Origin of the sequence: Nonomuraea sp. NPDC050202 (assembly GCF_040656115.1) — a bacterium.
In the GTDB taxonomy this organism is placed as follows: Bacteria; Actinomycetota; Actinomycetes; order Streptosporangiales; family Streptosporangiaceae; genus Nonomuraea.
Genome location: NZ_JBFALF010000004.1, coordinates 449,510 through 502,884 on the forward strand (window position 1 = coordinate 449,510; position 53,375 = coordinate 502,884).

Annotated in this window: 58 protein-coding genes, 1 tRNA gene, 1 pseudogene and 1 riboswitch (2 of these 61 running past the window's edge); of the genes and pseudogenes, 29 read left to right on the top strand and 31 right to left on the bottom strand. The window is 71.3% G+C overall.

Features of this window, described 5'->3' with window-relative positions:
• Positions 1 to 231, bottom strand: the 5' portion of a protein-coding gene (locus AB0I79_RS15855) for a hypothetical protein (protein WP_357872697.1). 210 nt of this gene lie to the left of the window's left edge; 231 of the gene's 441 nt are visible here — the first part of the coding sequence; the start codon lies at positions 229 to 231; its stop codon lies off the left edge, out of view.
• Positions 232 to 369: 138 nt separating this feature from the next.
• On the opposite strand from AB0I79_RS15855, the gene AB0I79_RS15860 reads away from it, so the two are divergent.
• Entirely contained in the window at positions 370 to 696 is a 327-nt protein-coding gene (locus AB0I79_RS15860) for an STAS domain-containing protein (RefSeq protein ID WP_357872700.1), read from the top strand.
• A gap of 7 nt (positions 697 to 703) precedes the next feature.
• Here AB0I79_RS15860 and AB0I79_RS15865 read toward each other — a convergent pair whose 3' ends face one another.
• The 3 genes from AB0I79_RS15865 to AB0I79_RS15875 are packed head-to-tail and all read right to left on the bottom strand — an operon-like array spanning position 704 to position 2,762.
• A complete protein-coding gene (locus AB0I79_RS15865; protein WP_357872703.1) occupies positions 704 to 1,216 on the bottom strand; it encodes a VOC family protein in 513 nt (170 codons plus the stop codon).
• Complete coding sequence (locus AB0I79_RS15870) at positions 1,213 to 1,791, bottom strand: YetF domain-containing protein (protein WP_357872706.1); 579 nt, start codon at positions 1,789 to 1,791, stop codon at positions 1,213 to 1,215. Before AB0I79_RS15870 ends, AB0I79_RS15865 begins: the two co-directional genes overlap by 4 nt.
• The gene (locus tag AB0I79_RS15875) at positions 1,788 to 2,762 is read right to left on the bottom strand and encodes a rod shape-determining protein (protein ID WP_357872709.1); all 975 of its coding nucleotides are present in this window, start codon (positions 2,760 to 2,762) and stop codon (positions 1,788 to 1,790) included. Before AB0I79_RS15875 ends, AB0I79_RS15870 begins: the two co-directional genes overlap by 4 nt.
• Positions 2,763 to 3,094: 332 nt before the next feature.
• Between AB0I79_RS15875 and AB0I79_RS15880 the strand changes: the two genes are divergently transcribed.
• From AB0I79_RS15880 to AB0I79_RS15890, 3 genes are all read left to right on the top strand, one after another.
• Complete coding sequence (locus AB0I79_RS15880; RefSeq protein ID WP_357872712.1) at positions 3,095 to 3,295, top strand: DUF5302 domain-containing protein; 201 nt, start codon at positions 3,095 to 3,097, stop codon at positions 3,293 to 3,295.
• 163 nt (positions 3,296 to 3,458) lie between these two features.
• Positions 3,459 to 3,594: riboswitch (cyclic di-AMP (ydaO/yuaA leader) on the top strand.
• Positions 3,595 to 3,779: 185 nt separating this feature from the next.
• Entirely contained in the window at positions 3,780 to 4,502 is a 723-nt protein-coding gene (locus AB0I79_RS15885; RefSeq protein WP_357872714.1) for a hypothetical protein, read from the top strand.
• Between the two features lie 66 nt (positions 4,503 to 4,568).
• A complete protein-coding gene (locus AB0I79_RS15890; RefSeq protein ID WP_357872715.1) occupies positions 4,569 to 5,414 on the top strand; it encodes an alpha/beta fold hydrolase in 846 nt (281 codons plus the stop codon).
• Positions 5,415 to 5,462: 48 nt separating this feature from the next.
• On the opposite strand, the gene AB0I79_RS15895 is transcribed toward AB0I79_RS15890, so the two are convergent.
• The 5 genes from AB0I79_RS15895 to AB0I79_RS15915 all read right to left on the bottom strand — a co-directional run bounded on the left by AB0I79_RS15895 (position 5,463) and on the right by AB0I79_RS15915 (position 7,915).
• Positions 5,463 to 5,834 (bottom strand): hypothetical protein, encoded by a 372-nt coding sequence (locus tag AB0I79_RS15895; protein ID WP_357872718.1) that lies wholly within the window; start codon positions 5,832 to 5,834, stop codon positions 5,463 to 5,465.
• A gap of 25 nt (positions 5,835 to 5,859) precedes the next feature.
• Entirely contained in the window at positions 5,860 to 6,234 is a 375-nt protein-coding gene (locus AB0I79_RS15900) for a roadblock/LC7 domain-containing protein (protein WP_357872720.1), read from the bottom strand.
• Positions 6,235 to 6,263: 29 nt separating this feature from the next.
• Positions 6,264 to 7,049 (bottom strand): hypothetical protein, encoded by a 786-nt coding sequence (locus AB0I79_RS15905; protein ID WP_357872722.1) that lies wholly within the window; start codon positions 7,047 to 7,049, stop codon positions 6,264 to 6,266.
• A gap of 3 nt (positions 7,050 to 7,052) precedes the next feature.
• A complete protein-coding gene (locus tag AB0I79_RS15910) occupies positions 7,053 to 7,427 on the bottom strand; it encodes a roadblock/LC7 domain-containing protein (RefSeq protein WP_357872725.1) in 375 nt (124 codons plus the stop codon).
• A 137-nt stretch (positions 7,428 to 7,564) separates the two neighbouring features.
• On the bottom strand, positions 7,565 to 7,915 hold the full coding sequence (locus AB0I79_RS15915; RefSeq protein ID WP_253758233.1) for a helix-turn-helix domain-containing protein: 351 nt from the start codon (positions 7,913 to 7,915) through the stop codon (positions 7,565 to 7,567).
• A gap of 54 nt (positions 7,916 to 7,969) precedes the next feature.
• Here AB0I79_RS15915 and AB0I79_RS15920 point away from each other — a divergent pair, with 54 nt between their 5' ends.
• Positions 7,970 to 8,572, top strand: a complete 603-nt coding sequence (locus AB0I79_RS15920; RefSeq protein WP_357872728.1) for an NAD(P)H-binding protein — start codon at positions 7,970 to 7,972, stop codon at positions 8,570 to 8,572.
• Here the strand turns inward: AB0I79_RS15920 and AB0I79_RS15925 are convergent.
• Entirely contained in the window at positions 8,566 to 9,774 is a 1,209-nt protein-coding gene (locus AB0I79_RS15925; protein ID WP_185101490.1) for a DUF4032 domain-containing protein, read from the bottom strand. The two genes, AB0I79_RS15920 and AB0I79_RS15925, sit on opposite strands and share 7 nt — an antisense overlap.
• A gap of 22 nt (positions 9,775 to 9,796) precedes the next feature.
• On the opposite strand from AB0I79_RS15925, the gene AB0I79_RS15930 reads away from it, so the two are divergent.
• Positions 9,797 to 11,365, top strand: a complete 1,569-nt coding sequence (locus tag AB0I79_RS15930) for a DUF885 domain-containing protein (RefSeq protein WP_357872731.1) — start codon at positions 9,797 to 9,799, stop codon at positions 11,363 to 11,365.
• On the opposite strand, the gene AB0I79_RS15935 is transcribed toward AB0I79_RS15930, so the two are convergent.
• Positions 11,360 to 11,986 (bottom strand): class II aldolase/adducin family protein, encoded by a 627-nt coding sequence (locus AB0I79_RS15935; protein ID WP_357872734.1) that lies wholly within the window; start codon positions 11,984 to 11,986, stop codon positions 11,360 to 11,362. The genes AB0I79_RS15930 and AB0I79_RS15935 overlap by 6 nt on opposite strands.
• 45 nt (positions 11,987 to 12,031) lie before the next feature.
• Positions 12,032 to 12,616 (bottom strand): TetR/AcrR family transcriptional regulator, encoded by a 585-nt coding sequence (locus AB0I79_RS15940; protein WP_357872736.1) that lies wholly within the window; start codon positions 12,614 to 12,616, stop codon positions 12,032 to 12,034.
• Positions 12,617 to 12,661: 45 nt separating this feature from the next.
• Between AB0I79_RS15940 and AB0I79_RS15945 the strand changes: the two genes are divergently transcribed.
• The gene (locus tag AB0I79_RS15945; RefSeq protein ID WP_357872739.1) at positions 12,662 to 13,579 is read left to right on the top strand and encodes a carbohydrate kinase family protein; all 918 of its coding nucleotides are present in this window, start codon (positions 12,662 to 12,664) and stop codon (positions 13,577 to 13,579) included.
• A gap of 11 nt (positions 13,580 to 13,590) precedes the next feature.
• On the top strand, positions 13,591 to 14,808 hold the full coding sequence (locus tag AB0I79_RS15950) for an aminotransferase class III-fold pyridoxal phosphate-dependent enzyme (protein ID WP_357872742.1): 1,218 nt from the start codon (positions 13,591 to 13,593) through the stop codon (positions 14,806 to 14,808).
• A 95-nt stretch (positions 14,809 to 14,903) separates the two neighbouring features.
• On the opposite strand, the gene AB0I79_RS15955 is transcribed toward AB0I79_RS15950, so the two are convergent.
• Positions 14,904 to 15,329 (bottom strand): NUDIX domain-containing protein, encoded by a 426-nt coding sequence (locus AB0I79_RS15955; protein WP_357872744.1) that lies wholly within the window; start codon positions 15,327 to 15,329, stop codon positions 14,904 to 14,906.
• 85 nt (positions 15,330 to 15,414) lie between these two features.
• On the opposite strand from AB0I79_RS15955, the gene AB0I79_RS15960 reads away from it, so the two are divergent.
• Both AB0I79_RS15960 and AB0I79_RS15965 read left to right on the top strand, forming a co-directional pair.
• The gene (locus AB0I79_RS15960) at positions 15,415 to 15,957 is read left to right on the top strand and encodes a sigma-70 family RNA polymerase sigma factor (protein ID WP_357872747.1); all 543 of its coding nucleotides are present in this window, start codon (positions 15,415 to 15,417) and stop codon (positions 15,955 to 15,957) included.
• Positions 15,954 to 16,850, top strand: a complete 897-nt coding sequence (locus tag AB0I79_RS15965; protein WP_357872751.1) for a hypothetical protein — start codon at positions 15,954 to 15,956, stop codon at positions 16,848 to 16,850. Before AB0I79_RS15960 ends, AB0I79_RS15965 begins: the two co-directional genes overlap by 4 nt.
• Here AB0I79_RS15965 and AB0I79_RS15970 read toward each other — a convergent pair.
• Positions 16,847 to 18,079, bottom strand: coding sequence for an alkyl sulfatase dimerization domain-containing protein (locus AB0I79_RS15970; RefSeq protein WP_357872754.1), 1,233 nt, complete (start codon positions 18,077 to 18,079; stop codon positions 16,847 to 16,849). The two genes, AB0I79_RS15965 and AB0I79_RS15970, sit on opposite strands and share 4 nt — an antisense overlap.
• A gap of 144 nt (positions 18,080 to 18,223) precedes the next feature.
• Between AB0I79_RS15970 and ngcE the strand changes: the two genes are divergently transcribed.
• The 5 genes from ngcE (at position 18,224) to AB0I79_RS15995 (ending at position 22,373) form a co-directional block, all read left to right on the top strand.
• Positions 18,224 to 19,666: an N-acetylglucosamine/diacetylchitobiose ABC transporter substrate-binding protein gene (gene ngcE, locus AB0I79_RS15975; RefSeq protein ID WP_357872757.1), complete on the top strand. Its 1,443-nt coding sequence runs from the start codon at positions 18,224 to 18,226 to the stop codon at positions 19,664 to 19,666.
• 3 nt (positions 19,667 to 19,669) lie between these two features.
• Complete coding sequence (locus AB0I79_RS15980) at positions 19,670 to 20,584, top strand: sugar ABC transporter permease (protein ID WP_357872760.1); 915 nt, start codon at positions 19,670 to 19,672, stop codon at positions 20,582 to 20,584.
• 2 nt (positions 20,585 to 20,586) lie between these two features.
• Complete coding sequence (locus AB0I79_RS15985; RefSeq protein WP_357872763.1) at positions 20,587 to 21,435, top strand: carbohydrate ABC transporter permease; 849 nt, start codon at positions 20,587 to 20,589, stop codon at positions 21,433 to 21,435.
• 10 nt (positions 21,436 to 21,445) lie between these two features.
• The gene (locus AB0I79_RS15990) at positions 21,446 to 21,727 is read left to right on the top strand and encodes a 4a-hydroxytetrahydrobiopterin dehydratase (protein ID WP_357872767.1); all 282 of its coding nucleotides are present in this window, start codon (positions 21,446 to 21,448) and stop codon (positions 21,725 to 21,727) included.
• 88 nt (positions 21,728 to 21,815) lie between these two features.
• Positions 21,816 to 22,373: a hypothetical protein gene (locus tag AB0I79_RS15995; protein ID WP_357872768.1), complete on the top strand. Its 558-nt coding sequence runs from the start codon at positions 21,816 to 21,818 to the stop codon at positions 22,371 to 22,373.
• An 83-nt stretch (positions 22,374 to 22,456) separates the two neighbouring features.
• On the opposite strand, the gene AB0I79_RS16000 is transcribed toward AB0I79_RS15995, so the two are convergent.
• The 3 genes from AB0I79_RS16000 to AB0I79_RS16010 form a co-directional block, all read right to left on the bottom strand.
• On the bottom strand, positions 22,457 to 22,621 hold the full coding sequence (locus AB0I79_RS16000; protein ID WP_357872771.1) for a hypothetical protein: 165 nt from the start codon (positions 22,619 to 22,621) through the stop codon (positions 22,457 to 22,459).
• Positions 22,622 to 22,666: 45 nt separating this feature from the next.
• Positions 22,667 to 23,635 (bottom strand): pirin family protein, encoded by a 969-nt coding sequence (locus AB0I79_RS16005; RefSeq protein WP_357872774.1) that lies wholly within the window; start codon positions 23,633 to 23,635, stop codon positions 22,667 to 22,669.
• Between the two features lie 95 nt (positions 23,636 to 23,730).
• Positions 23,731 to 24,552, bottom strand: a complete 822-nt coding sequence (locus AB0I79_RS16010) for a fused MFS/spermidine synthase (protein WP_357872777.1) — start codon at positions 24,550 to 24,552, stop codon at positions 23,731 to 23,733.
• Between the two features lie 123 nt (positions 24,553 to 24,675).
• On the opposite strand from AB0I79_RS16010, the gene AB0I79_RS16015 reads away from it, so the two are divergent.
• Both AB0I79_RS16015 and AB0I79_RS16020 read left to right on the top strand, forming a co-directional pair.
• Entirely contained in the window at positions 24,676 to 26,136 is a 1,461-nt protein-coding gene (locus AB0I79_RS16015; RefSeq protein ID WP_357872780.1) for a penicillin-binding transpeptidase domain-containing protein, read from the top strand.
• 20 nt (positions 26,137 to 26,156) lie between these two features.
• Positions 26,157 to 26,804, top strand: coding sequence for a hemolysin III family protein (locus AB0I79_RS16020; RefSeq protein ID WP_357872783.1), 648 nt, complete (start codon positions 26,157 to 26,159; stop codon positions 26,802 to 26,804).
• Between the two features lie 7 nt (positions 26,805 to 26,811).
• Here the strand turns inward: AB0I79_RS16020 and AB0I79_RS16025 are convergent, their stop codons facing one another.
• A complete protein-coding gene (locus tag AB0I79_RS16025) occupies positions 26,812 to 27,507 on the bottom strand; it encodes a DUF4097 family beta strand repeat-containing protein (protein WP_357872785.1) in 696 nt (231 codons plus the stop codon).
• Positions 27,508 to 27,659: 152 nt separating this feature from the next.
• On the opposite strand from AB0I79_RS16025, the gene AB0I79_RS16030 reads away from it, so the two are divergent.
• The 4 genes from AB0I79_RS16030 to AB0I79_RS16045 are packed head-to-tail and all read left to right on the top strand — an operon-like array spanning position 27,660 to position 30,673.
• A complete protein-coding gene (locus tag AB0I79_RS16030) occupies positions 27,660 to 28,610 on the top strand; it encodes an SPFH domain-containing protein (RefSeq protein ID WP_357872787.1) in 951 nt (316 codons plus the stop codon).
• Positions 28,610 to 28,855 (top strand): hypothetical protein, encoded by a 246-nt coding sequence (locus tag AB0I79_RS16035; RefSeq protein WP_357872790.1) that lies wholly within the window; start codon positions 28,610 to 28,612, stop codon positions 28,853 to 28,855. Before AB0I79_RS16030 ends, AB0I79_RS16035 begins: the two co-directional genes overlap by 1 nt.
• Positions 28,830 to 29,486: a GPP34 family phosphoprotein gene (locus tag AB0I79_RS16040; RefSeq protein WP_357872793.1), complete on the top strand. Its 657-nt coding sequence runs from the start codon at positions 28,830 to 28,832 to the stop codon at positions 29,484 to 29,486. Before AB0I79_RS16035 ends, AB0I79_RS16040 begins: the two co-directional genes overlap by 26 nt.
• 29 nt (positions 29,487 to 29,515) lie before the next feature.
• Complete coding sequence (locus AB0I79_RS16045) at positions 29,516 to 30,673, top strand: DUF418 domain-containing protein (protein WP_357872796.1); 1,158 nt, start codon at positions 29,516 to 29,518, stop codon at positions 30,671 to 30,673.
• Position 30,674: 1 nt separating this feature from the next.
• Here the strand turns inward: AB0I79_RS16045 and AB0I79_RS16050 are convergent, their stop codons facing one another.
• Both AB0I79_RS16050 and AB0I79_RS16055 read right to left on the bottom strand, forming a co-directional pair.
• A complete protein-coding gene (locus tag AB0I79_RS16050; RefSeq protein ID WP_357872799.1) occupies positions 30,675 to 31,352 on the bottom strand; it encodes a response regulator transcription factor in 678 nt (225 codons plus the stop codon).
• Positions 31,345 to 33,078: an ATP-binding protein gene (locus AB0I79_RS16055; RefSeq protein WP_357872802.1), complete on the bottom strand. Its 1,734-nt coding sequence runs from the start codon at positions 33,076 to 33,078 to the stop codon at positions 31,345 to 31,347. The genes AB0I79_RS16050 and AB0I79_RS16055 overlap by 8 nt, the downstream gene beginning before the upstream one ends.
• Before the next feature lie 167 nt (positions 33,079 to 33,245).
• Here AB0I79_RS16055 and AB0I79_RS16060 point away from each other — a divergent pair, with 167 nt between their 5' ends.
• The 3 genes from AB0I79_RS16060 (at position 33,246) to lat (ending at position 36,519) form a co-directional block, all read left to right on the top strand.
• The gene (locus tag AB0I79_RS16060; RefSeq protein WP_357872805.1) at positions 33,246 to 34,583 is read left to right on the top strand and encodes a serine hydrolase; all 1,338 of its coding nucleotides are present in this window, start codon (positions 33,246 to 33,248) and stop codon (positions 34,581 to 34,583) included.
• 60 nt (positions 34,584 to 34,643) lie between these two features.
• A complete protein-coding gene (locus AB0I79_RS16065; RefSeq protein ID WP_357872807.1) occupies positions 34,644 to 35,186 on the top strand; it encodes an HdeD family acid-resistance protein in 543 nt (180 codons plus the stop codon).
• Between the two features lie 64 nt (positions 35,187 to 35,250).
• Complete coding sequence (lat, locus tag AB0I79_RS16070; RefSeq protein WP_357872810.1) at positions 35,251 to 36,519, top strand: L-lysine 6-transaminase; 1,269 nt, start codon at positions 35,251 to 35,253, stop codon at positions 36,517 to 36,519.
• A gap of 5 nt (positions 36,520 to 36,524) precedes the next feature.
• On the opposite strand, the gene AB0I79_RS16075 is transcribed toward lat, so the two are convergent.
• The 7 genes from AB0I79_RS16075 to AB0I79_RS16105 all read right to left on the bottom strand — a co-directional run bounded on the left by AB0I79_RS16075 (position 36,525) and on the right by AB0I79_RS16105 (position 43,516).
• A complete protein-coding gene (locus tag AB0I79_RS16075; RefSeq protein WP_357872813.1) occupies positions 36,525 to 37,745 on the bottom strand; it encodes an NAD(P)/FAD-dependent oxidoreductase in 1,221 nt (406 codons plus the stop codon).
• A gap of 362 nt (positions 37,746 to 38,107) precedes the next feature.
• On the bottom strand, positions 38,108 to 38,302 hold the full coding sequence (locus AB0I79_RS16080) for a LuxR C-terminal-related transcriptional regulator (RefSeq protein ID WP_253758288.1): 195 nt from the start codon (positions 38,300 to 38,302) through the stop codon (positions 38,108 to 38,110).
• Positions 38,303 to 38,490: 188 nt separating this feature from the next.
• Positions 38,491 to 38,566 (bottom strand) — tRNA-His (locus tag AB0I79_RS16085).
• A 68-nt stretch (positions 38,567 to 38,634) separates the two neighbouring features.
• On the bottom strand, positions 38,635 to 39,228 hold the full coding sequence (orn, locus tag AB0I79_RS16090; protein ID WP_225268826.1) for an oligoribonuclease: 594 nt from the start codon (positions 39,226 to 39,228) through the stop codon (positions 38,635 to 38,637).
• A gap of 68 nt (positions 39,229 to 39,296) precedes the next feature.
• Positions 39,297 to 40,397 carry a DUF2510 domain-containing protein gene (locus AB0I79_RS16095; protein ID WP_357872817.1) on the bottom strand — a complete coding sequence of 367 codons (1,101 nt, stop codon included), beginning with the start codon at positions 40,395 to 40,397 and terminating at the stop codon, positions 39,297 to 39,299.
• Between the two features lie 52 nt (positions 40,398 to 40,449).
• On the bottom strand, positions 40,450 to 41,862 hold the full coding sequence (locus tag AB0I79_RS16100; RefSeq protein ID WP_357872819.1) for a hypothetical protein: 1,413 nt from the start codon (positions 41,860 to 41,862) through the stop codon (positions 40,450 to 40,452).
• Between the two features lie 22 nt (positions 41,863 to 41,884).
• Entirely contained in the window at positions 41,885 to 43,516 is a 1,632-nt protein-coding gene (locus tag AB0I79_RS16105; RefSeq protein WP_357872821.1) for a serine/threonine-protein kinase, read from the bottom strand.
• A 195-nt stretch (positions 43,517 to 43,711) separates the two neighbouring features.
• On the opposite strand from AB0I79_RS16105, the gene AB0I79_RS16110 reads away from it, so the two are divergent.
• Positions 43,712 to 43,924, top strand: coding sequence for a hypothetical protein (locus AB0I79_RS16110; protein WP_357873068.1), 213 nt, complete (start codon positions 43,712 to 43,714; stop codon positions 43,922 to 43,924).
• 1,523 nt (positions 43,925 to 45,447) lie between these two features.
• Here AB0I79_RS16110 and AB0I79_RS16115 read toward each other — a convergent pair.
• Together AB0I79_RS16115 and AB0I79_RS16120 are read right to left on the bottom strand one after the other, a co-directional pair.
• A pseudogene (locus AB0I79_RS16115) lies at positions 45,448 to 46,170 on the bottom strand (serine/threonine-protein kinase); the annotation flags it as partial.
• 85 nt (positions 46,171 to 46,255) lie between these two features.
• Positions 46,256 to 46,894, bottom strand: coding sequence for a pyridoxamine 5'-phosphate oxidase family protein (locus AB0I79_RS16120; protein ID WP_357872823.1), 639 nt, complete (start codon positions 46,892 to 46,894; stop codon positions 46,256 to 46,258).
• Positions 46,895 to 46,965: 71 nt separating this feature from the next.
• Between AB0I79_RS16120 and AB0I79_RS16125 the strand changes: the two genes are divergently transcribed.
• The gene (locus AB0I79_RS16125) at positions 46,966 to 48,366 is read left to right on the top strand and encodes a PLP-dependent aminotransferase family protein (RefSeq protein ID WP_357872826.1); all 1,401 of its coding nucleotides are present in this window, start codon (positions 46,966 to 46,968) and stop codon (positions 48,364 to 48,366) included.
• Here the strand turns inward: AB0I79_RS16125 and AB0I79_RS16130 are convergent.
• Positions 48,344 to 49,516 (bottom strand): DegT/DnrJ/EryC1/StrS family aminotransferase, encoded by a 1,173-nt coding sequence (locus AB0I79_RS16130; RefSeq protein WP_357872828.1) that lies wholly within the window; start codon positions 49,514 to 49,516, stop codon positions 48,344 to 48,346. The genes AB0I79_RS16125 and AB0I79_RS16130 overlap by 23 nt on opposite strands.
• On the bottom strand, positions 49,513 to 50,595 hold the full coding sequence (locus AB0I79_RS16135) for a GNAT family N-acetyltransferase (protein WP_357872831.1): 1,083 nt from the start codon (positions 50,593 to 50,595) through the stop codon (positions 49,513 to 49,515). The genes AB0I79_RS16130 and AB0I79_RS16135 overlap by 4 nt, the downstream gene beginning before the upstream one ends.
• A gap of 153 nt (positions 50,596 to 50,748) precedes the next feature.
• Between AB0I79_RS16135 and AB0I79_RS16140 the strand changes: the two genes are divergently transcribed.
• The 3 genes from AB0I79_RS16140 to AB0I79_RS16150 form a co-directional block, all read left to right on the top strand.
• Positions 50,749 to 51,774, top strand: a complete 1,026-nt coding sequence (locus AB0I79_RS16140) for a phosphotransferase family protein (protein WP_357872834.1) — start codon at positions 50,749 to 50,751, stop codon at positions 51,772 to 51,774.
• Positions 51,775 to 51,808: 34 nt separating this feature from the next.
• Complete coding sequence (locus AB0I79_RS16145; RefSeq protein WP_357872837.1) at positions 51,809 to 52,561, top strand: SDR family oxidoreductase; 753 nt, start codon at positions 51,809 to 51,811, stop codon at positions 52,559 to 52,561.
• 210 nt (positions 52,562 to 52,771) lie between these two features.
• Positions 52,772 to 53,375, top strand: the 5' portion of a protein-coding gene (locus tag AB0I79_RS16150; RefSeq protein WP_357872840.1) for a xylan 1,4-beta-xylosidase. It continues 704 nt past the right edge of the window; only the first 604 of its 1,308 coding nucleotides appear in the window; the start codon lies at positions 52,772 to 52,774; the stop codon falls past the right edge of the window.

Here is a 53,375-nt window from a genome sequence, read left to right on the forward strand (position 1 = left end):
GTCGCTTTCCGCCTGGACGAAATGCCGTAACTGCCCAGGGACGCAGGTGTCGTCGTCGGCCCGCCGCACGGACGACAGATGCAGCTCGGTGGCCCTGACCAGCTCACCGGCGTCGGCGTCGAGCTGCCTGCTGGCCGCTTCCAGGGTGGGCGGCTCGGACGCGGCCGTGCACGCCGTAACCGCCGCGACACAGAAGAGCATCGCGGACAGGGCGTGTCGGCGGGCGCGCACGAGGGGACCCTATCGAAGATCACCGCTAGCTAACGAGTGAATCACGCAAAAAGCACGGCAGTGTCACCTCGCATCGGCATAAACCGGTTCTTTCAGGGCAGATTGCCACCTTGTATGGCAGGCAGCCCCCGGAGCCGGATGACCTTCGAAACAGATGAGCGAGCACGCGTCACCCTCGTTCCGCACCCCTTCGGCCTGCGCATCACCGGCGAGATCGACCGCGGCAACCGTCACCTGCTCGCCGGCGCCCTCGGCTGGGCCCTCCTGGCGGGCAGCCACGACATCCGCCTCGACCTGTCCGGCCTGACCTTCATCGACGTGGCGGGCATGCGCCTCATCATCGTCGCCGCCGCGCGATTACCCGCGGACCGCGAGCTGATCCTCGACCCGATCTCGCCCGTGGTCCGCCGCGTCCTTTCCCTGACCGGCTGGGAGCAGGCTCCCGGCCTGCGCGTTCGCCTCTGACCCTGGGTCAGGGCCGCCACCGCCGCTGGTCCGTCTCCTTCTCGTACGGCTGCGCGTCCGGATACGTCAGCAGCTCCACCGTCCCGCCCCAGGGCATCCGGCAGTAGACGAACCGGTTGCGCTCGCCCGCCTCGGGCCCCGGCAGCGGCACCGGCTCCGACAGCCGGACCCCGCCCGCCTCAGCGACCAGGCGCAACGCCTCGTCCAGGTCGTCCACGTACAGGGCGACGTGCTGCCACCCGAGGTCGCACGGCAGCGCGGCCCCGCCCTGCCGCGGCCCGCTGAACTCGAACAGCTCGATCCCCGGCCCGTTGGGCAGGCGCAGCATGCGCACCGCGACCTCGGCCGTGCCCTGCGGCACCCCGAGCCGCCGCTCGGTCGCCCAGCCGCCCTTGGGGCCTTGCGCGCGGGGGAGGGTGTCGTAGAGCACCTCGGCGCCGAACGCGCGGGCGAAGAACTCGGTGGCCGCGTCGAGGTCGGGCACCGTCACCCCGACGTGGTCGATGCCGCGGACGGTCATGCGCTGCCTCCTGTTCTGGCCAGGGCGTCGAGCTTGCGCTCGATGCGGTCGAGCCGGGTACGCAGCTCCGCCACGTCACCCCGCTCGGCGGTCTCCTCGTCGGGCCGCAGCCTGACCAGCACGGCGCCGCCGGGCTCCAGCCGCACCAGGCTCGTGTCGGCCACGCTCGTACCGCCTCTGAGCTGGATCGCCACGTCGACATCGGCCTGCCGCACGCCCAGCCGCCGCAGCGCCGCGTGCACGTAACCCCCGTCGCGGGCCAGCACGATCGGGCTGCCCTCGACCAGCCTGCCGATCGCCGGCACCGTCGCCGCGAGCCGCACCACGACCGCGTTCACCGCCATCAGGATCACCAGCCCGGCCAGGCCGCCGGCCAGCGAGTCGTCAGGCCCGATGATCGCGTTCTGCACGACGTTGCTCATCAGCAGCATGACCACGAAGTCGAAGTTGTTGAGCTGGGCGATGCCCCGCTTGCCGCCGATGCGCAGCAGCGCCGCCACGGTCACGTACACCGCGACGGTCCTGACGGCCTTGTCGGCGAGTGAGACCCCGCTGTGGAACAGGTCGTCGATCATGTACGGCCGCCACGGAGCCTCCCGATCAGGCCCAGCTCGTCCACGCACCGGCCCAGCCCCAGCGCCACGCACTCCAGCGGGCGCTCCGCCCTGCGCACGGGCATGCCCAGCGTCTCCCGCAGCCGCCGCCCGAGCCCGCGCAGCAGCGATCCGCCGCCGACGAGCACCGCGCCGTGCTCTCCGAGGTCGGCGGCCAGCTCGGCCGGGCAGCGCTCCACCGTCTCCATCGCCGCCCGCGCGATCGACTCGACCGGCTGCCCGGTGGCCTCGAAGATGTGCTGGACGGGCAGCGTCAGCTCCCGCTCGCGGCCGGTGCCGGGGTCGCGGGCCCGCACGACGACGTGCCCGTCGTGCGCGTGCCGCTTGGCCGACTCGGCCTCGCGGTCGTCGAGCTGCAGCCCGTGCTCGCGCTCCACGAAGCGGGCGATGGCCCTGTTCACGGCCTGCCCGCCGTACGGCACCGAGCCGGTCGCCACCACGGACTCGCCGGACAGCACGGCGATCCGCGCGGCGTCGCGGCCGATGTCGATCACCATGTGCCCGGTGCGGTCGGCGGGTGAGATGCCCGAGCCGAGCGCCACGGCCAGCGCGTGCGGGACCAGGTGCACGGTCCTGGCGTCCGCCTCGTACGCGATGTCCTGCAGCGCCTCGCGGTCGATCGGGGTGGAGTCGCAGGGCAGCGCCATGACCAGGCGCGGCCTGGCGTACGGGTGCCAGTGCACCTTGCGCAGGAAGTGCCGGATCATGCGCCGGGCGAGCTCGGCGTCGGCAGGCAGCCCGCCGCTGACCGGCCAGTGGGTGTGCCCGCCGGAGTCGGCGGCGGCCTCCGCGCCGTACCCGACGATCTTGCCCGTGCGGTCGTCGCACATGACGACCGAGGGCTCGTCGAGCACGATGCCCTTGCGTTTGACGTAGATCCGCGTGCTCGCCGCTCCCAGATCCATCGCCAGGTCACGACCGAGGAGTCTCATCGCGGGATTACTTTCCGGATCCGTTCCAACACAACACCACGAACGGAACGGATCCCCTTTACCTGTTACCCCTGGAACTGTGATCGACGAAGACCGCGAGGCCGAGCGTTACGACGCGGCCCGCGGCGGGCCGGTCCGGTCGTCGCCGGGGCGGCCCGGCACGGGCTGCGGCCGGGCGGCGAGTCGCGGTTCGCCGGCCACGGGCAGGGCCGCTCGGGCGGTCCCGGCCCGGTCTTCCGCTTGCTGTCTTTCACCGCGCAGTGAGCCCGGTTTCGCGTCATAAGCAGTGCCGTGCGAAGCTGTGAACTGTCCCCAACACCATGGAGGTCCTCATGGCGGATACACCGGAGCCGGAAGTCAGCGAAACTCCCGAGGACGAGCTGAAGCGCAAGTTCCGCGAGGCGCTGGAGCGCAAGCGCAACCAGCACGGCGGATCGGGCGCGGGTGGCAGGGGCGGCGACCCATCCAAGATCCACGGGGCGCACGGTCCGGCTGCGAGTAAAAGATCGTTCAGGCGCAAGAGCGGCGGCTGACGCTGGAATTCTGCGGGGGTACGGCGTGCCGTGCCCCCTTTTCCTTTGCCTGGACAGGTAGATCTTTCGCCCGATTCGTGAAGAATCGTTTGCAGATGTCCGTTTCCGTGGCTACTGTAATCGCCATTACCAGCCGGTGACCCAGTCCTTACCCCAGGAGGACGGCCGGTTGGCGCCGAATCCCGAACTTCGGGAACCGGGGAACCACCTCCGTTGGGGTGAATCCGGCTCCGTGCCGGTAGGGCAACTCCACCGCCCGAACCCGTCAGCTAACCCGGTAGGCGTGATGGAGAGGACAACTTACCCCATGCATCAGCGCGTCGTACCCCCGGACCGCGTCTTGACGGCCGCCTGCTGAGCGGCCCCCTTCCTCAAAGGCTCGTATCTTGCGCTCCGCGTAGCGACCTCGCGGCGCTCTGCCCCGCTGCGCCCTCATCCCCTGAGTGCAACCTCCCTGTCCCCCAGTGAAGGGTTTTGCTGCTTCATGTATGCCCGTTTTGGCCTGCGTTCCCTCGCCGTGCTGACCGCCTCCGCCGCCTGCGCGATGAGCATCGCCGGCACGGCCGCCCACGCCGACACCGACACCGGTGAAAAGATCTTGCTCAAGGGCTCGACCACTGCCTCGTACTTCTGGGACGACGCCTCCGGCCGCGCCGGTGACACGGGCCTGCCGGCCAGTGGCAAGCCGATGCAGAAGGGGCTGGCCGCCAGCCCGAGCTGGCCGCTGCTGACCGAGGGTTACGTGGTCTACAAGGGCAAGAAGATGCCCTTCTTCGTGGGTGACCGCGGGCCGGGCGCGCCCTCCAATCGCGGCATCATGCTGGACCTCGACGCCAAGACGTTCGCCGAGCTGACCGGCGGCGAGTTCAACTCCAGCACGCTGGGCGTGGACGGCATCGGCGGCCAGGGCCACATCGAGGTCGACTACGTCATCACCAAGTGGGGCGACGGCGTGGGCAAGAAGAACTACCCGGTGCCGTTCTCGACCGGCGCCTGGGCCGAGCGCGACACCAACCCGGCGACCCCGCCGCAGGCCGAGGAGGACTCCTCCGCCGCGGGCGGCAGCCTCCCTGACGCCCCCGCGGACGAGCCGGAGAAGGAGTCCGGCCTGGTCGGCACCGCGCTGATGGCCGGCGTGCTGTCCGTGGCGGGCGGTGGCGCGCTGCTCGGCGGGGAGCGCCTGCGGGCCGCGTTCATGAAGCGCTGAGCTCCCGCATCAAATCGGAGCGGATGACCTTTACGTGACGACGACCAGAATGTCATTCTGGTCGTCGTGACCATCCGCGCAGCCGCGAACGGCATCGACATCGCCTACGAGAGCTTCGGCTCACCCACCGGGCGCCCGCTGCTCCTCATCATGGGGCTCGGCGCCCAGCTCATCCAATGGGACGAGGGGTTCTGCGAGCTCCTGGCGGAGCAGGGACACCACGTCGTACGGTTCGACAACCGCGACGCGGGCCTGTCCACGCACCTCCACGAGCACGGCCTGCCCGCGATGGGAGCCGCGCCGCCGTACCTGCTGGACGACCTGGCCGACGACACCGCGGCCCTCATGGACGCGCTCGGCTGGCCGGCGGCCCACGTCGTGGGCGCCTCGATGGGCGGCATGATCGCCCAGACGCTGGCCATCCGGCACCCCGGCCGGGTGCTGACCCTGACCTCCATCATGTCCACGCCGGGCCCCTCCGTGGCCCCGCCCACGGAGGCCGCCGCCGCCGTCCTGATGGGCAGGCCGGCCGAGGGCCGCGAGGCGGTGCTGGAGCAGGCGGTGCGGACCTGGTCGTCCATCGGCTCGCCGGGCTACGAGCTGGACCGGGAGAAGATCAGGGCGACGGCCGGGCTGGCCTACGACCGCTGCTTCGACCCGGCGGGCACGGCCAGGCAGCTGGCCGCGATCATGGCGTCGGGCGACCGTACGGAGCTGCTCGCCCGGGTCGAGGTGCCCACGCTCGTGCTGCACGGGGAGGCTGACCCGCTGGTCCCGGTGGCGGGCGGCCGGGCCACGGCCGCGGCCGTCCCCGGGGCGCGGCTGGTGACGTACCCGGGGATGGGGCACGACCTGCCGCGCGAGCTCTGGCCGAGCTTCGTCGCCGAGATCACCAAGCTGACCTCGCCCTGACGACGCCGGTGGCCCGCCCCCGCGGGGCCGGGCCACCGGAACGGGCGTTCAGACCTCCAGCTTCTCCTCGATGCTCCGGAGCTGGTGGCGGGCCAGCGCCAGGTTGGCGCGGTTGCGGTCGAGCGCCAGGTACAGGAACAGGCCCTTGCCGCCGCGCCCGGTGATCGGGCGGATGATGTGGTACTGGCCGCTCAGCGTGATCAGGATGTCCTCGATGGCGTCCTTGAGGCCCAGCGAGTCCATCGTGCGCAGCTTGGCCTTGACCACCTCCGTGTTGCCGGCCGCGGCGATCTGCAGGTCCAGGTCCTTGGAGCCGCCGAGGGCCCCCAGTGCCATGCCGCTGCCGTGGTCGACGATCGCGGCACCGATGGAGCCGTCGATGCTCATCATCTCCTTGAGCGACACGTCCATGCCGGCCATGTCCTCTCCTCTCCCTGTTCGCGAGTCACTGTTTGCGAGCTGAGACGGCGGCCACGGCGGCAGCCGTCTTCCTGCCCTCCAGCCGCAGCAGCCCGACGTTCGCGCCGGGTCCGGCCAGGACCGTGAGGACGATGGTGGGGCCGGCGGCGTAGAAGGCCGTGAAACCGGCGGTGCCGGAGATGAGCGTCTCCTCGAGCGTTCCCTGGCCGGTGATGAGGAGCATCCGCCTGCTCATCGCGAGCAGCGCCGCCGACAGCGCCGCCGCCTGCTCGCCCGACTCCCCTGGAAGGTCGCAGGCGAGCTGCAGGCCGTCCACGGTGCAGGCGACGCTCCCCTGGACGTCCGGGGTGCGCTCGCGCAGCAGCGCCATCTCCTCCAGAACCTCTTGCCGTAGCTCCACCGGTGGCCTCCTCCTGAGTGAGGGGAACCTCACGACAGCTCCTCGAGCGCCTTCTTCAGCCGCATCAGCAGCGCCAGATCGGTCGGGTCGCCCGTCACGGGCGGGCCCAGCGGCTGGGCCCGCGCCTGCGGGTCGTGCGGCGGATGCTCGCCGGGCTTCCGCCGTAGGGGCAGGTCGGGCGCGGCCAGCAGCCCCGAGGCGGCCAGCCGGCGCACCGCCAGCAGCACCGGGTACGCCGGCCGGCCGATCTGCTTGGCCAGCTCCAGCGGGGTCGCCTTCTGGTCGGCCCTGACGATGACCTCCCACTGGACGCGGCTCAGCGTCACCCCGTGCCCGGGCAGCCGGGGCAGCGGCCGTACCGGGAGGGTGTCCACGTCGGCGGAGGGCCAGATCTGGGCGAGCTGCGCCCGCCGCCGCGCGCACTCCCGCACCAGCCCCGGCACGTCGAAGAACCACTGCCCGCCCAGCCAGTGCCGCTCCCCGGGGCGGAACTTGGGGCGTGTCCCGCTGACCGGCAGCAGGAAGAAGGCCGCGTCCAGGACCCCGCCGAGCACCGCGTACTGCAGCTCGCCCTGCGTGAGCGGCCCCTCGGCGAGCAGCCGCTCGCAGCCTCCGTCGGCCTGCAGCCGGCGCAGTGCCGCCTCGCTCATCAGCCCCCTGGCCGCGAGCAGCCGTTCCACGCTGGGGGCCTGGGCGCACTCCATGTACGTCACGCGCCCGTCCGAGAGGAAGATCGTGCCGCTCCTGCCGACCTGGAGCGCGCCGGTGGAGCGCTCGCGGGCGAGCCCGGCCAGGAGTGTGTCGAGCTTGGCCATGGGTCACGTCGCAAGCCGGCTGGAGATGGTGCGCAGGCGGTACCTGGCCAGGGCGAGGTTGGATCGTTCCAGGTCAAGGCGTACGTAGATGACCAGCGGCCCCTCGAACACGGTCTCCAGCAGCCGCAGCAGATGGTGACCCTTGTCCGTGGTGACGAGCATGTCGTCGATGCGGATGACGTCGCCCGGGCAGGTGCGGGCCAGGCCGTCGGTGGTGGCGCGCAGGGCCTCGGTCAGCGCGGCGGCCGACCGGTCGGCGTCCACGCCCACAGCCGTGCTGAAGGCCACCGGCATGCCGCTCGTGTGGTCCACCAGCATGGCGTCCAGCGCGCCCGGTATGGACATGACCTCTGCCAGGCAGCCGTCGATTCCCAGCACGTGACCTCCCTCACCGTGGTGGAACGCAGACAGCGTAGGGCGAAGGGGACGGGCCCACGTGACGGCCGGTCACGGGTGTGGAGGTTTTATACGGCTGCGGAGTAGAAAAGCACCACTGGTACGGAAAAACGTATGATTTATGAGAATTTCTCGCGGCAGCGCATGATTTCGGCGACATTCCGCTCGGCCCAGTCGGCCACCACGGAGATCGGCCCGTGCAGCGAGCGCCCGAGCTCCGTCAGTGTGTACTCCACCCGCGGCGGCACCTCCGCGAACACCTCCCGCGTCACCAGCCCGTCCTGCTCCATGGCGCGCAAGGTCTGCGTCAGGACCTTGGGCGTGACCCCGCCGATCCGCGTTCTGAGCTGGGTGAAGCGCATGGGCCCGCCGTCCAGGCAGAGCAGCACCAGCGCCGACCATTTATCGCCGATCCGGTCCAGGACCACCCTGGTCGGGCAATTGGGGTCGAAGACATCACCGGTATCCATAAGGTACTTATAGCACGATGAAGTAACCAGTATCCGATGGATACTCTTGGCGGCATGAAGATCCTTCTCTTCGGCGCGACCGGCATGCTCGGCAGCCGCATCGCCACCGAGCTCCGCGACCGCGGCCACGAGGTCACCGGCCTCAGCCGCAAGGGCCCCGACAAGGGCGACGTCCACGACACTGCCGCGCTGGCCGAGGGCCACGACGTGATCGTCTCGGCGATCGCCCCGCCGCGCGACGGCACCGAGCCGGAGCCGCCCTTCCTGGCGGCCAACCGCGCGCTCATCGACGGCGCGCGGGCGTCAGGGGTGCGGCGGTTGATCGTCGTGGGCGGCGCGGGCAGCCTCCAGGTGGCCCCGGGGCAGGACCTGGTCGACACGCCCGGCTTCCCGGACGTCTACAAGAAGGAGGCGCTGGCCGGCCGGGCGCTCCTGCGCCTGTACCGGGAGGTCGAGGACCTCGACTGGACGTTCGTCTCCCCGGCCGCGGAGATCGCGCCGGGGGAGCGTACCGGGGTCTTCCGGCTAGGCGGCGACATGCTGATGACCGACTCCGAGGGCCGCAGCTTCATCACCGCCGAGGACTTCGCCGTCGCGATCGCCGACGAGGTGGACAAGAACGCCCACCCCCGGCAACGCATCTGCGTGGCCTACTGATCGGCCTCCTCGGGCAGCAGCGCCCGCTCGTCGGGCTTGTGCACCAGCACGTTGTCCACGTACGACTTCACCGCCGCGGCCAGCCCGACGTCGGCCCCCTCCTGCTCCGACAGGAACCAGCGGTGGTCGAGGAGCTCGTGGAAGAGCTGCGCGGGCTCCAGCTTCCCGCGCAGCTCGGCGGGGATGGCGTCCACGGTCGGCTGGAACACCTCGGCCAGCCACCGGTGGGCCACGATCGCCTCGTCCTCGTGCCGCAGTCCCTTGGCCACCCGGAAGCCGTCGAGGTCGTTGAGCAGCCGCCGCGCCTGGTTCTCCTCGACGTCGAGGCCGGTCAGGCGGAGCAGGCGGCGCTGGTGGTGGCCGGCGTCCACGACCTTGGGGCGGACGATCAGGCGGCCCGTGCCGACCTTGCGCCGCACCATCATCTCGGCCACGTCGAAGCCCAGCAGGTTCAGGCGCCTGATGCGCTGCTCGACGCGGTGCCAGTCCACCTCCTCGATGATCTCGCTCTCGTTGATCTCGTTCCACAGGCGGTGGTAGCGGGCGACGATGTCCTCGGCGGTCTCCATGGGGTCGATCGACGGGTGCAGCAGCCCGCCGGCCTCCAGGTCGAGCATCTCGCCGAAGATGTTCGTGTGCGCGTTGTCGATGTCGGTCAGCCGCTGCCCCTCGCTGATCATCGGGTGCATCTCGCCGGTCTCGGCGTCCACCAGGTAGGCCGCGAACGCCCCCGCGTCGCGCCGGAACAGCGTGTTGGACAGCGAGCAGTCGCCCCAGTAGAACCCGTTCAGGTGCAGCCGCACCAGCAGCACGGCCAGCGCGTCCAGCAGGCGGGTGAGCGTGTCGGGGCGCAGGGTGCCCGACATGACCGCGCGGTAGGGCAGCGAGAACTGCAGGTGCCGGGTGATCAGGGCCGCGTCCAGCCCGTTCTCGCGGCCGGTGACGTACGCGACCGGCTCGACGGCGGGGGCGTCCAGCCTGGCCAGGTCCCACAGGAGCTGGTACTCCCGCTTGGCGTAGCGCTCGCTGATCTCCTTGATCGCGTACACCTTGCCGGACAGCCGGGCGAAGCGCACCACGTGCCGCGAGATACCGCGCGGCAGATCGACCAGATGGTGTTGCGGCCAGTCTTCGAGAGGGGTCTCCCAAGGGAGGCGGATCAGGTCAGGGTCGCCTAGCGCGCCAGTGATCTGCAGGGGCATTTGCTCAGGATATGGTGCATCGGTGGACGAGTTTCTCAAGTGGTACTTTTCCGACCGTCCGGTCGTTGCCGCCTCGCTCGGGGCCGACGGTTACGATCACACCCTCGGCGATTTCACCGCCTCCGCCTGGCAGGCCCGCGAGCGCGAGCAGGTGCTCTGGCTCGAACGGCTGTCCGCCGCCGAGGCGCCCACCCTGGACGACGCGATCGACAGAGATCTCGTCCTGTCGCAGCTCAGGGGCTCGATCGCGCTCGCGTCCTGGCCCGAGTGGCGGCGCGACCCGAGCGTCTACCTCGGAGCGATCTTCACCTCCATGTACGCGCCGTTCCAGCGCCGGCTCAAGCCCGAGCCCGAGCTGGTCGCCTCCGCGCTGCTCCGCCTGGCCGAGGTGCCCGGCGTGCTGGCCGCCTGCCGCGCGAACCTGGACCCCGACCTGGCCGCCCCACTGCTGGTCCAGCGGGGGCTCGGCCAGGCGCGTACCGGCCGCAACTTCCTGACCCGCACCATCCCGTCCATGGTCGAGGACGAGAGCCTGCGCGCCGACCTGGCCGCGGCCGCCGAGCCCGCCGCGCGGGCGTTCGACGAGCTCGTCACCTTCCTCGACGGCTTCGAGTGCGGCGGCACCTGGCGGATGGGGGAGCGGCTCTACTCCACGCTGCTGCGCGAGCGCGAGCTGCTCGGGTACGGCGCCGCCGAGCTGCACGAGAAGGGCAAGGCCGCCTGGGCGGAGCTGGACGCGCGCATGCGCGAGGTGGCGCTCCAGGTCAACGGCACCCAGGACTGGCGGGCCGCCATGGAGCAGCTCATGGACGACCACCCGCCGACGCTGGCCGACATGCGCGCCGAGTACGAGGCCGAGACGCTGCGGGCGCGCGAGTTCGTCAGGGAGCGGGACCTGGTGACGTTCGCCGACGGCGAGGAGTGCCACGTGCTGCCGTCGGCCGAGTACACCCGCCCGGTCCTGTCCGTGGCCCACTACCTGGCGCCGCCGCCGCTCAGCGCGTCGCGGACGGGCATCTTCTTCGTGCCGTACACGCCGGACGACTTCACCCCCGAGCAGGTACGCCAGCGGCTGCGCACGAACTCGCGGGCCCAGATGCCCTCGATCGCCGTGCACGAGGCCTACCCCGGGCACCACTGGCACCTGTCGTACATGGCGGGCAGCCCGCGTACGGTCAGGAAGGTCTTCAGGACGCCGTACTTCACCGAGGGCTGGGCCCTGTACGTGGAGAAGATGCTGCACGAGCAGGGCTACTTCGACACCCCGGCCACCGAGCTGGCCCACCTCGACTGCCGCGTCTTCCGCGCCGCCCGCATCGTCGTGGACACCGCGCTGCACTGCGAGGACATGTCGATCGAGCAGGCCGAGACGTTCATGGCCACCAAGGCGTCGCTGTCGCCCGGCACGGCGCAGGGCGAGGTGAACCGCTACTGCGCCTGGCCCACGCAGGCGCCGTCCTACCTGACGGGCGCGATCGAGATCGACCGCGTCCGGGAGTCGTTCCAGGGCTCGCTCAAGGAGTTCCACGACCGGATCGCCGGGTCGGGCGGGCTCCCGCTCGGCCTGGCCGAGCAGGCCGCGCTCTCATAGGGGCGGGGGGTTGAGCGTCCGCTCGACCACGGCGGCGAGCTGCTCCTCCGTCAGGATGTTCGGCTTGCCGACGCTCAGCCCCCGCACGTACACCTCGCACAGCCACTCCAGCAGGCGGGTGCCCTCGAACGCCTCCTCCAGCGTCGCCCCGATGGTGACGCCGCCGTGGTTGGCCATCAGGGCGGCCCGCTTGCCCTCCAGCGCCGCGCGCACGTTCGCGGCCAGCTCGGGCGTGCCGTAGGTCGCGTACTCGGCCACCTTCACCACCCCGCCGAGCATCAGCGCGTTGTAGTGCACGGGCGGCAGCTCGGTCATCGTCGTGGCCACCACCGTGCCGAACACGGAGTGCGTGTGCACGATCGCCCGCGCGTCGGTGGTCCGGTAGATGGCCAGGTGCATGGGCGTCTCGCTGGACGGCCGCAGCTCCCCCTCCACCCGCCTGCCCGTCGCCAGGTCCACGACCGGGCACATCTCGGGCGTCAGCCGGTCCAGCGCGGCGCCCGACGGCGTCACCGTTACCAGGTCGCCCTCGCGCACGCTGAGGTTGCCCGAGGTGCCGATGACCAGGCCGAGCTCGACGGCTCGCCGGCCGTACTCGCACAACTGCTCGCGAAGGCTCATGCGCCTGGAATGTAGTGGTTCATCCCAGCGGAAGCCAACCGGCCGCTACAACCGCTCCAGGGTCTGGAGCATCAGCCGCTCGACGTCCTGCCCGCGCAGCCGGCCGGGATACAGCAGCAGGTGCAGGCTGAGCCCGTCGACCAGGGCGAGCAGCCGCTCGGCCACGTCGTCCAGGTCGTCGTCCGCCGTCAGCTCCCCGGCCTCCCGCGCCTGCTCCAGAAACTCCCGTACGGCGGCCCGCAGCTCGCCCGCCTCCGCCCGCTGCACCTCCGCCAGCCGCTCGGCGGCCAGGCTCCGGCTCCAGAAGCTCACCTCCAGCCGGGTCTCCTCGGCGCGCTCGCCATCCAGCGGCAGGTTGTCCAGCAGCACCTCGCGCAGCGCCGCCAGCCCCGTCATGCCCGCCACCCTGCCCGTGATCCGGCCCCGGATGCGCCGGTGCGACTGCCGCAACGCCGACAGCAGGATCTCGTCCTTGTCGGCGAAGTAGTGTGCGAGCACGCCGTTGGAGTAGCCGGCCTCCTTGGCGATGGCCCGGGTGGTGGCGGCGTCGATGCCGTCCCTGACGATCACCCGGCTGGCCGCCGACAGCACCTCACGCCTGCGCTCATCGTGATCAACGATCTTCGGCATAGGACACCTCTTGCGTTTTATTCGGACGTCTGTCTATTTAAGACCATGACCGTCGTCACAGTCGGCGTCCACATCGTCGACATCCTCGCCAGACCCGTCGACCACATCCCCCAGGGCCAGGACACGGTGCTGGTCGACCAGATCCGCCTCACCGCGGCCGGCGCCGCCGCGGGGACCGCGGTCGACCTGGTCAAGCTGGGCAACGACGTGGTCACCATGGGCGCGATCGGCGACGACGAGCTCGGCGACTTCCTGCTGATGATCCTGGCCAAGCGCGGCGTGGACACCTCCCGCCTGGTACGCAGGGCGGGCGAGCAGACGGCGGCCTCGATCCTGCCCATCCGGCCCGACGGCGGCCGCCCCAGCTTCCACGTGCCCGGCGCGAACCTCGGCGTTACGCCCGCCGACCTCGACCCGGGCCTGCTCCGCGCGGCCAGCGCCATCCACCTGGGCGGGATGGACGTCACGTTCGGCCTCGGCGACCCGGCCTTCTTCGCCCTCCTGGACGAGGCCCGGTCGTCCGGCGCCGTCATCACGATGGACCTCCTGTCGGAGATGCCCGACCTGCTGGGCATGGCCCGCGCGTTCCTCCCGCACGTGGACTACGTCCTGCCGAACGAGTCCCAGGCCCTGCTCATGACCGGCGCCGCGGACGTCGAGACCGCCGCCCGCACCCTCCTGGCCGACGGCCCGCGGGGCGTGCTGGTCACGCTCGGCGCCGCGGGCAGCCTGGTGGTCACCGAGGCCGGCGCGCGGCACGTGCCGGCGCTCAAGACCGACGTCTCCGACACCACGGGCTGCGGTGACGCGTACTGCGCGGGCTTCCTCACCGGCCTCCTGCACGACCAGGACGTGCTGACGGCCGCCCGCTGGGGCACGGCCGCCGCCGCCCGCGTCGCCACCGGCCTCGGCTCCGACGCCGGCCTCACCGACCTGCCCTCCACCCTCGACCTCCTCACTTAGGACCCAGCTTCATGACCACAGACGCCGACCTCCGCCAGCGCGCCGCGAAAGTCGTCCCCGGCGGCATGTACGGCCACCTCAACGCCGCCATCTTCGCCCCCGGCTACCCCCAGTTCTTCGAACGCGGCGAGGGCTGCCGGCAGTGGGACGTCAACGGCCGCTCCTACATCGACTTCATGTGCAGCTGGGGCCCGGTCGTGCTCGGCCACCGGCACCCGCGCGTCGAGGAGGCCGCCGCCCGCCAGGCCGCGCTCGGCGACTGCCTCAACGGCCCCGGCGCGATCATGGTGGAGCTGGCCGAGCTGCTGGTGGACACCGTGCCGAGCGCCGACTGGGCGATGTTCTCCAAGAACGGCACGGACGCCACCACGCAGGCCCTCATGGTCGCCAGGGCCGCCACGGGCCGCACGAAGGTGCTGATGGCGCACGGGGCGTACCACGGGGCGGACCCGTGGTGCACGCCGTCCCCGGCGGGGACGACGCCGAACGAGCGGGCCGACCTGGTGGAGTTCACCTACAACTCCCTGGAGTCCCTGGAGGCCGCGGCGGCGACCGTGGAGGGCGACGTGGCCGCGATCATCGTCACCCCGTTCAAGCACGACTCGTTCGAGGACCAGGAGCTGGTGGAGCCCGCCTTCGCGCGCGGCGCCCGCGCGCTGGCCGACCGCCTCGGGGCGGCGCTGGTGATCGACGACGTGCGGGCCGGCTTCCGCGTCGACCTGCGCGGCTCCTGGGAGCCGTACGGCGTGCGCCCCGACCTGACGGCCTGGTCCAAGGCCATGGCCAACGGCTACCCGATCGCCGCCGTCACCGGCACCGACGCCCTCCGGGGCCCCGCCCAGACGCTGTACTCGACCGGCTCGTTCTGGTTCTCCGCGGTCGCCATGGCCGCGGCCAAGGCCACCATCGAGACCCTCAGGGACGAGGACGGCATCGGCGCCATGGAACGGGCGGGCTCGCAGCTGCGCGAGGGCCTGTACGCCCAGGCCAAGGCCCATGGCTTCGTGGTGAACCAGACGGGCCCGGTGACGATCCCGTGGCTCAGCTTCGACGGCGACGCGGACCTGTCGGTGGCCATGCACTGGAGCGACGCCTGCCTGCGCCACGGGGTCTACATCCACCCCTGGCACAACTGGTTCATGTCGGCGGCCCACACCGAGGCGGACGTGGCAGCCGCCCTGGAAGGCACCGACCAGGCCTTCGCCGAGACCCGGGCCCACTTCGGCTGACCCGGGCCGCCCCCGCCCGGCGCGCCCCTCAGCGGACGAGGGGGCGGCGCCGGGCGGCGGCGACGGTCTCGCGGCCGTCCTCGACTCGGGTCCGGCTAGTCGTGGGCGACCCGATAGCGGCCCCCGGCTCCCACCGTGCCCAGCAGCCGGGCACTGGCCTCGAACAGCGGCTCCGGGAGCCCGTCCAGCGGGAACCACCGCCACGACCGGAAGACGTGCGGCTCGGTCACCACCGGCGCCCCGGCCCCCGCCGCCATGCTCACCCCGGCCGTCACCCGCACCCCGCCCTCCGGATGGTCCAGCACCACGGCGGTCACCCGGGGCGTTCCCGCGTCGTGGATGCCGGTCTCCTCCCCGAGCTCCCGCACGGCCGCCTCCTCGAAGCTTTCTCCAGGCTCCACGGCCCCGCCGGGCAGGCACCACGACGGCGGCTCCCCGGCCTTGACCCGCTCACCCAGCAGAACCCGTCCATCGGGCGCGATGAGCACCACCCCCACCCCAATAACGCGATCAACGCTCATCGCGCAAAATCTCCTTCCAACGCGTAATGCTCCAGATATCCCGGACATGGGGTGAGTGTTGAACGCCCCCGACTGAGGAGCCTAAGTGGGAGCAGATCCCGAGAGGCGCTTCGAGGAGCTCTACGAGTCCTCGTACCGCCCCCTGCTCGGGTACGCGTTGCGCCGCTGTCCGGACCCGGACGACGCGGCGGACGTCGTGGCCGAGACGTTCATGGTCGCCTGGCGCCGCATCGAGGCGGTCCCCCGAGGGGACGAGGCCAGGCTGTGGCTCTTCGGCGTGGCCAGGAAGGTGCTGGCCAACCACCGGCGCGGCGAGCGCCGCCACGAGCAGCGCACCGCCGCCCTGCGCGCCCAGCTCGCCGCCTCGCCGCTCGCCACCGAGCTGCCCGGCGAGGAGCTCTCCCGGCTCGGGCAGGTGTTCAGGGCCTTGCCCGAGGGGGACAGGGAGTTGCTCGCGCTGGTCGCCTGGGAGCGGCTGAGCCCCGGCGAGATCGCCAAGGTGCTCGGCACCTCGGCGAACGTCGTACGGGTCAGGCTCTATCGCGCCCGCAGGCGGTTCGCCCGGAGGCTGACCGAGGCGGGCATCCACCACTCGCGCGCCGTCGCGTTCGAAGGGAGCAAGCTGTGAACATCGCCGATCTCGCCCGTGTACGGGACGAGGACCTGGCCGGGGAGCCCGTGGGGCAGGCGTCAGGTGCGGGGGCGCGGGCGCTGATGGAGTCGATCATGGCGACCGGGCGCGAGCCCGCCAGGCGCCGGCGGGTCACGGTGCGGCGCGGCGCCGGGCTCGGGGTGGTGGCGGCCGGGCTGGCCGCCGCGCTCGTGATCTGGACGCCGCTCGGCGGGCCCGCCACCGAGTACGCCAACGCCGCCGTCTCGCTCAGGACCGGTGACGACTTCATCGAGGTCGAGATCAACGACCCGGAGGCCGACGCCGCGAAGTTCACCGAGGCGTTCCGCGCCGTCGGGCTGGACGCGGAGGTGCGCAAGGCCCCTGTCGCGCCGCAGGACGTGGGCAAACTGGTCGGTCCGCACACCGAGGGCGACTTCCCGCCGGGCACGGGCATCACCATCCACACGGAGCAGGAGGGCTGCCGCTCGGCCTGGTGCGGCAGGGTCTCCATGCCCGTCGGCCTCACCGGGAAGGTCGTCTTCGGGATCGGCCGGCCCGCCGCGCCCGGAGAGCTCTGGGCGACGCCGGTGCAGGCCGACTTCTACGCCGACGGGGGAGTGGTCGAGGGTTACAAGCCTCGTGGCAAGCCGGTCGCGCAGGTCAGGGACACCTACGAGCGGGCCGGGATCAAGAAGATCTCCTACGTGGTGATGTGGCTCAATCCGGACGGCAGCGGCAGCGGCTACGACGTCGACGCCGCGCACGTCAAGGACGACTGGCTGGTCGACAGCGCGATGCGGATCGCGTCCGACGCCGTCGCGGTCCACGTCGCCGCCCCCGCCGGCGTGCCGAAGGACTCCCTCCCCAAGATCGACGGGCCGCGACCGTCCGCCTGGTGGAAGGGCTAGGAGCGCCGTTTCGACTCCTCCGCCGCCCAGGTGAAGACGCCCTTGGCCATGAGCGAGAGCTCGCCCGCCGCCCTGGCGGAGAAGACCTCCGCGCGTACGCGGTGCACGCCCGCGTCGTCCGGAGCCGCCAGGGCGGCCATCTCCGCGAGATGTCCCGCGAGCCGCTCGTCCCCCTCGGAAAGGGCGCGCAGCGCGGCGTCCGCGAGCGCGGCAGGGCCGCCCGCGAGTTCCGCCACGGATCTCGCCAGAACGGCCTCGGGAGCGGGTTTGAGATGGGCCGGATTTCCGTCGTACCAGCCGCCGTAGAGGCGCCACAGATTGCGTACGACGAATTCCGGCTCGTCGTAACGGGCGCGCAGATAAGGCCGGTCGGAAAGGTGATCCGGCGGCCGTACGGAATGCACGATCTCGTCGAGCCGGGCCCCGGCGTTGAGCAGTTCCAGGGTCTGCGTGACGAGCGAGTCCAGCCATTCCGCCGTCTCCAGCAGCGCCTGCCTGATGCGGTCGCGGCCGAGGACCGGAGCGCCGTGGCTGGGCAGCATGATCTCGGCGTCCATGGCCGCCATCAGCCGCAACGCGTGCACCCATTCCCGGGGATAGCGCTGCACTTTCTGCGGGTTCCCGCAGTTGGGCGTCACCCAGATGAACAGGTCGCCGGGCAGCAGCAGCCGGTGCTCGGGCACGTAGCCGATGGTCGCGTCGTCGGTCTCGCCCTTGGCGTGCGTCAGGTCGAACGTCAGGCCGCCGCGCCGCACGGTCAGCGTGTCGGTGTAGGTCACGTCGGGGTGGCGGTAGGAGTCGGGCCAGCGCAGATTCGGGGCCTGGAACTGCCGCTGATTGATCACCGAGTTATAGCCATTAGTCAGCAAATATCGCTCGAAGCGGTCAGTTACGGCTTTGTGCGCGTAAATGGTGGCCCGATGGCCCTCTTCCTCGAACGGCGCAGTTCCGAAGACGTGGTCGATGTGCCCGTGCGAGTAGAAGGCGGTGGTCAGCGGCGCCCGCGTCCACTTGCGCACGTCCTCGTGCAGCCGCGCCGCCGAGAACGGGCTGCTGGTGTCGAACAGCACCAGCTCGCCCCCGGTCTCGAAGGCGATGACGTTCCCGAACCCCGACCACCAGCCCACCCCCTCGGTGACGGTCAGGACGCCCTTCCCCGTCATGCCCGCGTCGACGATGCTGTCGTCCGCCTCGCCCTGCCACACCTGGTCGGCGTACTCCTCGATCATGCGACCCACTCTGCTTCTAGAACGTCGTTCTAAGCAAGCGTCACGGCAAGGTCACGTCTCGATCGCACCCCCTTGACGGCTGTCGGAGCCCGTTCGTACGTTGCGGGGAATCGTTTAGGAAACTTTCCTAATTCAGGAGTCGCCATGACCCACCCGGGCGAGATCACCAGGCGCCAGCTCATCCGCCGGATCGGCATGACCGCGTTCGTCGCCGGCCCGGGCGCGGGCCTGGTCACGGCCTGTGCCACCGCCGGCGGCGGCGAGCCCTCCGCAGCCCCAGCCACCTCGCTCCCGGCCTCCGCGAACCCTGGGAACCCGTTCGGCGTGGACGCCGGGAAGCCGCTGGAGGTGGCCATCTTCAGCGGCGCGTACGGCGACTCCTACGCCAAGGACGTGCACGAGGAGCTCTACAAGAAGGCGTTCCCCGGCGTCACGATCACCCACACGGCCACCCAGGAGATCGGCACCCAGCTCCGCCCGCGCCTGGTCGCCGGCGACCCCCCTGACGTGATCAACAACTCCGGCCCCAAGTCGATGGACCTGGCCGCACTGGCCGCCGAGGGGCACCTGGCCGACCTGACCCCGCTGTTCGACGCCCCCTCGATCGACGACCCCGCCAAGAAGGTGCGCGACACGATCACCCCCGCCGTGCTCGTCAACGCCAACGTGACCGGCAAGGACCTGGTGCTGAACTACACCGTGTCGCACCGCGCGCTCTGGTACAACGCCGCGCTCTTCGCGGACAAGGGCTGGACGGTGCCGACGACCTGGGAGGAGTTCACCGCGCTCGGCGAGACGGCCAAGCGGGAGGGCATCCTGCTGTTCGCGTACCCGGGGCAGAAGGGGCCGTACTACCAGCTCTGGAACGTCCTCTACACCGCCGCGAAGATCGGCGGGAACCAGGTCATCCTCGACCTCGACAACCTCGTCGACAACGCCTGGAACGCCGAGCCGATGAAGCGGGCGGTCACCGTCTGGGCGGACATCCAGGCGAGATACGGCGACAAGGCGTACTTCGGCCTCGACCACACGCAGACCCAGATCAAGCAGCTCCAGAACAAGGTGCTGTTCTACCCGGTCGGCTCGTGGATCGAGAACGAGATGGCCAAGGACAAGCCGCAGGACTTCGAGTACGCCATCGCCCCCATCCCCGAGGTCACCGGCTCCGACAGGATGCCGTACGGCGCCATCCAGGTCGGCGTCGGGGAGAACTTCGTGGTCGCCGCCAAGGGCAAGAACCCGCAAGGCGGCCTGGAGTACCTGCGCATCATGCTCTCCAAGGAGGGCGCGCGCAGCTTCACGGAGAAGACCAAGAACGTCACCGTCGTGAACGGCGCCGCCGAGGGCGTCGACCTGCCCGCCGGCCTCCTGAGCGCCGCCCGCGCCCAGGACAGGGCCGGGCAGAACATCATCACCGAGGCCCGCTTCGAGGGCTGGTACAAGGAGCTCTTCGACTACGGCACCGAGCAGATCAACGTGGTCATGGCCGGCCGGATCACCCCCGAGGAGTTCTGCGCCAACCTGCAGAAGAAGGCCGACGCCGTCAAGAAGGACGAGTCGGTCACCAAGCAGACGCGGAGCCAGTGACAGATGGAGCGGTTGCGCACGTACGGTTTCGTCGCCGGATTCCTCGCCGTCCCCCTCGCGCTCTACACGGTCTTCGTCATCAGCCCCTACGTGCAGGCCTTCCAGCTCTCGCTGACGAGCTGGAACGGATACAGCTCGATCGTCCGCTACGTGGGGCTGGACAACTTCGGCCGGTTGTTCGACGACGAGGTCTTCTGGCGGGCCCTGCGCAATCACGGGATCCTGCTGCTGGTGTTGCCGCTCGCGACCATCGTCATCGCGCTGCTGTTCGCCTTCCTGCTCAATCTCGGCGGCGGCACGCGCGGCTCCGGCATGAAGGGGGTCCGGGGGTCGGGGTTCTACCGCGTGGTGTTCTTCTTCCCCCAGGTCCTGGCCGTGGCCGTGGTCGGCGTGCTGTTCCAGGCCGTGTACCGGCCCGACGCGGACGGCGTCATCAACGGCGTGCTGGCCCGGCTCGGCATCGAGCCCGTCGGCTGGCTCATCGAGCCGGACCTGGCCCTGTGGTCGATCATCGCGGTGATGGTCTGGCAGGCGGTCGGCTTCTACGTGGTGCTGTTCTCGGCGGGCATGGCCGCCATCCCCAAGGACTACTTCGAGGCGGCCGCGCTGGACGGGGCGGGCCGCGTCCGGCTGTTCTTCTCGATCACGCTGCCGCTGCTGCGCGACACCGTGCAGGTCGGCTGGATCTATCTGGGCATCGCGGCCTTCGACGGGTTCGCGCTCATCCAGGTGCTGGCGGGCGACAAGGGCGAGCCCGACGGGGCCACGACCATCCTGCCGATCACGATCTACAACACCGCCTTCTCCTACCAGAAGGTCGGGTACGCGTCCGCGATGGGTGTGGCGCTGTTCTTCCTCACCGTGACGTTCGCGGTGCTGACCTTGCGGACGACCAGGCGTGAGAGGGTTGAGCTGTAGAGATGGCCTCGCGTAAGGAAAAGGGCCCCGGCCTGCTCGGCGGGCTCTCCCACGTGGCGCTGGCCGTCTGGGCCCTGCTGATCATCGCGCCGCTGCTGTGGACGTTCCTGGCCTCGTTCAAGAGCAACACCGAGATCTTCGGCGACCCGCTGCAGCTGCCCGGCGCGCTGCGGCTGGACGCGTGGGGCAGGGCCTGGGACAAGGCGCACATCGGGCAGTACATGCTGAACACCGTCGTCGTGGTCGTCCTCGGCACGGCGGGCACGATGGTGTTCGGGTCGATGGCGGCGTACGTGCTGGCGCGCTACCGGTTCGCCGGCAGCAGGCTGATCTACTACTACTTCGTGGCCGGGCTCGCCTTCCCGGTCTTCCTGGCGCTCGGGCCGCTGTTCTTTGTGGTCAAGCAGGTGGGGCTGCTCAACAGCCACGTCGGGCTCGTGCTGGTCTACATCGCCTACTCGCTGCCGTTCACGGTGTTCTTCCTGGCGGCGTTCTTCCGCACGCTGCCGGAGGCGGTCGCCGAGGCCGCGCTGATCGACGGGGCCTCCCACACCCGCACGTTCTTCCAGATCATGGTGCCGATGGCCAGGCCCGGCCTGATCAGCATCACCATCTTCAACGTCCTCGGCCAGTGGAACCAGTACCTGCTGCCCCTCGTCCTGCTCGCGGGCGCGCCCGACAAGTGGGTGCTCACCCAGGGCATCGCCCGCATCTCCACGCTGGCCGGCTACGAGGCGGACTGGCCGGGCCTGTTCGCCGCCCTGTCCATCACCATCCTTCCGGTCATGATCGTGTACATCGTCTTCCAGCGGCAGATCCAGTCCGGGCTCAGCTCGGGAGCCCTGAAGTAACGTGGGAGGCATGGACGTCGAGAGCAAGCTCAACGACCTGCCCCGATGGCGGCGCGAGGGCGAGGAGATCAAGCGCACGGTCACCGCGCCCGACTTCCCCACGGCCATCCGCATCGTCGACGAGATCGCGGTCAGGGCGGAGGAGCTCAACCACCATCCCGACATCGACATCCGGTGGCGTGATCTGCACCTGACGCTCACCACCCACGACCAGGGCGGCCTGACCGACCTCGACTTCACGCTGGCCGCCGCGATCGATGACATCGCGGCAAAACATGGCGCCGAAGCCTGATGACGGTACGTAGCGGGCCGATCACTCGTTAGAGTGGTGCTCTCTCGGAGCCCTCGTCACCGGAGGGGCTCGACCCGTGGGAGGTCCCATGCGCGTGCCCGCATTCCTGCTCGCCCTCATGACCGCGACGACCGCGCTGGCCGGGGCGTGCGCGGGGCCGCCGGCCCCGGTCCAGAACGCCAAGACCGCGCCGGACGAGACGGTCAACCTCAACGCCGCCGGCGAGTTCGGCACCGACGGCACCGGCGCCATCGCCTACGACCGCAAGCTCGCCCCCGAGGGTGCCCAGGCCAGCGTCACCGTCGAGTCCGGCGGCGGCCAGACCCGCACCTCGCTCGTCGTCGAGGGCCTGCTGCCCAACCGCCGCTACGGCGCCCACCTGCACACCAAGCCGTGCGGCAAGCGGCCGGACGACTCCGGCCCGCACTACCAGCACCACCCCGGCCAGATCGACGCGGCCAGCGAGGTCTGGCTCGACTTCACCACCGACGACGAGGGCGCGGGCCGTTCCAGCGCCCGCAACGACTGGGTGCTGGAACGTGCCAAGCTGCCCGGCTCCCTCGTCATCCACTCCAAGCCGACCACCACTTCGGGCCCCGAGGTCGGCCAGGCCGGCTCCAGGGTCGCCTGCCTGACCCTCAAGTAGGAGCTTGATCACGCGATGACGCTGCAGGCGCGACCGCGGCCGCCTGCCACAGGGCGGTCGCCGGGCCGCCGGCGCCCGCCCGCTCACCTGATCGCGGCGGCCTTCGGCTGCCGCGGGGCGGTCCGCCGCGCGAGCCCGTCCCGTTCGAGCGTGTCGACCAGCCCGGTGGCGTTCCTGGGGCTCACGCCGGCCGCCTGCGCCGGCTCGCCGATGCCGGCCCCGCCGTCCCCGGCCGAGCTGAGCCGCAACAGCAGGTCCGTCGCCCCGAGCTGAGCCCGCGCGCAGAGGTGCGGTCAGGCGTGCTGAGCGGGGATGCTCCCGAGCCGTCCCGCCTTGAAGTCCTCGAACGCCTGCACCAGCTCGGCCTTGGTGTTCATGACGAACGGCCCGTAGTGCGCCACCGGCTCCCCGATGGGCTGCCCGCCGAGCACGATCACCTCCAGCGGCTCCCTGGCCGCCGAGATCGTGATGCTTCCGGCCTGCGTTGCCAGCCCGGGCCGGTTCCCGAACCCCTCGAACACGGCGAGCTGCCCGCCGCTCAGCGGCCGCCGCTCCGCGCCCGCGGTGCCGCGCCCGGACAGCACGTACGCCAGGGCGTTGAAGTCCTTGCGCCACGGCATGACCAGCCGCGCCCCCGGCGAGACGGTGGCGTGCAGCAGCGTGATCGGCGTCTGCGTGCTGCCCGGCCCCACGTGCCCGGCCAGGTCCCCGGCGATGAGCCGCACCAGCGCCCCGCCGTCGTGGCTGCTCAGCAGCACGACGCTGGAGCCGCCGATGTCCTGGTACTGGGGCGCGATCATCTTCTTGGCGCCCGGCAGGTTCACCCAGAGCTGGATCCCGTGGAACAGCCCGCCCTGCTGCACGAGCCACTCCGGCGGCGCCTCCTTGTGCAGGATCCCGGCTCCGGCGGTCATCCACTGCGTGTCGCCGTTGGTGATGGTGCCGCCGCCGCCGTTGGAGTCGAGGTGCTCCATCACGCCGTCGATCATGTAAGTGACGGTCTCGAAGCCCCGGTGCGGGTGCCACGGCGTGCCCTTGGGCTCGCCCGCCGCGTAGTCGACCTCGCCCATCTGGTCCATCATCACGAACGGGTCCAGGTACTCCGGCTTGATCGCCGCCAGCGCCCTGCGCACGGGGAAACCTTCGCCCTCGAACCCGCTGGGTGCGGTCTCGACGGCGAGCACCTTGCGTCCCGGCGTCCCGGCCTGCGGCTCGGGCAGGCGGGGGAGGGTCAGCGGGTTCTCTACGGTCACGGCGGGCATGTCGCGCTCCTTCCAGCGAGTCTGCCCGGCTCAACCAAGTTTAGAATTCAACTATTCCGGTGCTGCGGGATGCGGTTCGAGCGGGGCCGTGATGCTCAGCCGAAGACGGCGGGGGGCGGGACGGGCGCGATGACCGCGTCGCCGTCCCTGATGGGCGCGGCTCCGGCGATGAAGTTGGTCAGCGCCTCCCCGTGCACGCACCGTGCCTGCGTGAGGCCGCCCGCCGCCCTTCTGGTCAGCAGCTCCACCGGGAGCTCTGTCCTCGACGCGGCCACGATGAGGTTGCCGAAGCGGCGGCCCCGCATGATGCCGGGCTCGGCCATCAGGGCCACGTGCCCGAACGTGCCCGTCACCGTGGCCAGCAGCCGCCTGGCGAAGGCCAGGCCCTTGCCGTCGGCCAGGTTGATCAGGAGGGTGCCGCCGGGGCGGAGGATCCTGGCGATGTCGCCCATGTACTCGGCCGTCGCCAGCTCCACCGGCATCGTCGCGCCCGTGAACGCGTCGAGCACCACCAGGTCGGCCGTCTCGTCCCAGATCTTGGCCGTGCCTTCCCTGCCGCCTGCGACGATGACCTTCAGGCGGGGCACCGAGCGCAGGTCGAGCTGCTCGCGCACCAGGTTGACCAGCAGGGCGTCGGGCTCGATGACGATGTGCCGGGAGCCCGCGCGGGTGGCGGAGACGTAGCGGGGGATCGTGCAGGCGCCGCCGCCCACGTGTACGCAGCTCAGCGGCCCATCTGACAAAAGGTCGATCACATCCGCCATGAGTCGTACATACTCGAATTCCAGAAATGTCGGGTCTTGTAGATCTACGTACGACTGAGGTACGCCATCCTTGGACAGCACCCAGCCGTCCTGCCTGTCCAGATCCCGGAGCAGCTCGACCTCGCCGAACGTCACCGGGTACAGGCCAGGCATCGGTTCACGCTGTCCACGAGCCACGTCTGATCCCCTCCCTGGGAGTACCGTATGGCACGGCGAAGGCTGATTGTGCTCGTTATCGCGCTTGTCGCGGTAGTCGGGGCGGGCGCTTTCGCCATCGTGGCGTCGAACCGGGTCAAGGGCAGCGCCGCCCAGACGGCCGAGGCGTACTTCGACGCCTGGCGCCGGGGGAACGTGACGGCGATGGAGCGGCTGGTGTACCAGGCTCCGTCCGACTTCTCCGTACGGCACCGGAAGCTGAGCGACGAGCTGCACGTCGAGTCCCTCCAGCTCACCCCCGGCCAGGTGCGCAGCACGGGCGAGGAGGCGGCCGAGGTGCCGTTCTCGGGGGTGCGCAGGCTCACCGAGCTGGGGGAGTGGCCGTTCGACGGCACGCTGCGGCTGGCCGTGCGGGAGCGTTCGTGGAAGGTGTTATGGGCTCCTGAGACGTTGCACCCGCTGCTCAAGGACGGCGGCACGCTCGCGCTGGAGGAGGTGGAGACGTCGGCGGCGGAGCTGGTCACCAGCGAGGGCGACAAGATCCCGAACGACAGCTACGCCGAGGCGTACCTGAACCCGCTCAAACCCGAGTTCGAGGAGGTCAACTACGGCTGGGCGCTGGTGTCGAGGGTGCCCGGCCAGCCGGACAGGACGCTGCTGCGCCGCGAGCCCAAGGCGAACGTCGAGCGCACCACGCTCTCGCGGGCCGTCCAGGCGGCGGCGGCGCGGGCGCTGGACGGCGTGGAGGACTCCACGATCATCGTCATCCGGCCGAGCACCGGCGAGATCCTCGCGCTGGCCGACCGCCTGGGGGACAACTACAGCGCCGTGCGGGACGTGTTCCCGCCCGGCTCCACCTTCAAGACGATCACCGCGGCGGCACTGCTCAAGGGCGGGCTCGACCCGGCGGCCCAGGTCGGCTGCCCCGGCACGTACCAGATCCCGTTCCACGGGGCCATGAGCAACGACGGCGAGGTGGACCGCGGCGTCGTCACGTTCACCGACGCCTTCGCCCACTCCTGCAACACCACCTTCGTCGAGCAGGCGACCACCAGGCTGACGGGGGAGGAGCTGAGCAGGACGGCGGACGAGTGGGGGTTCGGCCGGCCGATCGCGACCGGGATCAGCGGCACCTGCGGCACCGTGCCCCAGACGGACGATCTCGACATGCTCGCCGCCGACGCGATCGGTCAGGGCGAGGTCGTCGCCACCCCGCTCTGCATGGCCGCGCTCGCCGCCGCCGTCCAGAGCGGCACCTGGCGCTCGCCGCGACTGCTGTCGGCGGAGCAGGTACGCCGCATCGACGGCACCCCGCACGGGGACGTCCGGATGGACGAGGGCGTCGTGGCCGCGCTCAGGGACATGATGACGGCCGTCGTCGCCTACGGGACGGCCAGCGGCGCGGGGCTTCCCGAGGGCGTCGCGGGCAAGACGGGGACGGCCGAGGTGGAGGGCGAGACGTCGCACGCCTGGTTCATCGGTTACCGCGATGACCTGGCCTTCTGCGTCTTCGTACGGCACGGCGGGTCCGGTAGGTCCACCGCTGTCCCCATTGCCGCCCGTTTCTTCAAAGGGCTCTAACCTACGGTACCGTAGGTTTCATGACGACCATCACCGTCAAGCCCCGGCTGCGAGGCTGGTTGCACGCCGGAGCGCTGCCTGTGACCCTGATCGCCGGCTTCGTGCTCGTCGCGCTCGGCCCCACCTTGCAGGCTCGTCTGGCCTCGTCGATCTACGCCATCACGTCGGCCTTGTTGTTCGGCATCTCCGCCACCTACCACCGCAGCACGCTGGGCCCGCGGCTGGCGGAGTTCCTGCGCAGGATCGACCATGCGAACATCTATCTGATCATCGCGGGCACCTACACCCCGTTCGCCCTGCTGGCGCTGGACGGTGTGCCCCGGGTGGCGGTGCTGTCCGTGATCTGGGGCGGGGCGCTGGCGGGGGTGCTGTTCCGGGTGTTGTGGATGAAGGCCCCGCGCTGGCTCTACACGGTCCTCTACCTGGCACTGGGCTGGGCCGCGATCTTCGTGATGCCCCAGCTGATCGAGGGCGCGGGGGTGACGGCCGTCGTGCTGGTGGCGGTGGGCGGCGTGTTCTACTCGGCCGGCGCCGTCGTGTACGGCCTGCGCCGCCCCGACCCGTCCCCCCGCTGGTTCGGTTTCCACGAGGTCTTCCACGCGTTCACGATCGCCGCCTACCTGGTGCAGTACATCGCGGTGTCGATCGTGGTCTACTCCCACGGCTGATCCGCCGTCAGGACGTCGAGACCGCCAGGTCGCCCGAGTCGCTGGTCACCTGGATGGAGCGCGCGGCCGAAGGGTCGCTGTCGGCGGTGATCTCCTTCGCGCCCGAGTCGGTCTTCGCCACGATGTCGTACGGCCCCTTCGGGACGTGGATCTCGGTCCGCCCCGAGTCGGTGGAGGTCGTGACCTTGTCGGGCTGGCCGGTGAAGGTCAGCGTCATGTCGCCCGAGTCCGTCCGCGCGACGACCTGCCTGCCCGTCAGCCCGCCGGCCTCGATCGCGCCCGAGTCGCTCCTGGCCTCCAGCTCGCCCGACAGGTCCTTCAACGTGAGGTCCCCCGAGTCGCTGCCCACCTTGACGCGCAGCCCCTTGGGCACCTCGACCCGGTAGCTCACGTCGCAGGACACCCCCACGGCGCCGAACCCCCAGCTGGTGGGGCAGGTGAACGCCAGCTCCAGCGTGTCGCCCCGTACCTCGTGGGTGCTCTTGGGCTTCTCCTTGCGCCAGACCAGCCGCTCGCTCACGTGGATGCCGCCGCGGTCCGACTCGACCACCTCGATGGTGCCGGAGTCGGTCTCGACGTGCAGGGCCGCCACCTTGTCCGTGACGTCGTACGACACGGTGTCCTCGCTGTGCTCACCGACGCCGCAGCCGGTCAGCACCGTGGCGAGCCCGAGCAGGCCCGCGATCAACGCCGTTCTCCTCATGGCAGAAACCCTAGGGGGCGGGCGGAGGCGCGGCACTGCCGCCGCCACCCTGATGCCCGGTAGGGCCAGCCCTACCGCCCCTTCCCTCGCCGCCGGAAAAGTGATATCACTTTGCTAGCAAGATGAAGTCACACTCAGCGGGAGGGAAGGCGATGGTGGAGACATCGAGTGGGGGCGCGCTCGAAGGCGGCGTGATCGACATGCCCGCGCCCCACACCTACGAGCGCCAGGTCAGGGCCGCCAACGGGTTCGTGATGGTGAGCGTGGCCACGGTGCTCATGCTGGCCGGCATCGCGCTGCTCGTCCTGGGCATCGCCCTGCTGGTCTCGGGGTCGGCGACGGCCGGGCTCGCGGCGCTCGTCGTGGGCGCCCTGGCGATCGCGATCGGGTTCGTCATGCTGTTCGGGCTCACCGCGGTGGCCCCGGGCGAGGCCAGGGTGGTGCAGCTCCTCGGCCGGTACGTCGGCACCCTGCGCACCCCCGGCTTCCAGTGGGTCAACCCGATCACCGTGCGCCGCCGGGTCTCCACGAGGATCCGCAACCACGAGACGGACGTCACCAAGGTCAACGACGCGGACGGCAACCCCATCCAGATCGCGACCGTGGTGGTCTGGCAGGTGGAGGACACCGCGCAGGCGGTGTTCGAGGTGGACGACTTCGTGGAGTTCGTGGCCATCCAGGCCGAGACGGCGGTGCGGCACATCGCCGGCAGCTACCCGTACGACGCCCACGGCGAGCCGAGGCTGTCGCTGCGCGACAACGCCGACGAGATCAACGACCAGCTCTCCACCGAGATCGCGGCCAGGGTCGCCTCGGCCGGGGTGAAGGTCATCGAGTCGCGCATCATCCACCTGGCGTACGCGCCGGAGATCGCCCACGCGATGCTCCGCCGCCAGCAGGCCGGCGCGGTCGTGGCGGCCCGGCAGCGGATCGTCGAGGGCGCCGTCGGCATGGTGGAGATGGCGCTGGCCAGGCTCGCCGAGCACGACGTGGTGGAGCTGGACGAGGAGCGCAAGGCGGCCATGGTCAGCAACCTGCTCGTGGTGCTGGTGGGTGATCGCGACACTCAGCCCGTGGTCAACACGGGCACGCTCTACCAGTGATGGCCGAGCGCAAGAAGCTTCTGCTGCGGCTCGACCCGGTGGTCCACGACGCGCTGGCCAGATGGGCGTCCGACGAGCTGCGCAGCACGAACTCCCAGATCGAGTTCCTGCTGCGCAGGGCGCTGACAGAGGCGGGGCGGCTGCCCGAGGGGGTGGGGCGGATGCGCCCGCGCGGCCGGCCGCGCAAGGACCTGGACGGAGAAGAAGAGGAGCAAGCGGATGGAGACGCCGGTGAAGCAGGGTGAGACGCTGACGCACTCGGCCTTCCTGCTGGCCTTCGACCTGCGCAAGGAGCGGCTGACGAACCGGGGCGAGCTGGGTTACGTGCTGCGCGCCGCCGCCATGGCCGAGCTGCTGCTGGAGGGGAGCCTGGCCGACGAGTCGGGCAAGCCGCGGGCCCTGGCGAAGCCCGCGGACGCGGGCCCGGGCTCGCTGCGGGCGGTCGTCTGGGAGCAGATCTCCGGCTCGCCGCCCCGTTCGTGGCGGCGCTGGATCCGTAAGGACTACGCGAAGGCGGTCCGCGTGGTGCGCGACGAGCTGGCCGCCGACCGGCTGATCCGGGTGGAGCGGCACCGGGTGCTGTTCATCCCGGTGGAGCGGATCGTCCCGCGCAAGGCTTACCTGTCACGCAGGCTCGCCGAGCGCGTCGGGCGGGCCATCCGCGGGGGCCAGCCGGTCGGGCGGATGGAGCGGGACGTCCGCGTCCTGGCGGCACTGGCCGCCGCGGCCGGCATGAAGGGGGTTCTGGGCTGGGGCGAGGCGCGCCGGTACCGGAACCGGATCGAGCAACTCTCGGCACCCGTCGAGCCCATCGCCACCGCGCTGCGCAAGACCGTGGAGGCGACCAGGCAGGCGGGGGCCGACGGAGGAGGTTGACGCACATGCCATTACCAGGAGGGCGACACATGACGATGCCGATCGAGGCGCCGGCCCGGCCGCGCGCCACCGCCGGGCGAGCACTCGCCCCCGACCTGGCACGCGGCGCGATGCTGCTGGCCATCGCGTTCGCGCACGCGCCGCTGTTCGTGACCGACGTCCATCGCGGCCCCGCGGTGCTCAACGCGGTCATCGACATCTTCCACTTCCTCTTCGTCAACAACCACGCGCGGCCGATGTTCGCCTTCCTGTTCGGGTACGCGCTGGTGCAACTGCTCAACCGGCAGCTCGACCGCTCGGGCGGCGACTGGGTGAGCGCCCGCAAGCTGCTGCGCCGCCGCGGGTGGTGGCTGGTGGCCATCGGGCTCGCGCACGTGGCGCTGCTGGTTCCCATCGACATCCTCGCCACCTACGGTCTGGCCGCCGTCCTGCTGACCGGCCTGCTGCGGCGCGGGGACCGAGCCCTGCTGTGGACCGCCGGCCTCACGTTCGTCCCCGCCACCGCCCTCGTCGGGATCGGCATGTGGTTCCCGATGTCGCAGGGCATCTCCACCTTGACCAAGGGCAGCGTCGCCGCCGACGGCCAGGGTTTCTTGGCCATGCTCGTCGAGCGGTTCTCCGTCTGGCCCTTCGGCCTGGTCGTGGGCGGTCTCGCGGTCGTCCCCGGCATCGTGCTGGGCATGTGGGCGGCGCGCCGCCGCTACCTGGAGGAGCCCGAACGGCACCGCCCCTTCCTCGTCCGCGCCACCGTGATCACCACCGTCCTGTCCGTCGCCGGCTCCCTGCCCGCCGCCCTCATCCAGGTCGGCGTGTGGGCCGAGCCGTCACCGGCGGCGGTGTGGGCGGCCGCGGTGGCCCAACCCCTCACCGCGTACGCGGGCGGCATCGGCATGGCGGGCCTGGTCGCCCTCGTCGCGATCCGCGCCGGGCGGCGCCGCAACCGGCTCACCACCATGGTCGAGGCGCTCGGCCGGCGCTCGATGAGCCTGTACCTCTTCCAGTCGATCGCGTTCGTCGTGATCTTCTACCCGTACGGGCTGGGCCTGCAGGACGACCTCGGCCTGGCCGGTGCCACGCTCGTGGCGGCGGGCACGTGGCTGCTCTCGCTGCTGCTCGCCGACCTCATGCGCCGCGTCGGCCATCGGGGCCCGGCCGAGCTGCTGCTGCGCCGGCTGGCCTACCGCTGATTCACGACGGCTCCGGCCCCAGGTAGGCCAGGACCGCCGCCACCCGCCGGTGCACGTCGCCGCTGTTCTCCAGGCCGAGCTTGGTGAAGATGGAGTTCACGTGCTTCTCCACCGAGGAGATCGACAGGTGCAGGGCGCGGGCGATGGCGGAGTTCGTCCGGCCGTGGGCCATCTCGCGCAGCACGTCCCGCTCGCGGGCGGTCAGGGCCTCCTGCTGGCCCCGCACGTCGCGCCTGGCCAGCAGGCCCTCGACCACCTTCGGGTCGATGACCGAGCCGCCGGAGGCGACCGCCCTGATCGCCCCGAGCAGCTCGTCGAGGTCGCCGACCCGGTCCTTGAGCAGGTACGCGTATCCCTCGGTGCCGTGCTTGAACAGCTCGAACGCGAACAGCGCGTCCGAGAACTGCGACAGCACCACCACCCCCACCCCCGGATGCGCGGAGCGGATGCGGTGGGCGGCGTCGATGCCCTCGAAACCCTGCCGCCACTGCCCTCCGGGCATCCGGATGTCGGTGATCACCACGTCCGGGCCGAGCCTGCGTACGGCGTCGAGGAGCTCGTCGGCGTCGCCCACCGCGCCCACGACCGCCACCTCGCCCGACATCTCCAGCAACTGCCGGGTGCCCTCGCGCACCAGGTAGTGGTCGTCGGCCACCACCGTACGGATCAGCTCACCCATCGACCGGCACCCACGCGTTCACCCGTGTCCCCTTTCCCGGCTCGCTGTCGACCGTCAGGCTCCCGCCGAGCGCGTCGAGCCGGTCCGCGAGCGTGGCCAGCCCCCTGCGCGCCTGCGTACGCGGGTCGAAGCCCCTGCCGTCGTCGGTCACGCCGGCACACAGGCGGTTGCCGTCCTGCGCCAGGCGTACCTCTATGGTCGCCGCGGCGGCGTGCTTGAGCGCGTTAGCCACGGCCTCGCTCACCGTGAAGTACATCGCGCCCTCGACCTCGTCGGCGAACCGCCTGGCCCGCAGCGACGGGGGAGAGGTCACCGTCGTCCGCACGGGCAGGCGCGAGCAGCGCTCCTCCACGGCCTCCACCAGGCCGCCCTGGCTGAGCGCGGACGGGTGGATGCCGGCGGCCAGCTCCCGCAGGTCGGCGAGGGTCTGGCGGGCCTGCTCGCGCAGGCCCGCGAGCATGTCGGGGCCCGCGCCGGTCGCCCTGGCCAGCTCCAGGCCGGCGATGAGGGCGACGAGCTGCTGCTGCACGCCGTCGTGGATGTTGCGCTCGATGCGGCGGCGCTCGGCCTCCTGGGCGTTGACCAGCCTGGTGACCAGGCCGGCGCTCTGGATGGCCAGCCCGGCGGGCACGGCCAGCGCCTCCAGGAGCCTCCTGTCCACGCGGGTCAGCGGGCCGGTGTCGCGGGGCCCGCACTCGATGCGCCCGCCGCGTACCGGCAGCTCCAGCACCGCCCGTCCCTCCTGCTCGCCGGAGACCACGCGCGTGCCGTCCGCCAGCGTCACCGCCGCCCACCGCAGGTCCAGCCCGGTGCGCACGGCCGCCGCCAGCCGCGCGAGCTGCTCCACCGGCTCGGGCGTCTCCTCCAGCGCCGTGCCGAGGTCGGAGAGCACCTCGTCCACCGTCGGACGCAGGTCGAAGACCAGGTGCAGGCGCGAGCCGCGGAGCCCGACGCGGACGTCGAGCAGCCGGTGCCGCACCACCGACACGGCGATCGCGGCCGGCAACGATCCCACCACGGCCATGAGCCCGACCAGCCCGGCGACCCCGTACTGGGGCCCGCCGAAGTGGAACAGGTACACCAGCACCGCCCCCGCCGCGGTCGCCGCCATGCCGCCGACCATCCAGGCGTACTGCCCGCGCTCGGCCTGCCCGCTGCGCCGCCACCGGATGATCAGGCCGCAGAACACGATCACCGCCATGATCCACGTGGTGAGCTGCCCGGCCGACGAGGCGAACACGCCGGCCCACTGCGTGGCCGACAGCGGCCCCCCGCGCGGGTGGTACGGGTCGTGGCCGTACACCAGGTTCCCCCCGGTGTGCAGGGCGATCGCGGCGCCCGAGATCCACGCCACGGCCCGCCACCGGCGTGAGGGCAGCCGCCCGTCGGGGAACAGCAGCGGCACGAAGATCCAGGTGAGGCCGTAGAACACCGCGCTCAGCGAGCCGAGGGCGGTGAGGACCGGGTGCCCGTCGCCACGGGCCGACAGGCCGATGCCGAGCAGGGCGAGTCCGAGCGTCAGGGCGGCGGCCAGCAGCAACCAGCCGTAGCGCAGCTCGGGGCGCCTGACGGCCAGCAGCCAGCCCAGCGCGGGCAGCGGTAGGGTGAACACGATGAACACCCACTGCTGGGGCGGGGCGGGCAGGCCGCTCTCCAGCAGCGGGCCGGCCACCACCCCGCCGGCGGCGATCAACGCCAGTGGCCCGGCCACCAGCCTGGAACTCATGGGGCCCCATCGTGACAAGCGTTCGGGAGAGACGTCCATGAGGTTATCCGCATATTTCCTGCGGCCATCCGCACCTGCCGGAACGGCGGCTCGCACGGTGGCCGCGAGCCCGCCCGCCGGGATTCGCTTGGGAGGACGAAGCCGATCTCTGCGAATGGAGCCCTCTCATGCACACTCCGTCCAAGCCTGTCCGGGTGCTCGCGGCGGCCGCGGCGGCGATCGCCATGACGGCCTGCGTCAGCCAGCCGGTCCCGGCCCAGGCCACGGACACGGCGATCGCCACCGCGCCCGAGGTCCCCGGCACCCCGGCGGGCCGGCAGCTCGGCTGGCTGCTCGACGCGTCCACCCGCGCGCCGATCGCGGAGGACGAGCTGGCCGGGCACTTCACCGCCGACTTCCTCAAGAGCGTGCCGCCCGCGCAGCTCAACCAGGTGCTGACGACCTTCAAGGACCTGAAGCTGGAGCGGGTCGAGGTGTCGCAGGACCGGCAGCTGCTGGCCCGGGTCCTGATGGGCGCCTCGGCGTTCGACGTCGCGCTCAGCGTGGACGCCGCCGGCCTGATGAACGGCCTGCGGTTCATGGCGCCGGACCCGCGGACCTGGGCCGAGGCGGACGAGAAGCTCCGCGGGCTCTCCCCGCGGACCGGCTTCCTGGCCGCCGAACTGACCCCGGACGGCCGGTGCCGTCCCGTGCACGGCGTCGCCGCCGGTGAGCGCAAGCCGCTGGGGTCCATGCTCAAGCTGTACGTGCTGGGCGCGGTGGCCGAGCGCATCAGGAGCGGCGCGTTCGGCTGGGGCACCCAGCTCACGATCACCCCTGAGCTGAAGAGCCTGCCGACGGGCGAGCTGCAGAACCGGCCCGACGGCAGCAAGGTCACCGTGCTGGAGGCTGCCAAGCTGATGATCTCCATCAGTGACAACACGGCCACCGACCTGCTGATCCACAAGGTCGGCCGCAAGGCGGTCGAGCGCACGATGCGGGCCTGGGGCGTGCACGACAAGCGCAACGTGCCGTTCATGACCACGCGCGACCTGTTCGTGCTCAAGGGCGTGGACTACCCGCGCCACGCCAAGCGGTACCTGTCGCTGAACGACGCCAAGCAGCGGGCCTACCTGGAGAAGGTCGTGGCCAAGGCGCCGCTGTCGACGTTCGAGATGTGGACAGCGCCGCGCGAGCTGGACTCCCTGGAGTGGTACGCCTCGCCGAACGAGGTGTGCCGGGCGTACGCGGGGCTGGTGAAGGTGGGCGACCGGCGGATCGGCGAGATCATGTCGATCAGTGACGGGGGGCTCGGGCTGGACAGGGCCCAGTGGCCGGCCGTGTGGTTCAAGGGCGGGTCGGAGCCGGGGGTCTCGGACACGAGCTTCATGGCACGTACGGCGCAGGGCAAGGCGTACGTCGTGACCACGATGGCGATCGACCCGGGGGCGCCGATCGCCGCCCACGTGGGGCTGGAGCAGCTCGCGGTGACCCGTGGCGCCTTCGCTCTGGTGAAGGGTTCCTGATCACTGACATTTGACCCGCTGCTGGTCTCTTTCCGGACGGGAGCCGGAAAGTAGACCAGCATGGGGGGAATCTCTCAATCGTGGTGGCTGCTGCTCGTCAGAGGGCTGGCCGCCGTCGTCTTCGGCGTCCTGGCCCTCATCTGGCCGGGACTCACGCTCCTCGTCCTGGTGATCTTCTTCGGCGCGTACGCCCTCGTCAGCGGCCTCTCCGAGCTGTTCGCCGGATTCCGGCACGGCGCCCGGTCGCGGGCCTGGCTCATCGTCTCCGGCGTCGTCGGCATCCTCGCCGGCATCGTGGCCCTCGTCTGGCCCGGCATCACCTCCCTGGCCCTGCTCTACGTCGTGGCCTTCTGGGCGATCTTCACCGGGGTCTCCGAGATCGTGGCCGGCATCCACCTGCGCAAGCTCATCGACAACGAGTGGATGTTCATCGTCGGCGGCGCGCTGTCGGTGATCTTCGGTGTGCTGCTGCTCGTCTGGCCGGGCGCGGGCCTGCTCAGCCTCGCCTGGCTCATCGGCGTCTTCGCGATCCTGTACGGCATCGCCATGATGGCGTTGTCCCTTCGCGTGAAGAACTTCACGCCGAGGGCTGATGTGCCGTAAATTTTGTATATATAGCCGTGTTCCTCAAGAGGAATGCCAGGCTTCCGCCCATCGTGGAGGTGCCATGGACGTACACACCCGCCTTGCCCGCCACCTGCTCGTCGACGGCTACCGTCTCGTGCTCGACCTGGAGCTCAGCCGCGGCTCCTGGCTGGTCGACGCCCGGAACGGCCGCCGCTACCTGGACTTCTACACCTTCTTCGCCTCGGCCCCGCTCGGCGTGAACCCGCCCTTCGACCCCGACCACGTCCGGCTGCTCGGCCAGGTGGCCCGCAACAAACCGGCCAACCCCGACATCTACACCGAGCACCTGGCGGACTTCGTCGACACCTTCGTCCGCGTGCTCGGCGACCCCGCCCTGCCACACCTGTTCTTCGTCGAGGGCGGCGCCCTGGCCGTCGAGAACGCGCTGAAGACCGCCTTCGACTGGAAGAGCCGCCGCAACGAGGCCGCGGGCCGGTCGCGCGACCTGGGCACCAAGGTCATGCACCTGACGAAGGCCTTCCACGGCCGCAGCGGCTACACGCTGAGCCTGACCAACACCGAGCCGGGCAAGACCGACCGCTTCCCCAAGTTCGACTGGCCGCGGATCGACGTGCCCGCCATCCACTTCGGCGACGTCGAGGCCGCCGAGGAGCGGGCGCTGGCGCAGGCGCGGGAGGCGTTCGAGCGCCACCCGCACGACATCGCCTGCTTCATCGCCGAGCCCATCCAGGGCGAGGGCGGCGACAACCACATGCGGCCCCAGTTCCTGCAGGCCATGCAGCACCTGTGCCACCAGCACGACGCGCTGTTCATCCTCGACGAGGTGCAGACCGGCGGCGGCACGACCGGGACCGCGTGGGCCTACCAGCAGCTCGGGCTGGAGCCCGACGTGGTGGCGTTCGCGAAAAAGGTGCAGGTCGGCGGGATCATGGCGGGGCGCAGGGTGGACGAGGTGCCCGGCAACGTGTTCCAGCAGAGCGGCCGGATCAACTCCACGTGGGGCGGCGGCCTGGTGGACATGGTGCGCAGCCGGGGCATCCTGGAGATCATCGAGCGTGACGGGCTGATCGCCCGCGCCGCCACCGCGGGCGACGCGCTGCTCGAAGGCCTGTCCAAGCTGGAGGCCGAGCACCCGCGGTCGATGTCGAACGTGCGCGGCCGCGGCATGATGTGCGCCTTCGACCTGCCGGACCAGGCCGCCCGCGACGCCCTGGTGACCCGGCTGCGGGAGGAGCACGGCGTGCTGGTGCTGCCCTGCGGCCCCAGATCCGTACGCCTGCGCCCCGCGCTGAACATCCCCGAGCCCGACCTCGACCACGGCCTGGCCGCGCTGTCGGCGGCGCTGTAGGCCCGCTACTGGGTGACGCTGGCCCTGCTGCGGTGCGGGCCGGCGTAGCGCCAGAAGAAGTTGAGCAGCACGCTGACCCGGTTCCGCCCGCCCAGCAGGTACGCCACGTGGATGAAGATCCACACCAGCCAGGCGGGCAGGCCGCGCATCGTCAGCCCGTTCTCCAGCTGCAGCACCGCCTCGGCCTTCCCGACCGTCGCCATGATCCCCGGATCCCGGTACGAGAACGGCCGCGGCTGCCCGCCCTTGGCCATCGCGGCGATCTGCCTGCCCACGTGCTTGCCCATCTGGATCGCCGGCTGCGCGAGCTGCGGCAGCGCGTGGGGCGCGCCGGCCAGGTCGCCCACCACGAAGATCTCCGGGCGCCCCGGCACGTTCAGCGTCTCCGTCACCGTGATCCGGCCGCCCTTGCCCTGCTCCAGCCCCCACGAGCTCACCTCGGGCGGCGCGGTGACGCCCAGCGCCCACACGGTCACGTCGCTCTGCAGCCGCGTGCCGTCCTCCAGCAGCACCGCGTCCGGCTCCACGCCGGCGACGGTGGCGCCCAGCCGCAGGTCCACGCCCCGCTTGCGCAGCGCCCTGGCCGCCGAGTCCCGCAGCCGCGGCTTGTACGGCGCCAGCACGTACTCGAAGCGCTCGACCAGCGTCACGCTCGTCTGGTCCGGCCGTACCTCGGGGTGGGTCAGCGGCAGCGTGTTGCGCCGCAGCTCGGCCAGCGTGCCCGCCGTCTCGACGCCGGTCGCGCCCGCCCCGACCACCACGACGTGCGTGCTCTCGCGCCGCCCCGCCGCGGTGTCCTCCAGGTAGTGCTGCAACCGCCGGCGCAGGACGGCCGCGTCGCCCAGCGAGTAGATCGGCAGCGCGTTCTCCGGCGCGCCGGGCACCTTCAGCCAGTTGGTGGTGACGCCCGTGGCGAGCACGAGGTAGTCGTAGTCGAGCGCGCCACCGTCGTCGAACTCCACCCGCCGCTTGTCCGGCAGGATCCTGCTCAACGCGGCCCGGCGCGCCCGCACGTTCGGCCACTTCGCGGCGAACGTCCTGATCGGATAGGACACGTCCGCCGTGCCCATCCCGGCCGTGGCCACCTGGTAGAGGAGGGGCTGGAAGGTGGCGTACGGGTTGCGGTCGACCAGCGTCACCAGCGCCCCGCTCCTGGCCAGCTCCTTCGTCGCGGCCAGCCCGGCGAAACCCGCCCCCACCACGACGACCCGCGCTCTGTGCACCATGATCTCTCCTTCCCCCTCAACGGGCTCATGGATGTCAATGGCACCGCCAGCTTCTCTTAAACACGCGCCGGCCGGAAGCGCCCGGAATGTCCGGGTCCCGTACGGGGCGGAGAAGCGCATGCGCTGCGGTCTCCGTGCGCTCCCTGCGCGGCTTGCCGCCCTGGCGGGGTCGGCTTCTGGCGCCGCGTCGGCGGGACGGTGTGCGGGGCAGCCCGGCTCAAGGCGCACGGCGGCCCGCACAGCAGCGCGCCCTGTGCCCGGCGACCGTGGCGAGCCCGGCGGGCGGGCAGGTGGTGGGGCGTGGTGGGGTGGCCTCGCGGCCGGCCACGCGCCCGAGGAACGGTGAACGCCGCCACCGATCGCTACTGCCGCCGCGACCGCCAGAGCCCGATGGCCGTGACCCTGGAGTCCACGCCGAGCTTGGCGTAGATCCGGTTGACGTGGTTCTTGACCGTTTTCTCGCTGAGAAACAGCCGCTGCGCGATCTGCCCGTTGGACTGACCGGTGGCGATCAGGTCCATGACCTCGGCCTCGCGCTTGCTCAGGGACGTGAACACGCTATCGAAAGCTGCGTCGTCGACTCTCATCCGGCCTCCGGGGGCGCGCAGACTGTCAAGATCGCCGATGGCCCCCGTGCTGCCGGCGTTAGCGTTAGACAGCGAGCATAACCCGCATTGTCATGATTTGGGGCCGTTGCCCGGGAGAAAACGCGAACGGCCGGTCCTGAAGGACCGGCCGTTCGCCTTGGGGTGAGTGAAGGGACTTGAACCCTCGACATCCAGGACCACAACCTGGCGCTCTGCCAACTGAGCTACACCCACCATGGCCACCCGCTGTGTGGTGGCACAGGAAAAGTGTAGCGGGATTCGGGAGTCTTTACGCCACCCGATTAACCGCTGACACGCTCAGCCAGGGCTCTGGCCGTGGTCGAATCGGGTCCGGGCTGCCCGACGAAGATGGCCGCGCGGTAGTAACGCAGCTCCCTGATGCTCTCCGTGATGTCGGCCAGAGCCCGGTGTCCGCCCTGCTTTTCGGGCGCGGCGAAGTAGACCCGGGGGTACCAGCGGCGTACCAGCTCCTTGATCGACGAGACGTCGATCATCCGATAGTGCAAATACGCATCCACCCCGGGCATGTCGCGCGCGATGAACGTGCGATCCGTGCCGATCGAGTTGCCGCACAGCGGCGCCTTCTTCGGCTCGGGCACGTGGCGGCGGATGTAGTCGAGCACGAGCGACTCCGCCTCGGACAGCGTCACGCCGCCCGCCAGCTCGGGCAGCAGGCCCGAGGCGGTGTGCATCTCGCGTACGACCTGCGACATCTGCTCCAGCGACTCCGGCGGCGGCTTGATGACCACGTCGACGCCCTCGTCAAGCTGATTGAGCTCGCTGTCGGTGATCACGCACGCCACCTCGACGAGCGCGTCGCGGCTCAGGTCGAGCCCGGTCATCTCACAGTCGATCCAGACCAGCAAGTCACTCATACGATCTCCTCGCCCAGCGGCTCGGAGCAATCCGCCCGCTTGTTACCCCACCAGCCTAGTGCCACCGGTCAGGCGGGCTTGAGCGAGCTGAGAACCTTGCCGACCACGTCCGTGCCGAGATTGTCAGGAACGCTCACGTAGATGATCGCCGGGCTCTGGCCCTCGCCGCGATCCATCAGCACGATCGCCCCGTTCTCCTTCTTCCACTTGAAGTCGTTCTCCTCCGAGATCTTGGTGAAGTCGAGCTCGAACTGCAGCACCCACGCGTCCCGGTCGCCGATCTTCATGGCCTTGTCGGCGACGACCTTGCTCTCGTGCGCGAGCTGGTAGTACTGCGTGGAGAAGTGCACGAAGACGGCCTTGGCCGTGTCGCCCATGCCCGCGACGCCGCTGTAGGGGTAGAGCTCGTTCAGCACGCCCGTGTAGACGTTGCCGATCCAGTCGCTCTCGCCCTGGTAGTTGTCGTGGGAGACGGCCTTCACCCCGGCGGTCCACTGCTGGTCGGTGGCGCTGCCGCTGTTGACCTCGGCGGGGACCGCGACGCTCCAGTCGTCCGGCACCTGGAAGGAGACGCCGGCGCGCGGGTCGGTGACGGTGCCGTCGGCCGGCTGGGGGAACTCGCCGCCCTGGCTCGGCAGGGGCTGCTGCGGCGAGGGCTCGTTCGTGGGCGGCGGCTGCGGCTCGAACGTGTCGGACCGCCTCGGCTGCGCCGTGTTGCCGGAGTCGCCGCTGTTGAGGAAGAAGATCCCGGCGACCACGATCAACGCGAGCACGAGCAGCGCCGCCAGCCCGCCGAACACCCAGGGCAGCGGGTTGCCCTGCTTGGGCGGCGGCCCGTAGCCGGGGCCAGGCAGCGGCGCGCCGCCCCACTGCGGCGGCTGTTGCTGCTGCTGGGTGGGCGCGGTGGGCGCGCCGTAGGCTCCCTGCCCGTACGTCGGCTGGCCGAACTGGGCCGTGGGGTTCGCCGGTGTCGCCGCCCAGCCGGGGCCGGACTGGGGCTGGAGTTGCTGCTGCTGCGACGGGGGCTGGGGCCCGGAGGACGGCTGGGGCTGGGCGGCACCCTGCTCCTGCGCATGGGTCGCGTCCGTCCACTGGTTGCCGTCCCACCAGCGGAGCTGGGGCTCGCCGTAGGGGTCCGGGTACCAGCCCGCGGGGGTCTGCGTGGTCATGTTCGCCAGATTAGTAAGAAATCGCTTTGAGGTGCATGGGCGGAAGCAGCGATCAACACTTGTACGTGAAGCTCGCCTTGTCGGTGATCACCGGTCCCGGCGTGACGATCCGCAGCGTCGCGGTGGCCTTGACGCTGCTCCTGCCCTGTAACGTCCACCTCAGCGGCACGGTGTACGACGTCTGGCCGGCCTTCGTGCGCAGCGTTCCCTTGACGACTTCCTTGTCCAGGTTCTTGCGCCATTCATAGGTGATCTCCCCGGGCGCTCCGTTCGTGACGACGGTGCCGGTGATCATGACCGCGCTGCCGCAGCCCTGCGTCTTCTTCGGCGCCACCACGTTGATCGACTTCACCGCCAGGTCCGGCGCGCTGCCCAGCCTGAACCAGGCCAGGATCGCACCCGCCATGATCACGGCGAAGACGGCCGTGGCCAGGATCGTCCGCCGCCGCCGCGCCCGCGACGCCTTGGCCGGGCGCCCGCCAGGGCGGTGCACGGTGGAGACCTCGCCGCGCCCCTCCCGCCAGATCCGCTGGGCCGGCGTCTCCGGCTCCTGAGGCTGCGTGCCGACGCCGGGCCCGAACTGGAGCGGCCCCGCCGGCGGCCCCTGCGGTTGCGTGCCGACGCCGGCCCCCGACCGGAGCGGCCCCGCCGACTGGCCGGGCACGCGCAGGAGCGTGACGATGTCGCCCTCGTCCCGCGGCGTCGGGACCGGGGCCCGCGCGTACGACGGCGCCTGCGCGAACGCCGACCGCCCGCGTGCCGCTCTGGCCAGGCCTTCCCTGCTGATCCTGCCGCCGGGCAGCCGCCCCCGCTCGTTGACCAGCAGGTCGCGGGCGGTGCCCAGGCCCAGGGTCTGGGCGGTGGCCGCGACGCGTTCGAACAGCTCGGCCGGCTCGGGCGCGCCGCGCCCGAAGGAGGCGGCCAGGCCGCGGGCCAGCGAGGCCCAGCCCGCCGCGTCCCGCTCGCGTGGCGAGACCCGGGCGTGGATGGCGTCGGACAGGCCGCGCTCCGACAGCAGCGAGACGCCTTCCGCGGTGATCACCACCGTGCCCGGGTGCACCGAGCCGTGCGTGACCCCGGCCTCGTGCAGCGCGAGCAACGTCTGGGCGGTCTCCACCAGCAGGGACGCCGCCCCGTTCGGGTCGATGGGCGCGGCGGCCATCAGGTCGGCCAGCGTGGGGCTGACCGCCTGCGCGGTGAGCAGCCACACCTGGTCGCCGGCCGCGACCACGTCGGCCACGGGGATCAGCCCGGTCAGCCCGGCCAGCACGAGCCGCTGATCGGTCATGACCGCCTGCACGACGCGGTCGCGCACGCCGGGCAGGCCGATGACCTTGGGGTCGAACAGCAGGGCGCCCGCCCTGCGGCCGTCGGGCGAGATGGCGTCGATCCAGTTGCCGAGCTCGGTCATCCAGGTGTGCTCGGTGAGCCGGAATCCGGCGATACCGTTTCCAGGGTTGTCCATCGCCGTTGCCCCCCGGCCGCGTCTAGCGCTTCCTTCTGTGGCGTCCCGCCATGCGGCGCCTCACCGCAAGTGTGACCGGTAGCGCGCCCGTCGTCACCAGGCCCAGGGCGAGCAGCGCGCCGGCGGCAGCCAGTCGCGGCTGCTCGGGCGTGAGCGTGGGATCCTGACCGCCGCCGTCCGGCTCCTCGGTCCCCCCGCTCGTGGGGGTCTGCGTGGGTGAGGACGTGGTGGCCGTCGGGGTCGGGGTCACCGGGACCGGGGTCGGGGTCGCGCGCGGAGTGGTCGGCCTGGCGGAGGGCGTACGGTCCTCCACGTTGCCGCTCGCCTCCGGCTCGGAGGTCTGCGTGGGCGTGGGTGTGCGGCTCGGGGTGGGCTTCCTCGTCCTGGGCGGCGTCTTCACCGGGGTGGGGGTGGCCGTCCTGGTGGGCGTGGCGGTCGTCGGCTGGACGACCGGCGGCGCGGCGGTGGCCGAGTCCGTCGGGGTGGGATCGGGAGTGGTCTGGTCGAGGGTGGGCTCGGCGGTCTCCTCGGGCACCGTCTCCTCGGGCTCGGGCTCGGGCGTGAACGCCTCCGTGGTGGCCGGCGTGACCGTGCTGGTCCCCGCCTGCAGCACCGGCTCGGCCGATCCCGCGGTGAGGATGACCACGATCGCCGCGACCAGCACGCCGACGCCGACTCCTGCCAGGGCGAGCTTGGCGGGGAGCTTGCTCAGCAGCCGCGTCGGCTCGGCGAAGCGGGTCTCGGCGAGCGAGGTCTGCGTCTCGGCCGGCTCCTCCAGCGCGCTGGGGAAGAGCAGCACCAGCAGGCCCGCCAGGGCCGCCAGCCGGCGCCGTCCGCGCTCCTCCCAGTCGGGGCCGTACGCCTCGGTCGCGACGGCCTCCAGCTCGGTCAGGAACGCCTCGGCCGACGGTGGCCGCTCGGCCGGGTCCTTGGCCAGGCCGCGCTCGACCAGCCCCTGCAGCGGCCCGGGAACCTCGTCGACCGGCACCGGCGCGCTCTGGTGCTGGCGGGCCAGCGCCGCCATGTTGGGCGCGCGGAAGGGGCGCATGCCGGTCAGGCACTCGAAGAACACGACGGTGGCCGCGTACACGTCGGTCGCGGGCCTCGGCGGCGAGCCCGACCACTGCTCGGGCGCCATGTACGGCGGCGTGCCCGCGGCGTTGGCGTCCTCCCCGACCCGGACGGCGATGCCGAAGTCCACGAGCTTGCTGGTGCCGTCGCCGCGCACCATGACGTTCTCGGGCTTGAAGTCGCGGTGCACGACCCCGATCGCGTGCGCCGAGGCCAGGCCGAGCAGCGAGCCCTTGAGCACGGTCAGCGCCGCCTCGGGCCCGGTGGGGCCCTCGGACCTGAGGAGCTCGCGCAGCGACACGCCGTTGATCAGCTCCATGATGATGGCGGCGCCCTGCCCGGCCTCGACGTAGTCGATCAGCCGGGCGTGGTACTGGCTCTGCAGCGTGGCCAACAAGCGGGCCTCGTGCCGGAACCGCGCGACGAACCCGACATCGGCTCTCAGCTCGTCGCTGAGGTACTTGATGGCGACTTCCGCGCCGTCGTGGTCACGCCTGGCGAGGACCACCCGACCGGCCGCGCCCGAGCCGAGCTCGCGCACCTCGGTGTAGCCGGGGACCCCCCATGGCCCATTCCCGTGCATAACGGACTCCTCTGGAGTTCAGTGGGCCCCCACCCTCATCAAACGGTCCGTAGCTTAACCAGAGGGAACCGTTTTCCCGCTACCGATATACGACAACTGGAGAAATGTCACTCAACAGTGCCTGGGGAGTCAGGGTCCGGCTCCTTCGTCGGCTCCTTGGTCGGCTCCTTCGTGGGCTCCTTGGTCGGTTCCTTGGTGGGTTCCTTCGTGGGCTCCTTGGTCGGTTCCTTGGTGGGTTCCTTGGTGGGTTCCTTGGTGGGTTCCTTGGTGGGTTCCTCCTCCGGGCACTTCGGCGTGGTGCCGCTGCGGGTGGCGGTGCCGTTGGCCGCCGCGGGAGCGGTGGAGGCCGTCACGGACCAGCTCGTGCCGCAGGGCAGCCGCGCCTCGTGGCCGAGGGTCCGGGTGTAGGAGGTCTCGCCCGACAGGGTGACCGTCCGGGTGCTCGTGGACTCGCCGGCCCTGAACCGGACGGTGAGCCGTACCGGCTGGGTGTTGCCCGTGGTGACGCTGACCGGCGCGCTGAGCCCGCCCCTGGTGCCGACCTCGCCGATGGCGACCCGCCGCACCTGCGGCGGGCAGGGTACGGAGACGCGCGCGGTGTCGGTCCTGTCGCCCGCGCTCACCTGCACCGACAGCGTCGAGCCGCAGGGACGGGCCCTGAAGGCGTGCCTGAACGTCTCGTTGTACGAAGCGCGCCCCGACAACGTCGCGGACCGGGTGGAGACCGGGTCGCCGTTGACCGAGAAGCGGGCGCTGACCGGGATCTCGCCGGTGCCGCTCGCCGTGACCCGGACCCACGCGGTGGCGGTGCGGGCGGGGGCGGCGGGCAGGTTGAGCGTGACGTTCAGCGCGGTCACCCTGGTCGGGCAGGCCGGCAGGGTCAGGGAGGCCGAGCGGGGGCCACCGGCGGGCGCGGGGGAGGTGGTGACGGTCAGCGTGACCGTCTTGCCGCACGGGCGCTCGCCCATCGGCCAGGTCAGCCGCTGGCTGTAGGTGCCGGCGCCGCTGAGGCGTACGCGCTCGGTGCGGCCGGCCTCGCCGGTCGCCGTCCAGGTCGCGATGGCGGTGACGGCGCCGGTGCCGCTGGTGCGCAGGCCGATGGTGCCGGCGGCCACGCCGTTCTCGCCGATCGTGAGCTCGCCCACGGTCACGGCCAGCACCGAGGTGACCGGCGGCGGCTCGTCGGTGGTGGGCGTGGTGGGCGGAGTGGTGGGCGGAGTGGTCGGAGGTGTCGTGGGTGGCGTCGTGGAGGGTGTCGTGGGAGGTGTGGTGGACGGCGTCGTGGGGGGTGTGGTGGAGGGGGTGGTGGGAGGGGTGGTGGGCGCGCTGGTGGTGGGCCGGTTCGTCGCAGGGCGGGTGGTGCCGTCCGGAGGCCGCGGCCGGGAGGTCTCCCGGTCCTGATCGGGCGGGTTCGCTTCCGGCGAGGTCTGCGGTACGACCTGGGGCGTGAGGCCGGGCTCCGGGAGCGAGGATTCGGGATCCGTCGATCCGGGAGGCGAGGATCCGGGCGGGTCGGGCTCCTCCGTGCTCGGCGTCCCGGCGACCGGCGCGGTCGCGATCCGGCTCGGCGGCACGGCCACCGCCGCCCCGACCGGCTGCTCTGGCGGCTGCCGGTTGACCAGGACGATCACCACCGCCACGGCCGCCACCGCGCTCACCGCGCCGCCCATGGCCAGCCGCCGGGTGTTGTTCGTCCGCGCCATGCGCCGCGCGCTCTCGCCGAGCCTCCCGCGCACGCGGTCGAACACGGTTCTGGCCAGCGACGTGGCGGTCTCGGGCGGGGCCGGCTGGGGCGTGGGCAGCAGCAGGGCCAGCAGGGCCACGAGCGCGGCCAGCCGCCGCTTCCCCCGCTCCTCCCAGTCCTCCCCGTACGCCGCCGCGGCCACGGCCTCCAGCTCCGTTACGAACGTCAGCGCCCCGTCGGGCCGCCGCGCCGGGTCCTTGGCGAGCCCGCGCCGGATCAGGTCACGTACGGGCTCCGGCGCGTCGTGGAAGGGCACAGGTGCGTGGACGTGCTGGTACCCCAGGACGCTGGGCTCGGTGGACCGGTACGGCCGGTGCCCGGTCAGGCACTCGAAGAAGACGGCCGTGGCCGCGTACACGTCGGTCGCGGGGGAGGCCGTCCCGCCCTCCCACAGCTCCGGCGCCATGTACGGGGGAGTGCCCTCCGGGTGGACGGCGGTGCCCTGGCGTACCGCGATGCCGAAGTCGACGAGCTTGCTGGCCCCGTCGTCCCGGACGAGCACGTTCTCGGGCTTGTAGTCCCGGTGCACGAGCCCCATGGCGTGCGCCCTGGCCAGGCCCAGCAGCGAGCCCTTCAGCACGACGAGCGCGGCCTCGGGCTCGGTCGTCCCGCTCTCGCGTAACAGGGCGCGCAGCGAGACGCCGTTGACCAGCTCCATCACGATGGCCGCGCCGCCGTCGTCCTGGATGTACTCCCACATCGTGGCGATGTTCGGATCGCGCAGCGTGGTGAGCAGCCGGGCCTCCGACTGGAACCTGGCCAGGGCGGAGGGATCCCGCAGCAGCTCCTGGGACAGGTACTTGATCGCGACCTTGACGCCGGTCTCGTCGTGCACGGCGAGCACCACGCGCCCGCTCGCGCCTGCCCCTAGCTGGTTGATCTCTGTATAACCGGGAGCGCTCCACTCCATTTGCCTCTCCCATCAGGAGCCGGCCCACCTGATGAGACGTACGATCAAGGAGTCAGGTTTTCCAGGTGGTTCCGGATTTATGGAACTACTCCCGATGGAGGATGTGAACCGGTACCTCGATACCTTCTGGGAGCACCGAATCCGGCTCGGGCGCGCCCCAGCTCGTGACCAGGGGCAGCACCCCGGCCCACACCGGCAGGTCGTAGTCCTCCTCCTCGTCCTTCGGCGCGCCGCGCCTGATCTTGACCGACGCCTCCTCCAGCGACAGCGCCAGCACGGCCGTGGCGGCCAGCTCCTTGCGCGACGGCCGGCGCACGTAGTCCCACTGGCCGGGCGCGAGCTGCTCGGCCAGGGCACGCAGCCCGGCCATGCGCTCGTCGGGGTCGGTCACCAGGCGGGCCGTGCCGTAGATCATGGCCGAGCGGTAGTTGACGGAGTGGTGGAAGATCGAGCGGGCCAGCACGATGCCGTCCAGGTGGGTGACCGTGACGCAGACGTCGGTGCCCTCGCCGGCGCGCAGGGAGGCCGCGCCGGTGGAGCCGTGCAGGTAGAGGGTGTCGCCGATGCGCCCGTAGCCGGTGGGCACGACCATGGGGTGGCCGTTCACGACCACGCCCAGGTGGCAGATCAGGCCCGTGTCGAGCACCTCGTACAGGTCGTCCCTGTCGGTGCTGCCGCGTTCCTTCGAGCGGCCCAGCGTGGTGCGTGGTGTGGTGGAGAGCATGATTCGACGGTAACGACGAAGTGGACCTATCCTGTAGGGCCACTACCAGCCCCTTTCAAGAGACCACTTCCATGCGTACCCATGTTGACCTGCCGGTCTCCCTCTCGCGCGACTCGGCCGAACCTCTCACCGCGCAGCTCGTCACCTGGCTGCGCGGCGCCATGCTGGACGGCACGCTCGCGTCCGGCGAGCGGCTGCCGTCCACGCGGGCCCTGGCCGCCCAGCTCGGGGTGAGCAGGACCGTGGTGACGGAGGCGTACCAGCAGCTCTACGCCGAGGGCTGGCTGGACGGGCGGCACGGATCCGGCACGTTCGTGGCCGACATCAAGATCGGCGTCGAGACCGGTATGGAGCGGGCGCCCAGGCAGCCCGCCGGGGGCGCGTACGTGCCGGCCAGGCAGCCGCCGAAGGACCTGATCAACCTCACGTCCGGCGCCCCCTGGGTGCGCGACTACGACCAGGCGGCGTGGAAGCGGGCCTGGCGCAGGGCCGCCGACCTGCCACCCGGCGACTCGCCCGACATGTACGGCCTGCCGCGCCTGCGCGAGCTGCTCGCCGACCACCTCAGGCGTGCCAGGGGCATGGCCGTCGGCCCCGAGAACATCCTGGTCACCCGCGGCACCGGCAACGGGCTCGACCTCTGCGCGATGGCCCTGCTCGGCCCGGGTGCCAGGGCCGGGGTGGAGGACCCTGGCTACCGGGTGGCGCGCACGGTGTTCGCCGCCAGGGGCGCCGAGGTGGTGCCCTGCCCGGTGGACGAGGACGGCGTGATCGTGGACGGCCTGCCGGGGGATCTGCGCGTGCTCTACACCACGCCCGCCCACCAGTTCCCGCTGGGCGGCCGGCTGCCGATCCCGCGCAGGGAGCGGCTGCTGGCCTGGGCGGGGAGCACGGGCGCGACGATCGTGGAGGACGACTACGACGCCGAGTTCCGCTACGACGTCGCCCCGCTGCCCGCGCTCTACGGCCTCGACCCCTCGCGGGTGGTGCTGCTCGGCACGCTGTCCAAGATCCTCGCCCCGGACGTGGGCGTGGGCTGGCTGGTGGGCGAGCCGGAGCTGGTGAGCAGGATCGCCGCCCTGCGCTGGGCGGTGGCCGACCGCACCAGCGGCCCCGTCCAGCAGGCCGTGGCCACCCTCCTGGAGCGCGGCGACATCGACCGGCACCTGCGCAGGATGCGCCTGGAGTACGCGCGCCGCCGCGCCGCCGTCGTCGAGATCCTCGGCCCCGCCTGCCGCCTGCGCGGCGACACGGCCGGGCTGCACGTCCTGGCCGAGCTGCCCGCGGCGCTGGTTCCGGGCGTGGTCGAGCGGGCCGGGCAGCGCGGTGTCATGCTCGACTCCACCGAGCACCACCACCACGGCCGCACCCGGCTGCACGGCCTGGTGATCGGGTACGGCTCCGCCTCGCTGCCCGACGTGCGCCGGGGCTGCGAGATCGTCGCCGAACTCATCCGTGAGGCCCGGTCGTAGGCCCAGTCGTGGGCCCAGTTGTAGGCCCAGTTGTAGGCGGGGTCGCGGGCGGTCGCAGGCGGCGCAGGACAGGCAGCGAGCGGGCGGTGTACATCGGGTCCACCGGCAGCACGTGCCGGGCCCACCAGCGGGCCGGGGCGGGGTCGTGGGGGTGCTCGGTGTAGCCGGGGGCGTAGTCGTCGTAGGCGGGGTCGTACAGGTAGCCCGTGGACACGCCGTGCCGTTCCAGCTCCTCGATGGCCGCGTCCCTGTCGCGGACCAGCAGCGGCACCCGGAACAGCGGCCGGGACAGGTCGTCGAGCACGGCGGGCGCGACCGTGGGCAGCTCGGCCAGGCGTTGCACGCCTGCCAGCCGGCGCGCCCGGTCGCGGGGCACCCGGGCCAGGCGCCGCTCCTGGTACCAGCGGACCAGCGGGCCGCGGCGGGCGCGGTAGTGGTGCAGGTCGGCGCGTACCCAGGGGTCGAAGGGCGGCAGCGAGGGGGCCTGCTTGAGCGCCAGCTCCAGCTCCTCGGCGCGCACCGGGATGCGGTAGCCCTCGCGGGGCTCCTGCATGCCGAGGCGGCGCATGAGCTTGAGCGCGGGCCGGACGAGGTCGAACTTGAGCGCCGCCTGGCGGGCCGTGGAGGTGGCCACGCTCCACAGGTCGGCGCGCAGGGAGCCGCGGGTCAGCAGCTCGTCGCGGGCACGGGCCAGGGCCCGCAGGTCGGACTCGGCCTCGACGGTGAGCACCCCGCCGGAGCCCGCGCCCGGGTGCTTGGACAGGCTGAAGACCGAGGCGTGCCCGAACGTGCCGAGCGGGCGGCCGCCGAGGTCGCTCTCCATGGCGTGCGCCACGTCCTCGACGAGGATCTTCCCGGCGAAGGCGGGGGCGTCGTCGGGCAGGCCGTACAGGTTGGTGGTCAGGACCGCGTCCACGGTGTCGAGGTCCACCCGGGCGACGTCGATGTTGCCGTCACGGGGGGACAGCGGCGCGATCACCGGGATCAGCCCGGCGGCCAGCACGAGGAAGAGGATCTCGTCGGCGGAGATCGGGGACATCAGCAGCCGCTGCCCGGGCAGGCACCAGTGGCGTAGTGCCAGGTAGAGCCCCAGACGGTTGGACGGCAGCGACAGGCAGTGACGGCCCGTTCGCTCTGCGATGTACTTCACCGTTGTAGGACGGTACGCAGTCTTCCATACGTTTTCAAGGTTTTGTCCGCCGTTTTGAGCAATATCGGGTTGGCCATGACCGTGGCACGCGTCTTGCGTACCGGCACCCGCATCACCCAGTGCACGCCCGCCGCCGGGCCGAGCCTGGCCACCCGGCCCTCGGCCACCTCCAGCTCGCCGTTCTTGAGCTTGTCCTTGTACTCCTTCTCGCCCCGCCCCATGTCGATGATCTCGATGCCGGCCTGGCAGGCGCGCTCGGCCATCGCCAGGTGGTGGATGAGGCCGGGGGAGTACTTCGCGAAATGGGTGTCGTAGGCGGGGAACCAGCCGGCCAGCGTCGTACGCGTACGCAGCCCGAAATGCCCGGCCATCGGCCGGCCGTCCACGTACACCATGTCGAGCACCCCGGCGAAGCTGTCGGACTGGGTGGCCAGCAGCCGCTCGACCAGCTCCACGATCCACGGGTGGGCGAACCGGTCGGCGCGGCCGGTGCGGCGGTACTGGTCGGTCTTCCAGCCCAGCAGCGTGCGCAGGGGCTCCACGTCGGTGGTCGCGTAGTCGTGACGCAGCGGGCCCGCCTCGCGCTGCAGCTTGCGCGACTTGGCCAGGGTGGTCTTGTACGTCTTGCCGGAGTGCTGGCGAAGTGACTGTGTGTAGTTGTCCCAGCCGTCACGAAGGTCGATGATCGGGGACGGGAATCGTTCGTGGCGCGCGTTCAGCAGCGGCTGCCCGGAGACCAGGTGGTCGAACTCGTACACCGACAGCCCGCACTGCTTCAGCAGCCACAGCGGGTGGATCCGCACGTCCTTGACGTGCACGAGGCCCTGCGCGTCCGTGAGCCCGGCCGCGACCGGCTTGCCGATGCCGAGAGGATGTCGCTCAAAGGGGAAGAATCCCACGATCTCGGGGCCGTCGTGGATGACGGCGACACGTACGACATCTCGGAGTTCGCCCACCGTAAGGGTGAATTCTGGGGACAGGAAGGGGTTGTCGAAGGCGTTGTCCGCTTCTTGCAGGGCACGCCAGCGGCACACTTCGGATTCGCCCAGCTCACGGGGTAGGGCAAGGGTGACGTGCATGGGCTCCTACTGTCAGCACACTCTCCGGGCAAGCTGAGGGCCAGGGTGTACTGCCACATTAAAGGATCTCACGCGATGCCGTAGCCGCAGCTCCGGAACGTTACATAACTCCCAGTATGTCTTCAGGACCGAGTGACGTTCTAATGTGTGACCATGACCGTACCTGGCATCGACCACCCCCAGCTGGTCGCCTGGATGGGCCGGAACGTGCCCGACGCCGGCGAGCCCCTGTCCGTCTCGCTGATCTCCGGCGGCCGGTCGAACCTGACCTATCTGGTCGAGGCCAGGGAACGCCGGCTGGTGCTGCGCCGCCCGCCCCTGGGCCACGTGCTGCCGACCGCCCACGACATGCGCCGCGAGTGGCGGGTCATCTCGGCGCTCGCGCCGACGCCCGTGCCGGTGCCGGAGCCCGTCGCGTTCTGCGGCGACGAGGACGTGATCGGCGCGCCGTTCTACCTCATGGGGCACGTCGAGGGGGAGGCCGTACGGAGCCGGGAGCAGCTCGGCGACCGGACGCCCCAGCAGACGCGGCGGCTGTCGGAACGGCTGGCCGAGGTGCTGGCCGGCATCCACGCCGTGGACTACCGCGAGGTGGGGCTCGGCGACTTCGGGCGGCCGGAGGGGTACATGGCCAGGCAGCTCGACCGGTGGTGCCAGCAGTGGGAGCGGTCGAAGACGGCCGACCTGCCCGACTACGACCACCTCGTGACGCGGCTGCGGGAGCGGCTGCCCGCCGAGGCGGCGGGCACGCTGGTGCACGGCGACTACCGGCTGGACAACACGCTGCTGCGGCTCGGGGACCTGGAGATCGCGGCCGTGGTGGACTGGGAGATGTCCACGCTCGGCGATCCGCTGGCCGACCTGGGGCTGACGCTGACGTACTGGCACGATCGCGGCGACGAGGAGCGGGCGAGCATCCCGGTGGCGGGGGACGTGACGGTGGCGCCCGGGTTCATGAACGCCGCGGAGTTCGCCGCCCACTACACCAAGGTGTCCGGCCGCGACATCGCGGACCTCGGGTTCTACGTGGCCTTCGGCAACTTCAAGCTCGCCGTCATCGTGGAGGGTATCCACGCCCGCTTCCGGCAGGGTAAGACCGTGGGAGAGGGGTTCGACCGCATCGGCGCGGCCGTGCCCACTCTGATCGCCCGCGCGCACCGGATGCTCGACCAGCAATGACCACCTCGCCCCTCCATCCCCCGCAAGGAGCGTCATGAGCACTGTTGCACTGATCACCGGAGCCGCGAGCGGCATCGGCGCCGCCGTGGCCCGGCGCCTGTCGACGGGCGGCGTCAGGTGCGTCCTCGTCGACATGGACGGCGAGGGGGTCGAGCGGCTGGCCAAGGAGCTGGACGGCGCGTGGCTGGCCGCCGACGTCAGCACCGAGGAGGCCTCGCTGGAGGCCGTCGCGCTGGCCGAGCAGCGGTACGGGCGGCTCGACCTCGTCCACCTCAACGCCGGAATCTCCGGGCGGGTGGACCTGGCCGACTTCGACCTCGCCCGCTACCGCCAGGTCGTCGGGGTGAACATGGACGGCGTCGTCTTCGGCGTACGGGCCACCATGCCGCTGCTGCTGCGCTCCGGCGGCGGCGCGATCGTCGTCACCTCGTCGCTGGCCGGGCTCACCGCCTTCTCCGGCGACCCGATCTACACGATGACCAAGCACGCCGTCGTCGGCCTGGTCAGGGCGCTGGCCGAGCCGCTGGCCGCGCAGAACGTACGCATCGGCGCGGTCTGCCCCGGCTTCACCGACACGCCGCTGGTGGCCGAGGCGCGGGAGATGTTCGTCAACGCCGGCTTCCCGCTGCTCAACGCCGAGGACGTGGCCGCCGCCGTCGAATCCGCCTTCTACGCCGAGACTCCCGGCACGCTCCTCATCGTGCAGCCGGGCCGGCAGCCCGTCCCGTACCGCTACGCCGGCGTTCCCGGCCCGGCGGGAGGGCAGCGGCCGCCACGCGAAGATTGACGGCAAGCGGCTTGCAAGCGGGACGATTAGCGTAAAGAGGGCTGGACTTGTGTCCAGCCCTTGTACGTTCGCGGACCTTGTAGGTTCGTGGTTCCCCCAACGTCTCGCGAGGATGAGGAGCGTTCAGTGATTCCGACCGACGGCCGACACGCGCGCCGACGATCGCCATGGCCGATCGCACTTGGAGCCGGCATTCTCGCGGTCGTACTGGTGGCGGGCATCATGGTGTACGCCGCGATGCGGACGCAGGAGCGGAGCGTGTTCAAGGGCAGCGAGGTGGCCACGAAGGCGCCCACGGAGCCCGCGCCCCAGCTCTCCGAGCCTCCGCCGCTGGAGAACTGGCCGCGCTGGGGCGTCACCCACACGCAGTACAGCGCCGACAACGAGCCGCAGGCCGTCGCGGACGAAGCCAGAGGCGTGCTCGGCCGGGTCCCCATGCTGCAGAACCAGCACATCATGGGCTGGGGCGTCGGCAACCCGGAGCCCAGCCCCGGCCAGTTCAACTTCGTCGACCTCGACCGGCGGCTGACGTTCATCTCGTCCTCGCGGGGCGTCCCGGTGATCACGCTCTGCTGCGCGCCCGACTGGATGAAGGGCGGGCAGGCCGGGCGTACGGACTGGAGCAAGAACCACACGGTCGCCCCCGAGAGGGAGCACTTCGACGACTTCGCCAAGCTCGCGGTGCGGGTGGCCAAGCAGTACCCGACGGTCAAGCACTACCTGGTGTGGAACGAGTTCAAGGGCTTCTGGGACCCGGCCACCAACCGGTGGGACGCCGAGGCGTACACCGAGCTGTACAACAAGGTCTACACGG

Bases quoted from the DNA above. Each gene is read 5' to 3' on its own strand.
- AB0I79_RS16145 (WP_357872837.1), top strand. From the start codon at position 51,809: ATGAGCACTGTTGCACTGATCACCGGAGCCGCGAGCGGCATCGGCGCC.
- AB0I79_RS16125 (WP_357872826.1), top strand. From the start codon at position 46,966: ATGCGTACCCATGTTGACCTGCCGGTCTCCCTCTCGCGCGACTCGGCC.
- AB0I79_RS16030 (WP_357872787.1), top strand. From the start codon at position 27,660: ATGGTGGAGACATCGAGTGGGGGCGCGCTCGAAGGCGGCGTGATCGAC.
- AB0I79_RS15935 (WP_357872734.1), bottom strand. From the start codon at position 11,986: ATGAGCCTTCGCGAGCAGTTGTGCGAGTACGGCCGGCGAGCCGTCGAG.
- AB0I79_RS16120 (WP_357872823.1), bottom strand. From the start codon at position 46,894: ATGCTCTCCACCACACCACGCACCACGCTGGGCCGCTCGAAGGAACGC.
- AB0I79_RS16100 (WP_357872819.1), bottom strand. From the start codon at position 41,862: ATGGACAACCCTGGAAACGGTATCGCCGGATTCCGGCTCACCGAGCAC.
- AB0I79_RS15860 (WP_357872700.1), top strand. From the start codon at position 370: ATGACCTTCGAAACAGATGAGCGAGCACGCGTCACCCTCGTTCCGCAC.
- AB0I79_RS16040 (WP_357872793.1), top strand. From the start codon at position 28,830: ATGGAGACGCCGGTGAAGCAGGGTGAGACGCTGACGCACTCGGCCTTC.
- AB0I79_RS16005 (WP_357872774.1), bottom strand. From the start codon at position 23,635: ATGCCCGCCGTGACCGTAGAGAACCCGCTGACCCTCCCCCGCCTGCCC.
- AB0I79_RS16140 (WP_357872834.1), top strand. From the start codon at position 50,749: ATGACCGTACCTGGCATCGACCACCCCCAGCTGGTCGCCTGGATGGGC.
- AB0I79_RS15865 (WP_357872703.1), bottom strand. From the start codon at position 1,216: ATGACCGTCCGCGGCATCGACCACGTCGGGGTGACGGTGCCCGACCTC.
- ngcE (WP_357872757.1), top strand. From the start codon at position 18,224: ATGACCCACCCGGGCGAGATCACCAGGCGCCAGCTCATCCGCCGGATC.
- AB0I79_RS15870 (WP_357872706.1), bottom strand. From the start codon at position 1,791: ATGATCGACGACCTGTTCCACAGCGGGGTCTCACTCGCCGACAAGGCC.
- AB0I79_RS15995 (WP_357872768.1), top strand. From the start codon at position 21,816: ATGCGCGTGCCCGCATTCCTGCTCGCCCTCATGACCGCGACGACCGCG.
- AB0I79_RS15915 (WP_253758233.1), bottom strand. From the start codon at position 7,915: ATGGATACCGGTGATGTCTTCGACCCCAATTGCCCGACCAGGGTGGTC.
- lat (WP_357872810.1), top strand. From the start codon at position 35,251: ATGGACGTACACACCCGCCTTGCCCGCCACCTGCTCGTCGACGGCTAC.
- orn (WP_225268826.1), bottom strand. From the start codon at position 39,228: ATGAGTGACTTGCTGGTCTGGATCGACTGTGAGATGACCGGGCTCGAC.
- AB0I79_RS15880 (WP_357872712.1), top strand. From the start codon at position 3,095: ATGGCGGATACACCGGAGCCGGAAGTCAGCGAAACTCCCGAGGACGAG.
- AB0I79_RS16105 (WP_357872821.1), bottom strand. From the start codon at position 43,516: ATGCACGGGAATGGGCCATGGGGGGTCCCCGGCTACACCGAGGTGCGC.
- AB0I79_RS16095 (WP_357872817.1), bottom strand. From the start codon at position 40,397: ATGACCACGCAGACCCCCGCGGGCTGGTACCCGGACCCCTACGGCGAG.
- AB0I79_RS15990 (WP_357872767.1), top strand. From the start codon at position 21,446: ATGGACGTCGAGAGCAAGCTCAACGACCTGCCCCGATGGCGGCGCGAG.
- AB0I79_RS15925 (WP_185101490.1), bottom strand. From the start codon at position 9,774: ATGCCCCTGCAGATCACTGGCGCGCTAGGCGACCCTGACCTGATCCGC.
- AB0I79_RS15940 (WP_357872736.1), bottom strand. From the start codon at position 12,616: ATGCCGAAGATCGTTGATCACGATGAGCGCAGGCGTGAGGTGCTGTCG.
- AB0I79_RS15885 (WP_357872714.1), top strand. From the start codon at position 3,780: ATGTATGCCCGTTTTGGCCTGCGTTCCCTCGCCGTGCTGACCGCCTCC.
- AB0I79_RS16055 (WP_357872802.1), bottom strand. From the start codon at position 33,078: ATGAGTTCCAGGCTGGTGGCCGGGCCACTGGCGTTGATCGCCGCCGGC.
- AB0I79_RS15955 (WP_357872744.1), bottom strand. From the start codon at position 15,329: ATGAGCGTTGATCGCGTTATTGGGGTGGGGGTGGTGCTCATCGCGCCC.
- AB0I79_RS15920 (WP_357872728.1), top strand. From the start codon at position 7,970: ATGAAGATCCTTCTCTTCGGCGCGACCGGCATGCTCGGCAGCCGCATC.
- AB0I79_RS15945 (WP_357872739.1), top strand. From the start codon at position 12,662: ATGACCGTCGTCACAGTCGGCGTCCACATCGTCGACATCCTCGCCAGA.
- AB0I79_RS16020 (WP_357872783.1), top strand. From the start codon at position 26,157: ATGACGACCATCACCGTCAAGCCCCGGCTGCGAGGCTGGTTGCACGCC.
- AB0I79_RS16135 (WP_357872831.1), bottom strand. From the start codon at position 50,595: ATGCACGTCACCCTTGCCCTACCCCGTGAGCTGGGCGAATCCGAAGTG.
- AB0I79_RS15985 (WP_357872763.1), top strand. From the start codon at position 20,587: ATGGCCTCGCGTAAGGAAAAGGGCCCCGGCCTGCTCGGCGGGCTCTCC.
- AB0I79_RS15950 (WP_357872742.1), top strand. From the start codon at position 13,591: ATGACCACAGACGCCGACCTCCGCCAGCGCGCCGCGAAAGTCGTCCCC.
- AB0I79_RS15895 (WP_357872718.1), bottom strand. From the start codon at position 5,834: ATGGCCGGCATGGACGTGTCGCTCAAGGAGATGATGAGCATCGACGGC.
- AB0I79_RS16045 (WP_357872796.1), top strand. From the start codon at position 29,516: ATGACGATGCCGATCGAGGCGCCGGCCCGGCCGCGCGCCACCGCCGGG.
- AB0I79_RS16065 (WP_357872807.1), top strand. From the start codon at position 34,644: ATGGGGGGAATCTCTCAATCGTGGTGGCTGCTGCTCGTCAGAGGGCTG.
- AB0I79_RS15875 (WP_357872709.1), bottom strand. From the start codon at position 2,762: ATGAGACTCCTCGGTCGTGACCTGGCGATGGATCTGGGAGCGGCGAGC.
- AB0I79_RS16035 (WP_357872790.1), top strand. From the start codon at position 28,610: ATGGCCGAGCGCAAGAAGCTTCTGCTGCGGCTCGACCCGGTGGTCCAC.
- AB0I79_RS15980 (WP_357872760.1), top strand. From the start codon at position 19,670: ATGGAGCGGTTGCGCACGTACGGTTTCGTCGCCGGATTCCTCGCCGTC.
- AB0I79_RS16075 (WP_357872813.1), bottom strand. From the start codon at position 37,745: ATGGTGCACAGAGCGCGGGTCGTCGTGGTGGGGGCGGGTTTCGCCGGG.
- AB0I79_RS15905 (WP_357872722.1), bottom strand. From the start codon at position 7,049: ATGGCCAAGCTCGACACACTCCTGGCCGGGCTCGCCCGCGAGCGCTCC.
- AB0I79_RS16010 (WP_357872777.1), bottom strand. From the start codon at position 24,552: ATGCCTGGCCTGTACCCGGTGACGTTCGGCGAGGTCGAGCTGCTCCGG.
- AB0I79_RS16060 (WP_357872805.1), top strand. From the start codon at position 33,246: ATGCACACTCCGTCCAAGCCTGTCCGGGTGCTCGCGGCGGCCGCGGCG.
- AB0I79_RS16025 (WP_357872785.1), bottom strand. From the start codon at position 27,507: ATGAGGAGAACGGCGTTGATCGCGGGCCTGCTCGGGCTCGCCACGGTG.
- AB0I79_RS16050 (WP_357872799.1), bottom strand. From the start codon at position 31,352: ATGGGTGAGCTGATCCGTACGGTGGTGGCCGACGACCACTACCTGGTG.
- AB0I79_RS15970 (WP_357872754.1), bottom strand. From the start codon at position 18,079: ATGATCGAGGAGTACGCCGACCAGGTGTGGCAGGGCGAGGCGGACGAC.